52 protein-coding genes (1 of these 52 cut by a window edge) are annotated in these 56,746 nt (G+C 64.1%); 40 read left to right on the plus strand and 12 right to left on the minus strand.

Annotation, left to right across the window (positions count from 1 at the left end; genetic code table 11):
- The 5 genes from BI343_RS08410 to BI343_RS08430 form a co-directional block, all read right to left on the minus strand.
- Positions 1-308, minus strand: a 308-nt coding sequence (locus BI343_RS08410; protein ID WP_211269400.1) for an efflux RND transporter permease subunit, incomplete at its 3' end; no start/stop codon positions are given.
- A gap of 8 nt (positions 309-316) precedes the next feature.
- The gene (locus tag BI343_RS08415; RefSeq protein ID WP_071109370.1) at positions 317-1,423 is read right to left on the minus strand and encodes an efflux RND transporter periplasmic adaptor subunit; all 1,107 of its coding nucleotides are present in this window, start codon (positions 1,421-1,423) and stop codon (positions 317-319) included.
- A gap of 73 nt (positions 1,424-1,496) precedes the next feature.
- Positions 1,497-3,011, minus strand: coding sequence for an efflux transporter outer membrane subunit (locus tag BI343_RS08420; RefSeq protein ID WP_071109371.1), 1,515 nt, complete (start codon positions 3,009-3,011; stop codon positions 1,497-1,499).
- A gap of 210 nt (positions 3,012-3,221) precedes the next feature.
- The gene (locus BI343_RS08425; RefSeq protein ID WP_071109372.1) at positions 3,222-3,986 is read right to left on the minus strand and encodes a glycine betaine ABC transporter substrate-binding protein; all 765 of its coding nucleotides are present in this window, start codon (positions 3,984-3,986) and stop codon (positions 3,222-3,224) included.
- A 61-nt stretch (positions 3,987-4,047) separates the two neighbouring features.
- Entirely contained in the window at positions 4,048-5,061 is a 1,014-nt protein-coding gene (locus BI343_RS08430) for a zinc-binding alcohol dehydrogenase family protein (RefSeq protein WP_071109373.1), read from the minus strand.
- Positions 5,062-5,170: 109 nt separating this feature from the next.
- On the opposite strand from BI343_RS08430, the gene BI343_RS08435 reads away from it, so the two are divergent.
- The 10 genes from BI343_RS08435 (at position 5,171) to BI343_RS08480 (ending at position 14,440) form a co-directional block, all read left to right on the plus strand.
- Positions 5,171-6,076 carry a LysR family transcriptional regulator gene (locus tag BI343_RS08435; RefSeq protein WP_071109374.1) on the plus strand — a complete coding sequence of 302 codons (906 nt, stop codon included), beginning with the start codon at positions 5,171-5,173 and terminating at the stop codon, positions 6,074-6,076.
- Between the two features lie 146 nt (positions 6,077-6,222).
- Positions 6,223-7,587, plus strand: a complete 1,365-nt coding sequence (pcnB, locus tag BI343_RS08440) for a polynucleotide adenylyltransferase PcnB (protein WP_043629701.1) — start codon at positions 6,223-6,225, stop codon at positions 7,585-7,587.
- Positions 7,584-8,072, plus strand: coding sequence for a 2-amino-4-hydroxy-6-hydroxymethyldihydropteridine diphosphokinase (gene folK, locus BI343_RS08445; RefSeq protein WP_071109375.1), 489 nt, complete (start codon positions 7,584-7,586; stop codon positions 8,070-8,072). Before pcnB ends, folK begins: the two co-directional genes overlap by 4 nt.
- Positions 8,073-8,095: 23 nt before the next feature.
- Complete coding sequence (locus tag BI343_RS08450) at positions 8,096-8,731, plus strand: deoxynucleoside kinase (RefSeq protein ID WP_043629695.1); 636 nt, start codon at positions 8,096-8,098, stop codon at positions 8,729-8,731.
- Positions 8,732-8,780: 49 nt separating this feature from the next.
- Positions 8,781-9,569, plus strand: a complete 789-nt coding sequence (gene panB / locus BI343_RS08455; protein WP_071109376.1) for a 3-methyl-2-oxobutanoate hydroxymethyltransferase — start codon at positions 8,781-8,783, stop codon at positions 9,567-9,569.
- A gap of 19 nt (positions 9,570-9,588) precedes the next feature.
- Positions 9,589-10,422 (plus strand): pantoate--beta-alanine ligase, encoded by an 834-nt coding sequence (gene panC, locus BI343_RS08460; RefSeq protein WP_043629690.1) that lies wholly within the window; start codon positions 9,589-9,591, stop codon positions 10,420-10,422.
- A gap of 25 nt (positions 10,423-10,447) precedes the next feature.
- Complete coding sequence (gene panD / locus BI343_RS08465; protein WP_071109377.1) at positions 10,448-10,828, plus strand: aspartate 1-decarboxylase; 381 nt, start codon at positions 10,448-10,450, stop codon at positions 10,826-10,828.
- A gap of 237 nt (positions 10,829-11,065) precedes the next feature.
- A complete protein-coding gene (locus tag BI343_RS08470; RefSeq protein WP_071109378.1) occupies positions 11,066-13,060 on the plus strand; it encodes a bifunctional 2',3'-cyclic-nucleotide 2'-phosphodiesterase/3'-nucleotidase in 1,995 nt (664 codons plus the stop codon).
- 41 nt (positions 13,061-13,101) lie between these two features.
- Complete coding sequence (locus BI343_RS08475) at positions 13,102-13,818, plus strand: tetratricopeptide repeat protein (protein WP_071109379.1); 717 nt, start codon at positions 13,102-13,104, stop codon at positions 13,816-13,818.
- Between the two features lie 214 nt (positions 13,819-14,032).
- Positions 14,033-14,440, plus strand: a complete 408-nt coding sequence (locus BI343_RS08480) for a GFA family protein (protein ID WP_043621308.1) — start codon at positions 14,033-14,035, stop codon at positions 14,438-14,440.
- On the opposite strand, the gene rraA is transcribed toward BI343_RS08480, so the two are convergent.
- Complete coding sequence (gene rraA / locus BI343_RS08485) at positions 14,437-14,922, minus strand: ribonuclease E activity regulator RraA (protein ID WP_071109380.1); 486 nt, start codon at positions 14,920-14,922, stop codon at positions 14,437-14,439. The two genes, BI343_RS08480 and rraA, sit on opposite strands and share 4 nt — an antisense overlap.
- A 100-nt stretch (positions 14,923-15,022) precedes the next feature.
- Positions 15,023-16,321: an isocitrate lyase gene (aceA, locus tag BI343_RS08490; RefSeq protein WP_043621300.1), complete on the minus strand. Its 1,299-nt coding sequence runs from the start codon at positions 16,319-16,321 to the stop codon at positions 15,023-15,025.
- A 444-nt stretch (positions 16,322-16,765) separates the two neighbouring features.
- Here aceA and grpE point away from each other — a divergent pair, with 444 nt between their 5' ends.
- From grpE to dnaJ, 3 genes are all read left to right on the plus strand, one after another.
- The gene (grpE, locus tag BI343_RS08495; protein ID WP_071109381.1) at positions 16,766-17,311 is read left to right on the plus strand and encodes a nucleotide exchange factor GrpE; all 546 of its coding nucleotides are present in this window, start codon (positions 16,766-16,768) and stop codon (positions 17,309-17,311) included.
- A 121-nt stretch (positions 17,312-17,432) separates the two neighbouring features.
- Positions 17,433-19,358 carry a molecular chaperone DnaK gene (gene dnaK / locus BI343_RS08500; RefSeq protein WP_071109382.1) on the plus strand — a complete coding sequence of 642 codons (1,926 nt, stop codon included), beginning with the start codon at positions 17,433-17,435 and terminating at the stop codon, positions 19,356-19,358.
- Positions 19,359-19,485: 127 nt separating this feature from the next.
- Positions 19,486-20,607 (plus strand): molecular chaperone DnaJ, encoded by a 1,122-nt coding sequence (gene dnaJ, locus BI343_RS08505; RefSeq protein WP_043621291.1) that lies wholly within the window; start codon positions 19,486-19,488, stop codon positions 20,605-20,607.
- A 123-nt stretch (positions 20,608-20,730) separates the two neighbouring features.
- Here dnaJ and BI343_RS08510 read toward each other — a convergent pair whose 3' ends face one another.
- A complete protein-coding gene (locus BI343_RS08510; RefSeq protein ID WP_071109383.1) occupies positions 20,731-21,801 on the minus strand; it encodes a porin in 1,071 nt (356 codons plus the stop codon).
- Positions 21,802-22,286: 485 nt separating this feature from the next.
- Between BI343_RS08510 and hemB the strand changes: the two genes are divergently transcribed.
- The 13 genes from hemB (at position 22,287) to BI343_RS08575 (ending at position 35,272) form a co-directional block, all read left to right on the plus strand.
- Positions 22,287-23,291: a porphobilinogen synthase gene (hemB, locus tag BI343_RS08515; RefSeq protein ID WP_071109384.1), complete on the plus strand. Its 1,005-nt coding sequence runs from the start codon at positions 22,287-22,289 to the stop codon at positions 23,289-23,291.
- A gap of 69 nt (positions 23,292-23,360) precedes the next feature.
- Positions 23,361-23,573: a hypothetical protein gene (locus BI343_RS08520; RefSeq protein WP_106076322.1), complete on the plus strand. Its 213-nt coding sequence runs from the start codon at positions 23,361-23,363 to the stop codon at positions 23,571-23,573.
- Between the two features lie 132 nt (positions 23,574-23,705).
- Positions 23,706-24,905, plus strand: a complete 1,200-nt coding sequence (locus BI343_RS08525) for a glycine C-acetyltransferase (protein WP_071109386.1) — start codon at positions 23,706-23,708, stop codon at positions 24,903-24,905.
- Between the two features lie 161 nt (positions 24,906-25,066).
- A complete protein-coding gene (gene tdh, locus BI343_RS08530; protein WP_043621281.1) occupies positions 25,067-26,092 on the plus strand; it encodes an L-threonine 3-dehydrogenase in 1,026 nt (341 codons plus the stop codon).
- 180 nt (positions 26,093-26,272) lie between these two features.
- Positions 26,273-27,589 carry a protoporphyrinogen oxidase gene (gene hemG / locus BI343_RS08535; protein ID WP_071109387.1) on the plus strand — a complete coding sequence of 439 codons (1,317 nt, stop codon included), beginning with the start codon at positions 26,273-26,275 and terminating at the stop codon, positions 27,587-27,589.
- Positions 27,590-27,645: 56 nt separating this feature from the next.
- The gene (gene glyQ / locus BI343_RS08540) at positions 27,646-28,536 is read left to right on the plus strand and encodes a glycine--tRNA ligase subunit alpha (protein ID WP_071109388.1); all 891 of its coding nucleotides are present in this window, start codon (positions 27,646-27,648) and stop codon (positions 28,534-28,536) included.
- A gap of 71 nt (positions 28,537-28,607) precedes the next feature.
- The gene (locus BI343_RS08545) at positions 28,608-29,030 is read left to right on the plus strand and encodes a surface-adhesin E family protein (protein WP_071109389.1); all 423 of its coding nucleotides are present in this window, start codon (positions 28,608-28,610) and stop codon (positions 29,028-29,030) included.
- A gap of 15 nt (positions 29,031-29,045) precedes the next feature.
- The gene (gene glyS, locus BI343_RS08550; protein ID WP_071109390.1) at positions 29,046-31,106 is read left to right on the plus strand and encodes a glycine--tRNA ligase subunit beta; all 2,061 of its coding nucleotides are present in this window, start codon (positions 29,046-29,048) and stop codon (positions 31,104-31,106) included.
- 111 nt (positions 31,107-31,217) lie between these two features.
- Positions 31,218-31,757, plus strand: a complete 540-nt coding sequence (gmhB, locus tag BI343_RS08555; RefSeq protein WP_043621266.1) for a D-glycero-beta-D-manno-heptose 1,7-bisphosphate 7-phosphatase — start codon at positions 31,218-31,220, stop codon at positions 31,755-31,757.
- Between the two features lie 16 nt (positions 31,758-31,773).
- On the plus strand, positions 31,774-32,550 hold the full coding sequence (locus BI343_RS08560) for a lysophospholipid acyltransferase family protein (protein WP_071109391.1): 777 nt from the start codon (positions 31,774-31,776) through the stop codon (positions 32,548-32,550).
- The gene (locus BI343_RS08565; protein ID WP_071109392.1) at positions 32,510-33,220 is read left to right on the plus strand and encodes a M48 family metallopeptidase; all 711 of its coding nucleotides are present in this window, start codon (positions 32,510-32,512) and stop codon (positions 33,218-33,220) included. The genes BI343_RS08560 and BI343_RS08565 overlap by 41 nt, the downstream gene beginning before the upstream one ends.
- 16 nt (positions 33,221-33,236) lie before the next feature.
- Positions 33,237-33,626: a lactoylglutathione lyase gene (gene gloA / locus BI343_RS08570; RefSeq protein ID WP_043621258.1), complete on the plus strand. Its 390-nt coding sequence runs from the start codon at positions 33,237-33,239 to the stop codon at positions 33,624-33,626.
- A 236-nt stretch (positions 33,627-33,862) separates the two neighbouring features.
- On the plus strand, positions 33,863-35,272 hold the full coding sequence (locus tag BI343_RS08575; RefSeq protein ID WP_071109393.1) for a sodium:proton antiporter: 1,410 nt from the start codon (positions 33,863-33,865) through the stop codon (positions 35,270-35,272).
- A 68-nt stretch (positions 35,273-35,340) separates the two neighbouring features.
- Here BI343_RS08575 and BI343_RS08580 read toward each other — a convergent pair whose 3' ends face one another.
- The 3 genes from BI343_RS08580 to BI343_RS08590 all read right to left on the minus strand — a co-directional run bounded on the left by BI343_RS08580 (position 35,341) and on the right by BI343_RS08590 (position 39,693).
- Positions 35,341-37,149 (minus strand): carbon starvation CstA family protein, encoded by a 1,809-nt coding sequence (locus BI343_RS08580; protein WP_071109394.1) that lies wholly within the window; start codon positions 37,147-37,149, stop codon positions 35,341-35,343.
- A gap of 130 nt (positions 37,150-37,279) precedes the next feature.
- A complete protein-coding gene (gene btsR / locus BI343_RS08585; protein ID WP_071109395.1) occupies positions 37,280-37,999 on the minus strand; it encodes a two-component system response regulator BtsR in 720 nt (239 codons plus the stop codon).
- Positions 37,993-39,693 carry a sensor histidine kinase gene (locus BI343_RS08590; protein WP_071109396.1) on the minus strand — a complete coding sequence of 567 codons (1,701 nt, stop codon included), beginning with the start codon at positions 39,691-39,693 and terminating at the stop codon, positions 37,993-37,995. The genes btsR and BI343_RS08590 overlap by 7 nt, the downstream gene beginning before the upstream one ends.
- Before the next feature lie 176 nt (positions 39,694-39,869).
- Here BI343_RS08590 and mpl point away from each other — a divergent pair, with 176 nt between their 5' ends.
- On the plus strand, positions 39,870-41,240 hold the full coding sequence (gene mpl / locus BI343_RS08595; protein ID WP_071109397.1) for a UDP-N-acetylmuramate:L-alanyl-gamma-D-glutamyl-meso-diaminopimelate ligase: 1,371 nt from the start codon (positions 39,870-39,872) through the stop codon (positions 41,238-41,240).
- A gap of 74 nt (positions 41,241-41,314) precedes the next feature.
- On the opposite strand, the gene BI343_RS08600 is transcribed toward mpl, so the two are convergent.
- Positions 41,315-42,250: a PAS domain-containing protein gene (locus tag BI343_RS08600; RefSeq protein ID WP_071109398.1), complete on the minus strand. Its 936-nt coding sequence runs from the start codon at positions 42,248-42,250 to the stop codon at positions 41,315-41,317.
- Between the two features lie 531 nt (positions 42,251-42,781).
- Here BI343_RS08600 and BI343_RS08605 point away from each other — a divergent pair.
- From BI343_RS08605 to BI343_RS08665, 13 genes are all read left to right on the plus strand, one after another.
- Entirely contained in the window at positions 42,782-44,101 is a 1,320-nt protein-coding gene (locus BI343_RS08605) for a sodium-dependent transporter (RefSeq protein WP_071109399.1), read from the plus strand.
- A gap of 88 nt (positions 44,102-44,189) precedes the next feature.
- The gene (locus BI343_RS08610) at positions 44,190-44,900 is read left to right on the plus strand and encodes a substrate-binding periplasmic protein (RefSeq protein ID WP_169828996.1); all 711 of its coding nucleotides are present in this window, start codon (positions 44,190-44,192) and stop codon (positions 44,898-44,900) included.
- 60 nt (positions 44,901-44,960) lie between these two features.
- Positions 44,961-46,196 carry a DUF1615 domain-containing protein gene (locus tag BI343_RS08615; protein ID WP_071109401.1) on the plus strand — a complete coding sequence of 412 codons (1,236 nt, stop codon included), beginning with the start codon at positions 44,961-44,963 and terminating at the stop codon, positions 46,194-46,196.
- Positions 46,197-46,267: 71 nt separating this feature from the next.
- Positions 46,268-48,085, plus strand: coding sequence for a DUF1302 domain-containing protein (locus BI343_RS08620; protein ID WP_139165683.1), 1,818 nt, complete (start codon positions 46,268-46,270; stop codon positions 48,083-48,085).
- 122 nt (positions 48,086-48,207) lie between these two features.
- Positions 48,208-48,660 (plus strand): (2Fe-2S)-binding protein, encoded by a 453-nt coding sequence (locus tag BI343_RS08625; protein ID WP_071109402.1) that lies wholly within the window; start codon positions 48,208-48,210, stop codon positions 48,658-48,660.
- Positions 48,661-48,670: 10 nt separating this feature from the next.
- Entirely contained in the window at positions 48,671-50,839 is a 2,169-nt protein-coding gene (locus BI343_RS08630) for a xanthine dehydrogenase family protein molybdopterin-binding subunit (protein ID WP_071109403.1), read from the plus strand.
- Positions 50,840-50,849: 10 nt separating this feature from the next.
- Entirely contained in the window at positions 50,850-51,395 is a 546-nt protein-coding gene (locus BI343_RS08635; RefSeq protein ID WP_071109404.1) for a hypothetical protein, read from the plus strand.
- Between the two features lie 7 nt (positions 51,396-51,402).
- A complete protein-coding gene (locus tag BI343_RS08640; protein ID WP_071109405.1) occupies positions 51,403-52,395 on the plus strand; it encodes an XdhC family protein in 993 nt (330 codons plus the stop codon).
- Entirely contained in the window at positions 52,392-52,961 is a 570-nt protein-coding gene (locus BI343_RS08645) for a nucleotidyltransferase family protein (protein ID WP_071109406.1), read from the plus strand. The genes BI343_RS08640 and BI343_RS08645 overlap by 4 nt, the downstream gene beginning before the upstream one ends.
- A gap of 648 nt (positions 52,962-53,609) precedes the next feature.
- Entirely contained in the window at positions 53,610-54,326 is a 717-nt protein-coding gene (locus BI343_RS08650; protein ID WP_071109407.1) for an ABC transporter permease, read from the plus strand.
- Between the two features lie 320 nt (positions 54,327-54,646).
- The gene (locus BI343_RS08655) at positions 54,647-55,573 is read left to right on the plus strand and encodes a glycine betaine ABC transporter substrate-binding protein (protein WP_052246613.1); all 927 of its coding nucleotides are present in this window, start codon (positions 54,647-54,649) and stop codon (positions 55,571-55,573) included.
- Positions 55,570-56,232, plus strand: a complete 663-nt coding sequence (locus BI343_RS08660; protein WP_425304788.1) for an ABC transporter permease — start codon at positions 55,570-55,572, stop codon at positions 56,230-56,232. Before BI343_RS08655 ends, BI343_RS08660 begins: the two co-directional genes overlap by 4 nt.
- Positions 56,232-56,746: the start of an osmoprotectant ABC transporter ATP-binding protein OsmV gene (locus tag BI343_RS08665; RefSeq protein ID WP_071109408.1), read on the plus strand. 628 nt of this gene lie beyond the right edge of the window; the window shows 515 of its 1,143 coding nt (coding positions 1-515); it begins with the start codon at positions 56,232-56,234; its stop codon lies off the right edge, out of view. Before BI343_RS08660 ends, BI343_RS08665 begins: the two co-directional genes overlap by 1 nt.

Consider the following 56,746-nt stretch of genomic DNA (forward strand, 5'->3'; position numbering starts at 1 on the left):
CGGTTGGCGTCGTAGTTCAGCCGCAGCGTGGCAGTGATGGTGGATACCCCGCTGGAGCTGGTGGAAGAAAGGTAATCAATGCCCTGCGCCTGGGCGATGGCCGATTCCAGCGGCTGGGTAATGAAGCCCGCCACCGTCTTGGCATCCGCGCCGTAATAGGCGGTGGAGATGGTCACCACCGCGTTTTGCGTTTGCGGGTATTGGTTGATCGGCAGGCCGAACAGCGAGCGCAGGCCGAGCACCACGATCAGCAGGCTGACCGTGGTGGCCAGCACCGGCCGCTTGATGAAGATATCGGTAAAGTTCATGGCGAGCCTCAGTGTTCTTGCGGCGTCGGGTTCGGGCTGTTGGCCGGCTGCACCGAGTTGTTGACGGTGACCGGTGTGCCGGTCTTCAGCTTCAGCTGGCCGCTGGTGACCACTTCCTGGCCTTCCTTCAGACCGGCGGTGATCGCCACCTGATCGCCGCGGGTATCGCCGGTGGTGACGAAGGCTTGTTGGGCTTCTAGGCCGTTTTTGCCCTGTTTGACGATGAACACGGTAGAGCCGTACGGGTTATAGGTAATGGCGGTCTGCGGCAGCGTCAGGTGCTTTTGCTTGCTGCCCACTTCGATGGTGGTGTTGGCGAACATGCCAGGCAGCAGCTTGTGCTTGGGGTTGGCGATGGTGGCCTCGATCTGAACATTGCGCGTGGCGGGATCGATCTTTGGGTTGATGGCGTTGATCTTGCCATGGAAGACTTCATCGCCAAAGGCGTCGCTCTTGACCTTGACCGGCTGGCCCACGCGCACCTTGCCGATCTGGCGTTGCGGCAGGTTGAAGTCGACATACACCGGGTCGATGGTTTGCAGCGTGACGATCTTGTCGCCCGGATTCAGGTATTGCCCCGGATTGACGGTGGTGATGCCCAGGCGGCCGGAGAACGGCGCGCGTATGGTTTTCTTGGCCACCAGCGCGGCTTGTTGCGCCACCAGCGCGGTCTTGCTCTTCAAGTCGGCCATGTCGGCGTCCACTTGCGCCTGGCTGACGCCTTCGATCGCCAGCTGGGCGCGGTCGCGCTTCAGCGTGGTGGCGGCCAGTTCGGCGGCGGCCTGCAAGGAGCGCAGCTGCGCCTGGTCGGAGTCGGCGTTCAATTGCACCAGCACGTCGCCGGCCTTGACGTCCTGGCCGGACTTGAAGTGCAGGCTGCGCACCTGGCCGGCCACTTCGCTGCTGATGTCCACACCGTGCACGGCGGTGAGGGTGCCGACGGAGCTGAGCTGCGGCTGCCATTCCGCGGTCTTGGCTACGGTGGTGGATACCGTCTGCGGGCCCGGTTTGGGCGAGCTGGCGATCAGCTTCTGGATGTGCAGGAAAAAGCCCACGCCCAGCACCACAATCAGCAGCGCTACGCCGCCCAACATGATCAACATTCGCTTGGTCATGATTTGTCTTCTTCTTTCAATGGCGATTCGGATTCCGTGTTCCCGCGCCGCGGCGCGAGCCTTGTCTTGCTGCTCAGCCGCTTGCCTGCCCGGCGGCCGCCGGGTGGTTCCACCAGCCGCCGCCCAGCGCCAGGAACAGTGCGGCGGTGTCGGCGTAACGCGCCGCCTGGGCCTGGATCAGGCCGATGCGCGCCTGCTGATAGCTGCGTTGCGCATCCAGCAGCGCCAGGTAGCTGATGCCGCCTAGCTTGTATTGCCGGGTGTTCACCTCCAGCGATTCGCGCGCCTTGGCTTCGGCGTCGGTCTGCGCTTTCAGCGCCAGCGCGTCGGCATCGATGGCGCGCAGGCTGTCGGCCACATTCTGGAAGGCCTTCAGGACCGTGGCGCGGTATTGCGCCTCGGCCTGCTGGTAGGCCGCCTCGGCGGCGCGGCGCTTGGCGCTGAGCGCGCCGCCGTTGAACAGCGGCTGGGTCAGGCCGGCGGTGACGCCCCACAGCGTGTTGCCGATGTCCATGGCAGGCAGCACCGTGTGCTGGGTGCCGTAATTGCCGCTCAGGGTGATCTGCGGATACTGGTTGGCTGTGGCGACGCCGACTTGCGCGGAGGCCTGATGCAGCAGGGCTTCGCTGGCGCGGATGTCCGGCCGCTGGCGCGCCAATTCGGACGGCAGGGAAACGGGCAGCTCGGTCGGCAGGCGCAGCGTGTCGAGATGGAACTCGGGCAGGCCGCCCTCGCCGGGGAAGCGTCCGGCCAGCACGGCCAACTGGTGGCGGGTTTGCGCCAGCGCCTTTTCCAGCGGCGGCAATTGGGCGCGGGTTTGCGCCACCAGCGTGCCCTGGGTCAGCGCCGCCGCGCGCGGATGCGCGCCCAGCTCGACTTGTTTCTCGGCAATGCGCAGCTGCGTCTCCTGGGCCTTCAGCAACTCGCGGGTGGCTTCCAGTTGGCCGCGCAGCGCCGCTTCCTGCACCGCGGTGGTGACCACGTTGCCGATCAGCGTCTGATAGGCCGCCTCGGTCTGGAAGCGCTGGTAGTCCGCGGCCGCCATCAGGCTTTCCAGCTGTCGGCGTTCGCCGCCGAACAGGTCCAGGGTGTAGGACACGCCTATGGTGCCGCTGTAGACGTTGAATTCGTTGGGCGTCGATCCGCTGAGGATGGCGCGCTGGCGGCCGCCGCCCAGCTGCGCGTTGACGCTCGGATAGTAGGTGGCACCGGCCGCGGCGTTGTAGTTTTCCTGCGCCTGGCGCAGCGCGGCCTGGGCGGCGTCCAGCGTCGGATTGTGCTCCAGCGCGGCGCGGATCAGTTGGTCCAGCGGTTCGGAGCGGAACAGCTTCCACCACTCGGCCGGCAGGTCCTGCCCGTTCACCAGGCGTTGGCCGACGCCGGCTGGGCCGACGTGGTCGCCATGGGCGTTGACGGTTTCGGTTGGCAGGGCGGTTTCGGTATACGGCGCGTCTGCGGCCTTGGGCAGGACGGGCGTCTTGAAATCGGGCCCGACAGCGCAGCCCGCCAGGGCCAGCGCCACGGCCAGCCCGACGACGGCTTGCCGCAGCGGCGGACGGTAGCGGTTTGGATGCGGTTTGGAATGCACGGCATGCTCCTGGATGTGCGGAAAGCCGACTCGCCGGGCGTGCCCGGCGTCGGCTTCCTGAATGTCTTCCCCTGCGGCGGTGCGCGGGGCGGGTCAGGGGATGAAGTTGCTATGCTCTATGGATTTGCGCCGCATGTCTACTGGGTTGAGGGTAGGGGTATGGAAATGTCGTTTTGTTGAATGTTGCGGTTGCGGCGGGGGGAGATGGCGTCAGGCCGGCAGCCTGCTGGCCGCGGCCAGCGGGTCAAGGCCCTGGCGCGCGACCAGGTGATCCAGATAGGTCAGGGCTTGATTGCCCAGCCGCAGGCCGCGCAGCTCGGCCGCGGCGGCCTGCGGCAGCCTGGCCAGCGCATCCTTGCGTATCAACAGCGTGGCTTCATCGCGGCCGCGCAGCAGGCCTTCCGGGTCGGCCAGTTCGCGGATGCGGTGGGACCAATGCAGAAACTGCGGCTGCCACAGCGGCACCACGGTCCAGTCGCGGCGGGCGACCGCCTGTTCGAAGGCGGCGACGCAGTCGTCCAGGTTGCCGTGCCGGAAGGTGTAACCGGCCTGTTCCAGCCTGTAGCGCGCCATGATCTCCAGCGAGAAGCGGCTGATGCCGGCGCCGGGATTGATGCCCTGGATGATCTTGACCATGCGCGCCGCGACTTCGGTTTTTCGCAGGTCCGCCAGCGTGGAGACGGCCTCAGGCGGCACGTAGTCTGGCACGCCCCACAGGGCGTAGGGGGTGTACAGCACGGTCAGTTTTTCCACTTCATGCTCGATGGGCGCCAGGTAGGCGCCGTGGCTGCCGGGCAGCCAGGCGCTGCAAAGCAGGTCGCCCTGGCCGCTGGCCAACAGCTCGAAGGCGCGTTCGTGCGGCACGCGCCATTCGCTGACGCTGACGCCGTGTTTTTGCAAGACGGCGGCCACCACGCCGGCGCTGGCTGCGTGGAAGGATAGGTCTATGGTGATCAGGGTTAGATGGGTTCGCATGTTCGCTTTCTGCTCGATGAAAAGGCCGCGCCGGGCGGCCGATGACGTCGATGCGATGGGGCTAGAAACCCGACAGCACGATCTTGCCCTTGGCGGTGTTGCTTTCCAGCAGGGCGTGGGCGCGTTTCAGGTTGGCGGCATTGATGGCGCCGAAGCGTTCGGCCACCGTGCTTTTCACGATGCCGGCGTCCACCAGGCGGGCCAGTTCGGTCAGCAGCGTGTGCTGGGCGATTTGGTCGTCGGTGGCGAACATCGAGCGGGTGTACATGAACTCCCAGTGCAGCGAGAGGCTCTTCGCCTTTAGCGCGCGGACGTCCAGCGCGACGGGATCGTCGATCAGCGCGAGCTTGCCCTGCGGCGCCAGCGATTCGACGATCTCGGCGAAGTGCTGCTCGGTCTGGTTCAGGCTGGCCACGTAATCGACGTGCTCGATGCCGATGCGCTTCAGTTCCTGGCTCAGCGGCTGGCGGTGGTCGATGACATGGTGGGCGCCCAGCTCCTTGACCCAGGCCTTGGTTTCCGGGCGCGAGGCGGTGCCGATCACGGTGAGGCCGGTCAGTTGGCGCGCCAGTTGGACCAGGATGGAGCCGACGCCGCCGGCGGCGCCGACGATCAGCAGCTTCTTGCCGGCCGGTTGGCCATTGGCCAGCACTTGCAGACGGTCGAACAGCAGCTCCCAGGCGGTGATGGCGGTCAGCGGCAGGGCGGCGGCGGTTTCGAAGTCCAGGCTGTCCGGCATCTTGCCGACGATGCGCTCGTCCACCGCGTGCAGCTCGCTGTTGGCGCCGGGGCGCTGCAAGGCGCCGGCGTACCAGACGCGGTCGCCCGGCTGGAACAGGCTGACCTTGCTGCCGACGGCGCGTACCACGCCGGCGGCGTCCCAGCCCAGCACGCGGGGCTGGCCGGCTGCCGGCGCCATATTGGCGCGGACTTTCACATCCACCGGGTTGACCGAGATGGCCTTCACTTCGACCAGCAGGTCGTGTTCGCCGATGATGGGCTCGGGCAGTTCGACGTCCAGCAAGGCTTCGGTGTGGTCGATCGGCAGGTTCTGGTAATAGGCGATGGCTTTCATGGCATTTCCTTTGTTGCGGTGACGAGAATCAGTGACCGCATGGTATTGCTATTTGATTTGGGGAAAATCCAGCTATTATGGGAATCAGTTTCAAAATAAAATTGATAAAATGATCCGATTGGACGATTTGCAGGTTTTCATCCGCGCGGCGGATCTTGGCAGCTTGTCGGCGGCGGCGCGCCAGCTGGACCTGAGCCCGGCCGTGGCCAGCGCCGCGCTGAAACGGCTGGAGGCGGAAGTCGGGGCGCAACTGTTGGCCCGCTCCACCCGCAGCCTGAGGCTGACGCTGGCCGGCGAGCGTTATCTGATTCACGCCCGCGCCGCGCTGGATGCGGTGCAGGCGGGCAGCCTGGCATTGGCGCAGGACAGGCAGGCGCTGGCCGGCAGCCTGTCCCTGTCCATGCCGTCCGACCTGGGGCGCAATCTGCTGAGGCCGTGGCTGGATGATTTTCTGGCGCGGCATCCGGGCCTCAGCCTGCAGCTGCGCGTCAGCGACCGGGTGGCGGATCTGTACCGCCAGCCAGTGGATGTGGCGGTGCGTTACGGCGTGCCGGATGACTCCAGCCTGGTGGCCCTGCCGCTGGCGCCGGACAACCGCCGCGTGTTGTGCGCGTCGCCGGACTACCTGGCCCGGCACGGCGCGCCGCATGCGCCGCAGGATTTGCGCGGACACCATTGTCTGCGCCTGGTGCTGGGCGAGGCGGTGCACGAGCGCTGGAGTTTCGAGCGCGATGGCGAGCGGCAGATGGTGGCGGTGAGCGGACGTTGGATGAGCGACGACGGCGAGATCGTGCGGCGCTGGGCGGCGGCGGGGCGCGGCATCGCTTACAAGTCCAGATTGGACGTGCTGGCGGACTTGCGTTCGGGCGCTTTGCAGGCCTTGTTGCCGGATTGTCTCACGGAGCCGGCGCCGCTGTATCTGGTGACGCCGCACCGCTTGATGCTGTCGCCGGCGGTGGTGGCGCTGCGCGAGCATTTGCAAACTTGCCTGGCCGGCTATCTGGCTGAACCATAATGAAAAGACCGCCGGGACAGCCGGTTCCGGAACAAGTTGCGCGAGGGGGCGGGGGCGATGTGTATTTTCCGTAAAGATTCGGGCTATAATCGCGGCCTTGAATCCTAATTCTTGCGAATCCAGCATTCCAAGTCACAATCTTCCACATGATCCGCAAGCTAATCCGAAAAGTTCTGGAATTGCCGGCCGGCATGGCCAAGCGCCGCGGCAAGCTCCGCGTCTATCCGCTGCCGCAGCACGGCATCCGCCGCGACCAGTTGAGTTCCGCCGCCCTGCGCGTGACCAGCCGCCTGCAAGAGGCGGGCTACTCCGCCTACGTGGTGGGCGGCGCGGTGCGCGACCTGATGCTGGGCGTGTCGCCCAAGGATTTCGACGTGGCGACCAACGCCACGCCGGAGCAGGTGCATCACCTGTTCCGCCGCTCACGCATCATCGGCCGCCGCTTCCGCATCGTCCATGTGATGATGGGGCCGGAAACCATAGAGGTGACCACCTTCCGCGGCGGCAGCGTCGACGATACCAATGAAACCGGCCGCATCATGGCCGACAACAGTTTCGGCAGCCAGGAAGAAGACGCGCACCGCCGCGACTTCACCGTCAACGCGCTGTTCTATGATCCGTCCGACGAAACCGTCATCGACTACCACCACGGCGTCAAGGATCTGCACGCCAAGAAACTGGTCATGATAGGCCAGCCGGCGCGCCGCTATCAGGAAGATCCTGTGCGCATGCTGCGCGCGGTGCGCCTGGCAGCCAAGCTGGGTTTCGAGATCGACGACGCCACCAAGAAGCCCATCCGCGCCCACGCCCATCTGCTGAAGAAGGAGCCGCCGGCCCGACTGTTCGACGAACTGCTGAAGTTGCTGATGTCCGGCCATGCCTATGCCTGCCTGAAGAAGCTGCGCGAGGAAGGCCTGGCGCGCGGCGTGTTCCCTCTGCTGGACGCGGTGATGGACGACAAGGCCGGCGACGATCCTTTCCTGCGCCTGAGCCTGGACAGCACCGATGCGCGGTTGCGCGCCGACAAACCCATCTCCGTCGGCTTCCTGCTGGCCACCTTGCTGTGGCGCCAGGTGAACCAGGGCTGGCAAAAGCGCATCGCGGCGGGCGAGAAGAGCTTGCCGGCGCTGATGTCCGCCATCGCCGACATCGAGGCGGAACAGGACAACGACTTTGCCATCCCGCGCCGTTTCAGCGTCACCATGCGCGAAATCTGGACCTTGCAGGCGCGCTTCGACAACCGCACCGGCAGCCGGCCTTATCGCTTCCTGGAGCAGCCGCGCTTCCGCGCCGCCTATGACTTCCTTGCACTGCGCAGCGAAGCCGGAGAAGTGCCGCGCGAGCTAGTGGAATGGTGGGAACGCTTCCAGCGCGCCGACGGCGCAGAGTGCGAGCGTCTGATCGCCGAGGCCAAGGAAAGCGGCGGCGAAGAGCCGGCCAAGAAGCGCCGCCGCCGCCGCAGCGGCGGCCGCCGGCGCAGCGAGGGCGCCAGCGAGGGGGGAGCAGAGTGACGCTGGCCTATGTCGCTCTGGGCAGCAACCTGGAGCAGCCGGACCAGCAGGTGAGGGCCGCGCTCGCGGCCCTCGGCCATTTGCCCGGCAGCGCCTTGTTGCGCCACTCTTCGCTGTACCGCACCGCGCCGGTCGGCTATGCGGACCAACCCGATTTCATCAATGCCGTGGCGGCGCTGGATACCCAGCTGTCGCCGGCTGATTTGCTGGAGGCGCTGTTCGCCATCGAACAGCGCTTCGGCCGCCAGCGCAGTTTTCGCAATGCGCCCAGGGTGCTGGACCTTGACCTGCTGTACTACGATGGCGTGGTTTCCTCCGATGCAAGCCTGACGCTGCCGCATCCTCGCATGCGCGACCGCGCCTTCGTGATGGTGCCGCTGGCCGAGATCGCATCCGGCGAGATTCTGTCCGGCGTGGGCGATGTTTCCGCCCTGGCCGCCGCCTTGAGCGGCCAGGGCATTGAAAAGCTGGACGAGGCTGGCTGAACCCGCTCAAGAACAGGAAAAACATGAGTCAACTGCGATATGTGGTGGTGGAGGGGCCGATAGGCTCCGGCAAGTCCTCGCTGGCCAAGCGGCTGTCCGCCTACTGGGGCGTGCAGCTGAAGGCGGAAGATCCTGCCGCCAATCCGTTTTTGCCGCGCTTTTACCGCAATATGCCGGCCCATGCGCTGTCCACCCAGCTGAGCTTCCTGACGCAGCGCGCCGACATCGCGCGCGACATGCTGCAAGGCGACTTGATGGCCGCGCCGCTGGTGTCGGACTTCCTGTTCGAAAAAGACGATCTGTTCGCGCGGATGAACCTGGACGAACATGAGCTGGCGCTGTATCGCCGCCTGGCCAGGCTGGCGCTGCCGGAATATCCGGTGCCGGATCTGGTGATTTATCTGCAGGCGTCCGAGGAGACGCTGCTGCAGCGCGTGGCGGCGCGCGCCATCGACTACGAGGTGAACTTCCCCGAGGGCTACCTCAAGCGCGTCCACGCCGGTTATAACGAATTTTTCCATCAGTACGAGGCCGCGCCGCTGCTGATCGTCAACACCGATCATCTGAATCTGGTGGACGGCGACGAGGACTTCGAGTTATTGATCCGCTGCATTGCGGAAATGCGCGGCCAGCGCAGTTATTTCAACAAGAGCGTCTGACCGGGTTCGTCCCGCGCGGCGCCGCGATGGAACACGAGGAAGTCGAGAAATGAAAATAACCGTCAATACCTTGCACAAGCTGGCGGCTGAAGGCCAGAAAATCACCATGCTGACCTGCTACGACGCCAGCTTCGCCAGCCTGCTGGACGAGGCCGGCGTGGAAATTCTGCTGGTTGGCGATTCGCTCGGCCCGGTGATGCAGGGCATCGATTCCACGCTGCCGGTCAGCGAGGACGAGATGGCCTATCACATCCGCTGCGTGGCGCGCGGCGCCAAGAATGCGCTGATCCTGGGCGACATGACTTTCGGCGCCTATCAGCAAAGTCCGCAGCAAGCCTTCGCCCACGCGGCGCGCCTGCTGCAGGCCGGCGCGCATATGGTGAAGCTGGAAGGCGGCGCCTATATGGTCGAAACCACCCGCTTCCTGGTGGAGCGCGGCGTGCCGGTGTGCTCCCACATCGGCCTGACCCCGCAGTTCGTCAACGCCTTCGGCGGCTACCGAGTGCAGGGCCGAGGCGATGATGGCCAGCGTGTCCTCAATGACGCCAAGGCGCTGGCCGAGGCCGGCGCCAGCCTGATCGTGATGGAGTGCGTGCCGGCCGCGCTGGCCAAGGAAATCACCGAATCCGTCAATGTGCCGACCATAGGCATCGGCGCCGGCGTGGATACTTCCGGCCAGGTGCTGGTGCTGCATGACATGCTGGGCGTGTATCCGGGCAAGAAGGCGAAGTTCGTCAAGAACTTCATGGAAGAGGCGGGCAGCATCCAGGGCGCTGTCCAAGCCTATATCAAGGCGGTGAAGGACAAGACCTTCCCGTCCGCTGAGCATACCTACTGAGCCCGGGAGACAATAAGCGATGGAAATCATCCGTAGCGTGGCCGACATGCGCGCCTGGCGCAAACAGGCCGGCAAGCTGGCCTTTGTGCCCACCATGGGCAATCTGCACGAAGGGCATTTGAAACTGGTCAAGGCCGCGCGCGAGCAAGCCGACAAAGTCGTGGTCAGCATCTTCGTCAACCGGCTGCAGTTCGGCCAGGGCGAGGATTTCGACGCGTATCCGCGCACCTTTGAATCCGATTGCGAGAAACTGCGCGCCGCCGGCGTGGACGCGCTGTTCTTCCCGGACGAGCGCGAACTGTATCCGCGCGTCAAGCAGGATTTCAACGTGGAGCCGCCGCATATCCAGAACGAGCTGTGCGGCGCTTTCCGCCCGGGGCACTTCCGCGGCGTGGCCACGGTGGTGACCAAGCTGTTCAATATCGTGCAGCCGGACGTTGCCTGTTTCGGCAAGAAGGACTACCAGCAGCTGCATGTGATCCAGGCCATGGTGGACGATCTGAACTCGCCGATCGCCATCGTGCCGGTCGATACCGGCCGCGCCGACGACGGCCTGGCCTTGTCCTCGCGCAACGGCTATCTGTCCGCCGAGGAGCGCGCCGAAGCGCCGCGCCTGTATCGCAATCTGTGCGCCATCCGCGACGGACTGCTGGCCGGCAGCCATGACTACGCCGCGCTGGAAAAGACTGCCCGCGACGATCTGAGCGCCGCCGGCTGGGTAGTGGATTATGTGGAAGTGCGCCAGGCCGACACGCTGGAAATCGCCCATGCCGGCGAGAAGCGCCTGGTGGTGTTGGCCGCCGCGCGCCTGGGCAAGACCCGTCTGATCGACAATATCGAAGTGTTCCGCTGAATCCGGAACAAGAAGGAAAGCTGTCATGCAACGCAATATGCTCAAGTCCAAGCTTCATCGGGTGACCACCACGCATGCCGAGCTGCATTACATCGGCTCCTGCGCCATCGACGAGAATCTGCTGGAAGCGGCGGACATTCTCGAATACGAAGAAGTGCAGATCTGGAACGTCACCAACGGCGAGCGTTTCGCCACCTACGCGATCAAGGCGGAGCGCGGCTCCGGCGTGATCTCGGTCAATGGCTCGGCCGCTCGCCGCGCCGCGCCGGGCGATCTGCTGATCATCGCCTCCTTCGCGCAATACGAAGACGCCGAGCTGAAAAACCATTCGCCTAAGCTGGTGTTTGTCGACGGCAATAACCAGCTTACTGAAATTAAAGGCGCGACGCCGACGCAGCCGGCTTAAATACGCAGCCGTTTATATCGAATACATGCCGCCCAATGGGCGGCATTTTTTTTGATATAGCTTCGCCGATCACGGGAATCGGCAGTAATTGTCAGTCAATCGCACAGTGCGATTTGGTATTTTTCACGATTTAACCTTTTGGTAATGCAAAATTCATTTTGTATTATATTTCAAACGCTTGAACGAGAATAAAATGCCGACGGCGCTTTATGCCGCATAATAAAGAAAGGCACTGTGATGACGATGAAGCATCTTGCGCTGTCAGCAATTGCGCTGACAGTATTGGCTGGCTGTTCCAGCACGCCCAACAATCAGCCGGCAGAGGGCAGCAAGGTCGATGTGACTTTGCTGGAAACGACTGATATTCATCAGAATTTGCTCAGCTATGATTATTACAAGCTGGCCGCGAATCCCTCATTTGGCCTGGAGCGCGCGGCCACGCTGATTCAACAGGCACGTGCCCAATATCCAAATAACCTGCTGCTGGACGACGGCGATTTGATTCAAGGAACCGCGTTGGGCGATTATCAGGCAGTGGTCAATCCGGTGAAGTGCGCCAGCACGCTGGCCGTGCATAAGGTGATGAATTACCTGAAGTACGATGCCGGCACCATCGGCAACCATGAATTCAATTACGGCCTGCCATTTTTGTCGCAGGTGACGAATACCGATTTTCGCATGGCGGATATCGGCAAGCCTGCCGGATGCGGCGCGCCGTCCTATCCGCAAGTGCTGGCGAATGTGAATAATCTGGCCGACGGCAAGCCGATCTTCCAGCCCTATACGCTGTTGAAACGAACCTTCACCGGCACGGCGCCGGATGGCTCCAGCATCCAGGTGCCGTTGAATATCGGCGTGATCGGCTTCACCCCGCCCACCATCATGGATTGGGACAAGAAGAACCTGCAGGGCAAGGTCATTACCGCTGGCCTGCTGGAAACCGCCAATACCTACATCCCGAAAATGCGCCAGCAAGGGGCCGATCTGGTGGTGGCGCTGTCGCACGGCGGCCTAGACCCGTCCAGCTACAGCCCGACCATGGAAAACGGCAGCTGGCACTTGACCAAGACCGGCATCGACGCGCTGCTGATCGGCCACTCGCACGACATCTTCCCCAATCCCGGTTCCGCCAGCTCGCAGTTCAACAATATGCAGGGCGTGGACAATACCAAGGGTCTGGTCAACGGCGTGCCCACCGTGATGGGCGGCAACTGGGGCAATCGCTTGGGCCTGATCCACCTGACGCTGAAGTTCACCGGCGGCAAATGGGTGGTGCAGAACGACAAGAGCGCGGTGGAAACCCGTTCGATCAAGAATGCCGATGGAACATATGTGCCGGCCGATCCGAATGTGGGACAACTGGTCGCCGCCGAGCATCAAGGCACCATCAACTACGTTAAGACGCCGGTCGGCAGCACCGATTTCGAAATGAATACCTACTTCGCCTTGCTGGGGGATGTCAGCGCGATCCAAGTCGTCAACATGGCGCAGCAGGATTATGTGTCTAAGTACATCAAGGCCAACCTGCCGCAACACGCCTCGCTGCCGGTGTTGTCGGTATCGGCGCCGTTCAAGGCCGGACGCAACGGCTCCAGCGATTTCACCGATGTGAAGCAGGGATCGATCGCCATCAATAACGCGGCCGACCTGTATCTGTACCCGAACACGGTGCAAGCGGTGAAAGTGACTGGCGCAGACCTGAAAAACTGGCTGGAGCGATCGGCGCAGATGTTCAACACTATCGACCCGACGGCGGCGGCCACGCAGGACCTGATCAACCCCAACTTCCAGGTGTTCAATTTTGACGTCATGTACGGCGTGCAGTATCAGATCGACGTGACCAAGCCGGTGGGCAGCCGCATCGTCGGGCTGAGCTATAACGGCGCGCCGGTCGATCCTGCCCAGCAGTTCGTGGTGGCCACCAACAATTACCGCGCCAGCGGCGGCGGCAATTTCCCCGGCATTGACGGCACCAAGACCATCATCCAGTCCCCGGACGCCAACCGCGATGTGTTGATCGCCTACATCAAGGCCAACGGCAATTTGACGCGCACCCAGTATGGCTCGACGCAGCCGTGGAGCTTCGTCAAGGTCAGCACGGCGGCGCCGGTGCGTTTCAGGAGCATCGCGGGCCAATTGCCGCTGGCGCAATTGGCCGGTCTGAAAGGCTTGAGCGGCGGAAGCGACAACGGCGACGGCACCGGCGATTATCTGCTGGACCTGAGCAAGTAAGGCACGGAGAGGGGGCGGCTTGCGCCGTCCCCGTCACGCATATGCAGAAGATAATATGGATCGCGGCGGCGGCGTTCTGCCTAGCGCTGTGCGGGTGCGCGGGACGCCCTAGCCAGGCGGAGCTGGACGCGGCCAAGCAGCAGGCGATATACGCCAGCGACGGCGCCGCCTGGGCTCGGCTCAATCATTGGGCAAACCAGCATGACCCGGCTGCGGCGCGCAGCCTGGCCGAGGCGTACGCAGCGAGCGGCACGCCGCAAGCCTGGTCTCAGGCCGCGCCGTGGTTTCAGCGCGCCGCGGAGTGGGGCGACGGCTTGGCTGCGTTCCGGCTGGCTAAATTGTACGCCAAAGGCTTGGGCGTGAAACCTAGCCGCGCCCAGTCCAATCACTGGCTGCACGTCGCGGCGGAAAGACAGCAGGCGGACGCCGCCTGCGTCCTGGGACTGCGCGCCAAGGATGCGGGCGACGTGATGGCGGCGAAGCAATGGTTCGAGCAGGCCGCCGCCCACGGCAGCGCCGAGGCGATGTTCCAGCTGGGCATCGCCTATCAGGAAGGGATAGGCGTCCCGGCCGACGCCAAGCGGGCGCTAGACTGGTACGAGCGCTCCGCCAAGCTGGAAATGCCCGCCGCGCTGCAAACCCTGGCCATGGCCTATCAGGCTGGCGATCTGGGTTTGCCGCGCGACGAAATCAAGGCTTCGGAGATGTTCAACCTGGCCGCGCATGCCATTCATGACTTTGAGTCGGAGGTTTTTTGACGAAAATGTGACGCGTCCAGGCTGCAATGCGCCGTCCCGGCAGCTGGACGGCGCAATTTTTTTGCACTTGCAGCATGGCTGCGGCATAGTGAAAGCGTAAGGTTCTCTTATCGATCCTTTTCTGCCGGCGCCGGCTGGAGAGGCCGATAGGCTCTAGGCCGGCCGCTGGCCGGCGCAATCGCAACGAATGAGCGCGGGAAGAGGGGGGGGCGACATGGTGGTGGGATTGACCGGAGGCTGTTTATGCGGTGCGGTCAGATACCGATTACGCGGCATGCCCTACCATGTGACGCATTGCCATTGCCGCAGCTGCCGCCGCGCCAGCGGCGCGGCTTTTGTCACCTGGTTCACGGTGCGGGTGCACGAACTGGAGTGGCGCGGCGAAAAGCCGGTGCAATACCACTCTTCCGCGGCAGTGTCGCGCGGCTTTTGCCCGCACTGCGGCTCCACGCTGACTTATTTTCACGAGTCCGATCCGGAGGAGATCGACGTCACCGCTGCGTCGCTGGACAGCCCGGAGGCCTTGGTGCCGGAGCACCATACCTGGTGGGAGCAAAGGGTGGAGTGGGGCACCGCCAGCGCGCAGAGCGCCTTGCCCGTGCATCAGCGCAGCGGCGGCTAGCCTGTAGCCAGTTCCCGCGCGCTGACGATCACGCCGTCCTCGTCGGCGTACAGCCAGTCGCCTGGATGTAGTTCGCAGCCTGCCACGCGTATTGGCAGATCCTTCTGGCCGCTGCTTAGCTTCACCGATTTGCGCGGGTGCGTCGCCAGCGCTTTCACCCCCAGCGGCAACTTGCCTAGCGCCGCGCTGTCGCGGACGCAGCCGTCTATCACCAGTCCGGCCCAGCCATTTTTCACCGCCAGCTCCCCCAACTGGTCGCCCAGCAGCGCGCAGCGGCGCGAGCCGCCCCCGTCCACCACCAGCACTTTGCCGCGCCCATCTTCGCCCAGCGTGGCGCGCACTAGGCTGTTGTCCTCGAACAGCTTCAAAGTGACGATCCGGCCGTGGAAACGGGCATGGCCGCCGTATGACTGGAAAATCGGGTCCAAAACACGAACTTCATTTTCGAAAGCGTCGCAAAGATCGGTGGTGGCGAAATCCATAGGCTGCTCCAGGTCAATGACGCGAAAATGCCGCCCGGCCGAGTGGCGGGGCGGCACTGCCCGCAGGGTATGCGGGCGTTTGCTTGCCGCTTGTGACGGCTTAGTGGAACTGCTCTTCTTCGGTGGAGCCGGTCAGCGCGGTGACGCTGGAGGCACCGCCCTGGATGACGGTGGTCACGTCGTCGAAGTAGCCGGTGCCCACTTCCTGCTGGTGGGATACGAAGGTGTAGCCGCGGTCGCGCGCGGCGAATTCCGGCTCCTGCACTTTCTCCACGTAGGCGGACATGCCGCGCGCCACGTAGTCCTGCGCCAGGTCGTACATGTTGAACCACATGCTGTGGATGCCGGCCAGGGTGATGAACTGGTACTTGTAGCCCATGGCGCCCAGCTCGCGCTGGAACTTGGCGATGGTGGCGTCGTCCAGGTTCTTCTTCCAGTTGAACGACGGCGAGCAGTTGTAGGCCAGCAGTTTGCCCGGATGCTTGGCATGGACCGCTTCCGCGAACTTGCGGGCGAACTCCAGGTCCGGGGTGCCGGTTTCGCACCATACCAGGTCGGCGTAGTCGGCATAGGCCACGGCGCGGCTGATGGCTTGCTCCAAGCCTTTTTTGGTCTTGTAGAAGCCTTCGGCGGTGCGCTCGCCGGTCAGGAACGGCTCGTCGTTGGGATCGACGTCGCTGGTCAAGAGGTCGGCCGCCTCTGCGTCGGTGCGGGCGATCACCAGGGTGGGCACGCCGTAGACGTCGGCCGCCAGGCGGGCGGCGATCAGCTTCTGGATCGCTTCCTGCGTCGGCACCAGCACCTTGCCGCCCATGTGGCCGCATTTCTTCACCGAGGCCAGCTGGTCCTCGAAGTGCACGCCGGCGGCGCCGGCGCGGATCATGGACTTCATCAGCTCATAGGCGTTCAGGACGCCGCCGAAGCCGGCTTCCGCATCGGCGACGATGGGCGCGAAGTAGTCGACATAGCCCTTGTCGCCTTTTTCCAGGCCCTTGGCATGCTGGATTTCGTCGGCGCGGGTGAAGGCGTTGTTGATGCGTTCCACCACCTTGGGCACGGAATCCACCGGATACAGCGACTGGTCCGGATACATGGCCGAGTATTCGTTGTTGTCGGCGGCGACTTGCCAGCCGGACAGATAGATGGCTTTGACGCCGGCCTTCACCTGCTGCATCGCCTGGCCGCCGGTCAGCGCGCCCAGACAGTTGATGTAAGGCTCGGTGTTGACCAGTTTCCACAGCTTTTCCGCGCCGTGGCGGGCCAGCGTGTGTTCCACGTGCAGCGAGCCGCGCAGGCGTTCGACGTCGGCGGCGGTATAGCCACGCTTGATGCCCTTCCAGCGCGGGTTTTCGTCCCAGTCTTTTTGGATGGCTGCAATGCGTTGTTCGCGAGTCGTCATGTTAGAACCCTTCTCGATACGTTTCTCTGCTCGCCGGGCGGACCCGGCATCCTCAAATAGCGTTTAAGCGCATCCGGTGTTCCGGATTTTTGTCAAACCAGGCCGGATCGGCATGATTTTCTGGTCCGCGTGCATCGGCGATTTTGCGCCGTCCGCAACGGTTTCTTCCTTGGTGTGGGGCCATTATAAGCACAAAAAAAATCTCTTGTGTGCGGTGCAGCACAGATAAAATTCTTGTGTTTTCATAAGCTAACAAGCCATTCACAAAAACGAATCTTCATCGGCCAGAAATGTTGCCAATGCGAAAAATCGGCGGTTGAAATTTGCGTATCTTCGTTTTCCATCTTCGCGATCAGATGCGTCGGCTAGGGCTTGAAATCGCTGCAAAAGGCCCTACCTTTGGTCTGGACATCAATTTAGCCGGTGCAATTCCAAGGAAACGTCATGCAAGAAAATCAGAATCCGGCGGCAGAAGCCGTAGAAAACGAAGTGACCGATGCTGCGCATGAGGCGCATACCGAGCTGGAGCAGACCCCCGAGCAGCATATCGCCGGGCTGGAAGCCGAAATCGCCGAGCTGAACGACACCCTGCTGCGCGCCCGCGCCGAGCTGGAAAACCAGCGCCGCCGCGCCCAGGACGAAGTGGCGGCCGCGCACAAATACGCCATTGGCAAATTCGCGGCAGAGTTGGTGACGGTGAAAGACTATCTGGAAATGGCGCTGCTGGACCAGAGCGGGCAGATCGACACCTTGAAGATGGGCGTGGACATGACGCTGAAGCAGCTGGTGTCCGCCTTCGACAAGGCCCAGATCAAGGACATCGCGCCCAAGGTGGGCGACAAGCTGGACCCGCACCAGCATCAGGCCATGAGCGCGGAAGAGTCCGACGCCGAACCGAACACTGTGCTGCGCGTGATGCAGAAGGGCTATCTGCTGGCTGACCGCGTGCTGCGTCCGGCCATGGTGGTGGTGGCCAAGGCCAAAGCATAAAAAAGGCGCATGCCGGCCTCTTGAAAAGATCGGCATAGCCAATATTTATTGAGACAACAGGTTCCGGCTATCGCGAGTGACGCAGCCGAAGCCGAAACGGATCGAAGAAAGGAATTGAATCATGGGTAAAATCATCGGTATCGACCTGGGCACCACCAACTCCTGCGTAGCAGTGATCGAGGGCGGCAACCCGAAGGTGATCGAGAACGCCGAAGGCAACCGCACCACCCCGTCCATCATCGCCTACGTCGAAGACGGCGAGATCCTGGTGGGCGCGCCGGCCAAGCGCCAGGCGGTCACCAATCCGAAGAACACCATCTACGCCGCCAAGCGTCTGATCGGCCGCCGCTTCGAAGACAAGGAAGTGCAGAAAGACATCGACCTGATGCCTTTCGAAATCATGAAGGCCAAGAACGGCGACGCCTGGGTCAAGGTGCGCGACCAGGAACTGGCGCCGCCGCAAATCTCCGCCGAAGTGCTGCGCAAGATGAAGAAGGCCGCTGAAGACTACCTGGGCGAGGAAGTGACCGAAGCCGTGATCACCGTGCCGGCCTACTTCAACGACAGCCAGCGCCAGGCCACCAAGGACGCCGGCCGCATCGCCGGCCTGGAAGTCAAGCGCATCATCAACGAGCCGACCGCGGCCGCGCTGGCCTTCGGCCTGGCCAAACAGGAAGGCGACCGCAAGATCGCGGTGTACGACCTGGGCGGCGGCACCTTCGACGTGTCCATCATTGAAATCGCCGACGTGGACGGCGAGCACCAGTTCGAAGTGCTGTCGACCAACGGCGACACCTTCCTGGGCGGCGAAGACTTCGACCAGCGCCTGATCGACTACATCGTGACCGAGTTCAAGAAGGAACAAGGCGTCGACCTGAAGCAGGACGTGATGGCGCTGCAACGTCTGAAGGAAGCCGCTGAAAAGGCCAAGATCGAGCTGTCCAGCGCCACCCAGACCGAAGTGAACCTGCCGTACATCACCATGGACGCCACCGGTCCGAAGCACTTGGCCATGAAGATCACCCGCGCCAAGTTCGAAAGCCTGGTTGACGACCTGATCACCCGCTCCATCGAGCCGTGCCGCGTGGCCCTGAAGGACGCCGGCGTGTCGCTGTCCGACATCACCGACGTGATCCTGGTCGGCGGCCAGACCCGCATGCCGAAGGTGCAGGATGCGGTGAAGGAGTTCTTCGGCAAGGAGCCGCGCAAGGACGTGAACCCGGACGAAGCCGTGGCGGTGGGCGCAGCCATTCAGGGTTCCGTGCTGTCCGGCGACCGCAAGGACGTGCTGCTGCTGGACGTGACCCCGCTGTCGCTGGGCATTGAAACCTTGGGCGGCGTGATGACCAAGCTGATCCAGAAGAACACCACGATTCCGACCAAGGCGTCGCAAGTGTTCTCCACCGCCGACGACAATCAAACCGCGGTGACCATCCACGTGCTGCAGGGCGAGCGCGAGAAGGCCGCCGCCAACAAGTCGCTGGGCCAGTTCAATCTGGGCGACATCCCGCCGGCGCCGCGCGGCATCCCGCAGATCGAGGTGGAGTTCAACATCGACGCCAACGGCATTCTGCACGTGTCCGCCAAGGACAAGGCCACCGGCAAGCAGGCCAACATCACCATCCAGGCGTCTTCCGGCCTGTCCGAGGCCGAGATCGAGCGCATGGTGAAGGACGCCGAGGCCAACGCCGAGGAAGACAAGAAGCTGCATGAGCTGGTGACCGCGCGCAACCACGCCGAAGGCCTGATCCACAGCATCAAGAAATCGCTGGGCGAGCACGGCGACAAGATCGGCGCCGATGAAAAGGCCAAGATCGAGTCCGCGCTGAAGGAAGCCGAGGAAGTGGTGAAGGGCGACGACAAGGACGCCATCGAAGCCAAGTCCGAAGAACTGGCCAAGGCCAGCCAGAAGCTGGGCGAGATCATGTACGCCCAGGCTCAGGCCGAAGCCGGCGCCCAAGGCGGCGCCGAGCAGGCCGAAGCCGGCAAGAAGGACGACGGCAATGTGGTCGACGCCGAGTTCGAAGAAGTGAAAGACAAGAAGTAATCGTCGAATCACGCTGATCGAGGCACAGGGAATGGGGGAGGCATCTCCACCGGCCTCTGTGCCTTTGCCGTATCGAGACGACAGGGTTTGGCCGCGCATGGCCGGGCCGACCAGAGAGTGAAAGACAATGTCGAAAAAAGATTATTACGATGTGCTGGGGGTCAACCGCGATGCGTCGGAAGACGACATCAAGAAGGCATATCGCAAGCTGGCGATGAAGTACCACCCGGACCGCAATCCGGACAGCAAAGAGGCCGAGGACAAGTTCAAGGAGGTCAAGGAGGCCTACGAGATCCTGTCCGATAGCCAGAAGCGCGGCGCCTATGACCAGTTCGGCCACGCCGGCGTCGATCCGCAAGCCGGCATGGGCGGCGGAGGCGGCGGGTTTGGCGGCTTCGGCGATTTCGCCGACATCTTCAGCGACATCTTCGGCGGCGGCCAGCGCGGCGGCGGGCGTTCCAACGTCTACCGCGGCGCCGACCTGCGCTACAACATGGAGATCACGCTGGAAGAGGCGGCGCGCGGCTGCGAGAAGCAGATCCGCATCCCGTCGCACGAGTCCTGCGCCACCTGCAACGGCACCGGCGCCAAGCCGGGAACGCAGCCCAAGACCTGCTCCACTTGCGGGGGGCATGGCCAGGTGCGGATGAGCCAGGGCTTCTTCTCCATCCAGCAGACCTGCCCGACCTGCCACGGCAGCGGCAAGCAGATCACTGATCCGTGCACCAGCTGCCACGGCGCCGGCCAGAAGAAGACCACCAAGACGCTGAACGTGAAGATTCCGGCCGGGGTGGACGAGGGCGACCGCATCCGCCTGGGCGGCGAGGGCGAACCGGGCCAGAATGGCGGCCCGGCGGGCGATCTGTATGTGGTGACCCACATCAAGCAGCACGCGGTATTCCAACGCGACGGCATGGATCTGCACTGCGAAATGCCGATCTCCTTCGCCACCGCGGCGCTGGGCGGCGAAGTGGAGATTCCGACGCTGGACGGCATGGCCAAGGTCAAGATCGCCGCGGAAACCCAGAGCGGCCGCGTCTACCGCCTGCGCGGCAAGGGCGTGAAAGCCGTGCGCGGCACCGAGTACGGCGATCTGCATTGCCATGTGATCGTGGAGACGCCGGTCAAGCTGACCGAGCGGCAGAAGGAGTTGCTGCGCGAGTTCGAGGCGATCAGCCAGGGCGATGTGGCCACCCACAATCCGCGCTCCAAGTCCTTCATGGACAAGCTGCGCGATTTCTTCGAATAAGCGCCGCGCGGCTAAAGCCAAAGCCAGCCCACTATGGGCTGGCTTTTTTTAATGATATGGCGCCAAGCAAAACAGCCACCCTGAGGTGGCTGTCTGCACATTCTAAAACCGGGATGACTTCGCTTAGAAGTTGTGCTTCATCATGGCCCAGGCCAGCGTGGACTTCTCTTGACCCAATTTGTTTACGGTCTGCGCATCCTTATTGTCCTTGCGTTCGCCGTAACCGACTTGCACCAGGGTGTTCTTGCTCAAGGTGTAATCCACCGCGGCGGCCCACTGGCTGGCGCCCAGGCTGTAGCGCGTGCCGTCTATCTTGGCGTCGCCGCGCTTGGAGTACACGATGGACGGCTTGAAGTTGCCGATGGTGTAGGCGGCGTTCAGGGCCCAGGTGGTATTTTCTACTTTATTGCCTCCCGCTACGGGAGCTGGAGTGAGGCCGAGTGTGCTAGCGTCGCCATAGGTGGTCAGCCACTGGTAGCTGGCGGCCAAGTACAGGTTGTTGGCGCTGTAGCCGCCTTCCAGGCGGTTGGTGGCGCTGTTGCTGCCGCCCTTGGTGTTCAGCACCCCTGCGTAAGCCCAGGCGCCGAAGAAGCCGGAATTCTGGTAAGCCAGGCGCAGGCCATACTGTTCGCCCTGCTTCATCTGGCCGGCGGCCTGGTTTTCGCCTGCGCCGTACTGCAGCGTGGCGTTGAAGCCGTTCCAGGTCGGGGAGTCGTAACGGATGCTGTTCTTGAAGCGGGCGTCGCCGTAGGAGAACAGATCGGTGGCTTCGTACAGCGGGAAGTTGGTGCCCATGCTGTCGCGGCGCGGGCCGTACAGGTTGTCGGTGGCTTCCGAGTCGGCCAGCACGTCGCTCAGGTAGCCGACTCGCAACTTGCCGTAAGCGCCATCAAGGCCGACATAGCTTTCGCGGTTGGCGAAAGTGCCGGAGGCGGTGCCCTTCCCAGCCATGCCGTCCATGGCGAAACCGGTTTCCACCTGCCAGATGGTCTTCAGGCCGTTGCCCAGGTCCTCGCTGCCCTTGAAGCCGATGCGGCTGCCAAAGTCATCCACGCCGAAGGTGGAATTGTAGTTGTTGGTGCTGTTCTTGGTGACGGAAACGCCGGCGCGCAGCGATCCGTACAGGTTGACGTCAGCTTGCGCGAGTGCAGGGATGGCTGCGGCAATGGCCGCAAAGATAATAGTTTTCTTCATGTTTCTCTAAAGCCCTTTGTTGTCATCAGCCGTGTCGGCCGTTTGTCGGCGATGTGGTTTTTATTCCGCCGTCGTTGGGAGGGCCAGTTTTAACTGTGTCTAAATTGTTGTCAAGAAATACAAATTAACAGCCGATGGCGTTGCGCAATTTATGCAATTGAAATTTTACGTGTTGGTATCGATTCATTTTGGAATCTTATGTAAATCATTGGCTTAATAATGGTATTTTTCCTTTTTTGTAGTCTTTTATCATATTTATGAAATATGAGTGAAAATTCATTTCAATATTCATTGAAAGCAGCTGTGACATTTTTTCCAATGCCCTGGCCGCAGGCTTTGAAGTTCATACGTTTTCCTGGGGTTGCAGAATAGGGTGATGAGTAAAACTCAATTCTTGCGCCAAGTCGGCTCATGTCTTAGCCATGCTGTCTGCGAGTGGGGAATGGGCGTACAATTGCCGTTGTCTTTTTGGGGGTATTGTCGACATGATTTTTGCTAATCGTTATTTTCCCGCCACCCGCATGCGCCGCATGCGCAAGGATGAATTCAGCCGCCGCCTGATGCGAGAGAACGTGCTGACCGCCAACGATCTGATCTACCCGGTGTTCGTGATGGAAGGCAGCAACCTGGTGGTGGACGTGCCGTCCATGCCGGGCGCGCCGCGGCTGACGCTGGACAAGCTGTTGTTTGTGGCGGAAGAGGCGCTGGAGCTGGGCATTCCGATGCTGTCCTTGTTCCCTGTTATCACCGGCTCCAAGGACAATGAGGGCAGCGAGGCCTATAACCCGGAAGGCCTGGTGCCGCGCGTGGTGCGCGAGTTGAAGAAACGCTTCCCGGAGCTGGGGGTGATGACCGACGGCGCCTTGGACCCGTACACCATTCATGGCCAGGACGGCGTGATCGACGCCAACGGCTATGTGCTGAACGATGAGACTACGGAAATCCTGGTCAAGCAGGGCCTGTGCCATGCCGAGGCCGGCGTCGATGTGTTCGGCCCGTCTGACATGATGGACGGCCGCATCGGCGCCATCCGCGAGGCTTTCGAGGAAGAAGGCTATATCCACACCAAGATACTGGCCTATTCCGCTAAGTATTCGTCCGGCTTCTACGGCCCGTTCCGCGACGCGCTGGGCTCGTCGGCCAATCTGGGCAAGGCCGACAAGAACAGTTACCAGATGGACCCGGCCAATATCGAAGAGGCCATCCAGGAAGTGGCGCAGGACTTGGAAGAGGGCGCCGACATGGTCATGATCAAGCCGGGCATGCCGTATCTCGATGTGATCCGCCGCGTCAAGGACACTTTCCGCGTGCCCACCTTCGCTTATCAGGTGTCGGGTGAATACGCCATGCTGAAGGCGGCGTTCCAGAACGGCTGGCTGAACGAGGAAAAGTGCATGATGGAAAGCCTGCTGGCGTTCAAGCGCGCCGGCGCCGATGGCATTCTGACCTATTTCGCGATGGATGCCGCGCGCCTGCTGCGACAGCGCTAAAATGAAACGATGAGCCGCGCCCCCTGCCCGGAATGGGGCTGGGGGCGTTTTTTTTTGAGGGAGGGCATCATGGACCTGCTGCATTCCACCTGGTTCTGGGTTGTGATCATCGCCGCGCCGGCCATCACGGTGGTTGGCGTGCTGGCCAGGTTGGCCAAGCGCGAACCGCCGATCCAGCTGCCGCCCGGCGTGGCGCCGCTGGCTTGGGATGATGAAGAAGATGCGCCGGCTGGCGAAGCGGAAAAGTTGCGGGAAGGTGACAGAGTCCCGCCAAAACACTGATAACTGTCACTGCTGGCGATGAGTGCGCTGGGCTAGAATGGCTACAGTTTTCGTGGCGCGCCGCCGCGGGCGGGGCGCGGTGCCTTCGGACGCGGGTTCGATTCCCGTCTCCGGCCTATGCAAAGGATTGTCATGAATCATACTTACCTGGCCCATCTGCAAGCCACGCTGGCCCAAATCAAAGCCGATGGTTATGAAAAACCGGAACGCGTGATCGCAACGCCGCAAAGTTCCGACATCGCGCTGGCCGGCGGCGAGCAGGTGCTGAACTTCTGCGCCAACAACTACCTGGGCCTGGCCGACGACAAGCGCCTGGTGCTGGCCGCCAAGACCGGCATGGACCATTACGGCTACGGTTGCGCCTCGGTGCGTTTCATCTGCGGCACGCAAACCATCCACAAGCATCTGGAAAAATCCATTTCCGAATTCCTGGGCACCGACGACACCATTCTTTACTCCAGCTGTTTCGACGCCAACGGCGGCGTGTTCGAAACGCTGCTGAGCGAAGAGGACGCGGTGATCTCCGACGAGCTGAACCACGCCTCCATCATTGACGGCGTGCGCCTGTCCAAGGCCAAGCGTTTCCGCTACAAGAACAACGACATGGCCGATCTGGAGGCGCAACTGATCGCCGCCGAGGAAGCCGGCGCGCGCTTTAAGTTGATCGTCACCGACGGCGTGTTCTCGATGGACGGCATCATCGCCAACCTGAAGGGCCTGTGCGAAGTGGCCGACCGCCACAGCGCCATCGTGATGGTGGACGACTCCCATGCCGTCGGCTTCATCGGCGAAACCGGCGCCGGCACGCCTGAGCTGTGCGGCGTGGCCGAGCGCGTGGACATATATACCGGCACGCTGGGCAAGGCGCTGGGCGGCGCGTCCGGCGGTTATGTGGCCGCGCGCCAGCCGATTGTGGACCTGCTGCGCCAGCGCTCGCGTCCGTATCTGTTCTCCAACACGCTGGCCCCGGCCATCGCCGCCGCCAGCGTGGAAGTGTTGAACATCCTGAAGAGCGGCGAAGGCGCCGAGCTGCGCGCCAAGGTGCGCCGCAACGCCGAGCTGTTCCGCAAGGAAATGTCCGCCGCCGGCTTCACCCTGGTGCCGGGCCAGCACCCCATCATCCCGGTGATGCTGGGCGATGCCCGCCTAGCCGGCGAAATGGCCGCCAAGCTGCTGGCCGAAGGCGTGTACGTGATCGGCTTCTCCTATCCTGTGGTGCCCAAGGGCAAGGCGCGCATTCGCACCCAGATGTCCGCCGCGCACAGCGAAGAGCAAGTGCTGAAAGCGGTGGCCGCGTTCACCAAGGTGGGCCGCGAACTGGGTGTGATTTAAGTCAGGAATGAGCCACGGAACCACACGGAAAGGCACGGAATAAAACCGAGGGATGGGTCTCTTTGGCGTTTTTCAAGGGGCGGCAGCCTTTCCGTGTTCTTCCGAGTGTTTCCGTGGCTAAAAATATTGTCGCAACATGCCGCGGCAAGGATGAGGTTTCCATGAAAGCACTAGCCAAACTGCAGGCCGCGCCCGGCCTGACCATGACCGATGTTCCGATGCCGGAAGTCGGCCACAACGATCTGTTGATCAAGATCACCAAGACCGCGATCTGCGGCACCGACATCCATATCTGGAACTGGGACGAGTGGTCGCAGAAGACTATCCCGGTGCCGATGCACGTCGGCCATGAGTACGTCGGCGTCGTCGCCGGCATGGGTTCGGAAGTGCAGGGCTTTAAGATCGGCCAGCGCGTGTCCGGCGAAGGCCATATCACCTGCGGCTATTGCCGCAATTGCCGTGCCGGCCGCCGCCACTTGTGTCGCAACACCACCGGCGTCGGCGTCAACCGCGAAGGCGCGTTCGCCGAATACCTGGTGATTCCGGCCTTCAACGCCTTCCCGATTCCGGACGACATCTCCGACGACTTGGCCTCCATCTTCGACCCGTTCGGCAACGCCGTGCACACCGCGCTGTCGTTCAACCTGGTGGGCGAGGACGTGCTGATCACCGGCGCCGGCCCAATTGGCATCATGGCGGTGGCCATCGCCAAGCATGTCGGCGCGCGCCATGTCGTGATCACCGACGTCAACGATTACCGCCTGGAGCTGGCCAAGAAGATGGGCGCCACCCGCGCGGTCAATGTCGCCAAGGAAGACCTGAAGGCGGTGATGCAGGAGCTGCACATGACTGAGGGCTTCGACGTGGGCCTGGAAATGTCCGGCAATCCGCAGGCCTTCCGCCAGATGCTGGAGACGATGAACCACGGCGGCAAGGTGGCGCTGTTGGGCATTCCGCCGTCCAATACCGCCATCGACTGGAACCAGGTGATCTTCAAGGGCCTGGAAATCAAGGGCATCTACGGCCGCGAGATGTTCGAGACCTGGTACAAGATGGTGGCGCTGATCCAGTCCGGCCTGGACATCCGCCCCATCATCACCCACCACTTCAAGGTTGATGACTTCGAGCAAGGCTTCGCCGCCATGCTGTCCGGCCAGAGCGGCAAGGTGATTTTGGACTGGCAGTAAATTCTAGCCTGCGCCTTCAGTAAGGCCGCCCGTTTTCCGGGCGGCCTTTTTGTTTTCTGGCACGCAAGGACTTGGCGAGCAGGCTCATGGCAAAGCCCTCGGCTTGACCGCCATCAACTAGCGCCGGACCGCTAGCTGGATAATCAGAAGCTAATAAATATCCTGGTGAAGGAGAGGCTGATGATTGCGGTGATAGGCGCCGGGGTGTCCGGCTTGTCGTGTGCCTGGTGGTTGCAGCGCCAGGGGGCGGCGGTAAGCGTGTTCGAGGCCGCCGACAGGGTCGGCGGCAAGGTCAGGACGGAGCAGGGAGAGGCGCTATGCGAAGCGGGGCCGCATACCCTGCTGGCGGATGAGGAGCTGTTGCAATGGCTGCCGTCGCTGGGGCTGGAGCCGGTGTGGCCGCATCGCGACGGCCGGCAGCGCTATGTCCTGCTCAATGGCCGCTATCGGCGGCTGCCTGCCGGCCCATTGCAGCTGCTGGGCGGCGATTTGCTGAGCTGGCGCGCCAAATGGCAGGTCGTAGCCGGCATGCTCAGGTCGGGCGAGGAGACGGCCGGCTTGGATAGCGTCGCCGCCTTTTGCGATTCGCGCTTTGGCCGCGAGGTGCTGTCGCGGGTGATGGATCCCATGGTGGGCGGCATTTTCGCCGGCGATCCGCGCGAGCTGCGGCTGGAGGAAACCCTGCCGGATCTGGCCGAGGCGGCGCAATGCCGCGGGCCCTTCTTAGGCGGCTTGATGCGGATGAACCGCCGCTTGGGCCGCCGCCGCGGCTGCACCCTGCGCGGCGGCTTGCAGCAATTGCCGCGCCAGTTGGCGCGGGATCTCGATGTCCGTTTGAACACCGCGGTGACCGCGCTGAGGCGGGAGGGGGCCGGCTGGCGCCTGCGCACTAGTTCCGGCTGGACTTATGCGGAGCAGGTGGTGCTGGCTTTGCCGGCCTCCCAGGCCGCCATGCTGCTGCACCCGCTGGCGCCGGCATTGGCCGATGCCTGTCGGCGCATTCCCTATGCGCCGCTGGCGGTGGTGTCTACCTTGCTGGATGCCGATGCCTTGGCCAGTCCCTTGCCCGGCGGCGGCGCGCTGCACCCGCATGGCGAGGACGCCTTGACGCTGGGTTATCTCTCGGTCAGCGCCAGCTACCCGCATGTCTGCCAAGACGATAAGCGGCTCTTGACCTGTTTCATCGGCGGGCGTCGTCGTCCCGACTTGCTGCGTTTGAGCGACGAAGATTTGTTGTCTCGGGTCAATGCCGAGCTTGACGAGTTGTTCGGTTTGCGCGCCGCGCCGCTGTCGCAGCGGATTACCCGCTGGCAGGAGGCTTTGCCTCAGGGCACGGCGCTGCAGGGGCGCGTGCGGCGCCTGGCGCAGCCGCTGGCGGGGCAGGGCCTGCATCTGTGCGTGAACTGGCTCGACGGGGTTTCGCTGGCCGATTGCCTGCGCAAGGGGCGGCGGCTGGCGGACCGCTTGGGCGGCTTTGGCCGTTCCGGCTTTGCGTGAGCGGCGGCAGGCGGTAGAATCGACGTTTATTTGTCAAATTTTCCATCGACACGTTTATGCTTACCTTCCAGGAAATCATCCTCAAGCTCCAGCACTACTGGAACCGCCAGGGCTGCGCGCTGCTGCAGCCTTACGATACCGAAGTGGGCGCCGGCACCTCGCACACCGCCACCTTCCTGCGCGCGCTGGGTCCTGAGCCCTGGAACGCCGCCTACGTGCAGCCCAGCCGCCGCCCCAAGGACGGCCGCTACGGCGAGAACCCTAACCGCTTGTTCCAGCACCACCAGTTCCAGGTGGTGCTCAAGCCGTCTCCGTCCAACATCCAGGAGCTGTACCTGGGCTCGCTGCAGGAACTGGGCCTGGACCCGACGGTGCAGGACATCCGCTTTGTCGAGGACGACTGGGAAAACCCGACGCTGGGGGCCTGGGGCCTGGGCTGGGAAGTGTGGCTGAACGGCATGGAAGTGACGCAGTTCACCTATTTCCAGCAAGTGGGCGGCCTCGATTGCAAGCCGGTGCTGGGCGAGATCACTTATGGCCTGGAGCGCCTGGCCATGTATCTGCAGGGCGTGGAAAACGTCTACGACCTGATCTGGACCCATCTGCCGGACGGCCAGCCGGTGACCTACGGCAATGTGTTCTATCAGAACGAGGTGGAGCAGTCCAAGTACGCTTTCGAGCACAGCAATGTCGAGCTGCTATTCCGCCAGTTCAACGATTACGAAGCCGAGGCGAAAAAGCTGCTGGACGCCAGCCTGCCGCTGCCGGCGTATGAAATGATCCTGAAGGCGGGCCACACCTTCAACCTGCTGGATGCGCGCGGCTCCATCTCCGTGACCGAGCGCGCCGCCTACATCGGCCGCATCCGCAACCTGTCGCGCGGCGTGGCGCAGGCGTATTACGATGCGCGGGAGGCCCTGGGCTTCCCGATGTGCCGAAAGGATTGACCGTTTTGCGATGCGGCCATCGCCTATGCTGTTAAGGCTGGCAAGTCCAGCCTGACCGATAGGAGAGGATGATGAGAGCGTGTGCCGCGATGTTGCTGCTGGCGAGCTTGCCGGCCTGGGCCGAGCAAGCGGCCGACTGGGTGGTGTACCGGGACGGCGGCCAGCTGCAGCTGGCGATAGATGGAAATGCGTTGTGGCTGGGCAAGGACGGACTGGTGCATTTCATCAACCAGGAGCGCTTTGCCAAGCAGCACTACGAAAAGCCGTACAAGCTCTATTTCTACATCCGCCGCACCACTGGCTACGCCGATTGCAAGCAGTACCAGTATGTGTTTGTCGGTTCAGAGTATTTTGACCAAAACAACAAGCACCTGTTTTCCACGATGTTCCCGGTGCCGCGCTATGCCTGGAAGTGGCAGCCGGTGAACGAGGATTCGGTCGCCCACGCCATGATGAAGGTGATCTGCGACGCGGCCGGAAATGCCTCCCAATAATTGAAACCGAAGAGAATGAACGCAACCCTGCTGATCGAACTCCTGACCGAGGAGCTGCCGCCCAAGGCCCTGCCGCGTCTGGCCGCGAGTTTCGCCCAGACCATCACCGAAGAACTGAAGAAGATGCAGTTCGCCGCCGCCGATGCCGAGGCCGTGGTGTACGCCTCGCCGCGCCGTCTGGCCGTGCAGCTGCCCGGCGTGCTGGCCGTGCAGCCGGACCAGCACATCACGCGCCAGGGCCCGGCCGTGGCCGCCGGCATGAAGGATGGCCAGCCGACGCCGGCCCTGGCCGGCTTCGCCCGCTCCTGCGGCGTGGAAGTGTCCCAACTGTCCATCGTCAACAACGGCAAGCAGGACGTGTACGCCTACGCCAGCACCAAGACCGGCGAAGCGCTGTCCGCCGTGCTGGCCGACGTGGTGGCGCTGGCGCTGAAGAAGCTGCCGGCGCCCAAGCTGATGCGCTGGGGCGATTCCGACGTGCAATTCGTCCGTCCGGCGCATGGCCTGATCATGCTGCATGGCGACAAGGTCATCGCCGGCGAAGTGCTGGGCCTCAAGAGCGGCAACGCCACCCGCGGCCACCGCTTCCTGTCGCAAGGCGAGGTGGCGGTCGCCCACGCCGACGATTACGCGCGCACCCTGCATGAAGCGGGCAAGGTCATCGCCAGCTTCGCCGCCCGCCGCGAGCTGATCGGCCACAAGCTGGCCGAGGCCGCCGCCCGGCTTGGCGCCACCATTGCCGCGCCGGACGCGCTGTTCGATGAGGTGACGGCGCTGGTGGAATGGCCGGTGGTGCTGGAGGCCGGTTTCGAGGCCGAGTTCCTGCAAGTGCCGCAGGAGTGCCTGATCCTGACCATGCAGCAAAACCAGAAGTATTTCCCGCTGCTGGACCAGAGCGGCAAGCTGATGAACCGCTTCCTGCTGGTGTCCAATATCGCGCCGCAAGACCCGTCTTTCGTGGTCGGCGGCAACGAGCGCGTGCTGCGCGCCCGCCTGTCCGACGCCAAGTTCTTCTTCGAGCAGGACAAGAAGCATCGCCTGGACAGCCGCCTGCCGCGTCTGGCCAACGTGGTGTATCACAACAAGATCGGCACCCAGCTGGAACGTGTGGAGCGCTTGCAGAGCATCGCCGGCGCCATCGCCCATGAACTGGGCGCCGACACCGCGCTGGCCGCGCGCGCGGCCTACCTGGCCAAGGCTGACCTGGTGACCGACATGGTCGGCGAGTTCCCGGAGCTGCAGGGCATCATGGGCATGTACTATGCCCAGCACGACGGCGAACACGCCGAGGTGGCGGCCGCCATCGAGGGGCATTACCACCCGCGTTTCGCCGGCGACACGCTGCCGGCAGGCAAGATCGCCACCGCCGTGGCGCTGGCGGACAAGCTGGAGACCATCGTCGGCATCTGGGGCATAGGCCTGATCCCGACCGGCGACAAGGACCCGTTCGCGCTGCGCCGCGCCGCGCTGGGCGTGGTGCGCATGGCTTTGGAAGCCGATCTGGACCTGAAGCAACTGCTGTCCATCGTGGCCGGCGCGTTCCCGGATGGCAAGCTGTCCGCCACGGTGGCCGACGAGGTGTTCGGCTTCATGATGGACCGCCTGAAGAACTTCCTGGCCGCCGATTACAAGGGCGACGAGATCGACGCCGTGCTGGCGCTGGCCCCGAGCCGCATCCACGAAGTGCGCGCCGTGCTGGCGGCCGTGGCGCAGTTCAAGGCGCTCCCGGAAGCGGCCGCGCTGGCAGCCGCCAACAAGCGCGTCAACAACATCCTGAAGAAGGCCGAAGGCGGCATTGGCGAGGTCAATCCCGCCCTGCTGCAGGAAGCCGCCGAACAGGCGCTCTACGCCGCGGTGCAGGATCTGGCCCCGGCGGTGGAAGCCAAGTTCGCCGCCCACGACTTCGCCGGCGCGCTGGCGCAGCTGTCCAGCCTGAAAGCCCCGGTGGACGCCTTCTTCGACGGCGTGATGGTGATGGCCGAGGACGTCCAGGTCCGCGCCAACCGCATCGCGCTGCTGGCTCGCCTGGCCGCCTTGTTCAACCGCGTGGCGGACATCTCGCTGCTGGCGGAGTAAGCGTAGGGCGGAAGCCCGGCCATGCCGGGCGTTCCGCCAAGCCGCCAGTCGGAAAGCATGCAAACGGCGGAACGCCCCAGCGGGGCTTCCGCCCTACTCATTGGAGAAAGCGTGAAGCTAGTCATTCTGGACCGGGACGGCGTGATCAATCAGGATCGCGACGATTTCGTCAAGAACAGCGTGGAGTGGGTGCCGATCGAGCATAGCCTGGAAGCCATCGCCAATCTGACCCAGTCGGGCTGGCGCGTGGTGGTGGCCACCAACCAGTCGGGCATCGGCCGCGGCCTGTTCGACATGCACGCCTTGAACGCCATGCACGAGAAAATGCACCGTCTGGTGGGACAGGCGGGCGGCCGCATCGACGCAGTGGTGTTCTGTCCGCACGCGGCGGACCATGGCTGCGAATGCCGCAAGCCGCTGCCGGGCATGGTGCTGGAGATCGCCGAGCGCTTCAACGTCAAGCTGGAAGGCTTGCCGCTGATCGGCGACAGCCTGCGCGATCTGGAAGCGATCGCCGCGGTCGGCGGGCAGCCCATGCTGGTGAAGACCGGCAAGGGCGTCAAGACGCTGGCGGCCGGCAAGCTGCCGGAAAACACTCTGGTGTTCAACGACTTGTACGATGCCGCCGAGCATTTGATCAATCATCATTGAGGCAGATACCGCAAGCATGATCAGTCTTTTGATACGCAATCTGGTGTACTGGCTGGTGCTCATCGCCATTACGCCGCTGTTTTTCTGTCTGCTGCTGCTGGCCGCGCCGCTGCCGCGCCGCAAGCGCCACGTATTCGGCGTCAGCTGGGCGATGACCTTGCTGTGGATGCTGGAGCACGTCATCGGCCTGAAATACAAGGTGTTGGGGAGAGAAAACATCCCGACGGAGCCGTCGGTGATCTGCGCCAAGCATCAATCGGGCTGGGAAACGCTGGCGCTGCAGAAAATCTTCCCGTGGCAGGTGTATGTGGCCAAGCGCGAGCTGGCCTGGATACCGCTGTTCGGCTGGGGCCTGGTGTTGATGAACCCGATCATGATCAACCGCTCGGACCGCTCCCGCGCCAATCAGCGCCTGCTGGAGCAGGGGCTGGAGCGCAAGCGCCACGGCTTTTGGATCACCGTGTTCCCGGAGGGCACCCGCACCAAGCCGGGCCGCATCGGCAAGTACAAGCTGGGCGCGGCGCGCATGGCCAAGCAGTTTGACATGCCCATGGTGCCGGTGGCCCATAACGCCGGCGAATTCTGGCCACGCAACGCTTTTCTGAAATATCCGGGCGAGGTCACCGTGGTGGTGGGCCCCGCCATCCGTCCGTCCGAAAGCGTCGGCCCAGAATCCATGATGGCCGAAGCCGAAGCCTGGATCGAAGCCCGCCAGCGCGAAATCGGCGGCGTAGGTCCGTTTGCCGATCCCGATGAAAAACGCCAGCGTCTGGCATCGCCTGCCTCTGCCTGACGGCGACGTGCCGGTGCTGCTGACGCGGCGGACGCGTCAGAGCATAGGCATACGGGTGCGCGACGGCGTGGTCGAGCTGATCGCCGCGCCCGGTGTCAGCCAGGAGCGTCTGCATCAGGTGTTGCGGCAGCGCCACGACTGGATCGTCGGCCATGTGCTGCGCCAGCGCGGCCAGCTGGCCAAGAGCGAGGATCTGAGCCGGCTGACGCTGCTGGGCGAGGCGCTGGGCTTGCGCCTGGTCGGCGGCGTCCGCAAGACGGTGCGGCGCGACGGCGACGTCCTGTTGGTGGCCGGCGTGGCCGAGGGCGACGCCGAGGCGCTGAAGGCCGTGTTGGCCAAATATCTGAAACGCGAGGCGGCGCTGCTGTTTCCCGGCCGCCTCTCCCTGCTGGCGGCGCGTTGCCGCCGCAAACCGAGCCGATTGCAGCTGTCTTCCGCGCGCACGCGCTGGGGCAGCTGCAGCGCGGAAGGCGGCATCCGCCTGAATTGGCGGCTGGCGCAGGCCCCGTTGGCCGTGGTCGATTACGTCATCGCCCACGAACTGGCTCATCTGGAACACATGAATCACTCGCCGGCGTTCTGGGCGGAGACCGAGCGTCTTTATCCAGGCTGGCGCGAGTCTCGCCGCTGGTTGCGCCAGCATGGCGGCGAGTTGTTTGCCTTTGGCTGATTTTGAGGATTTTGTCATGAGAATGCTTCACACCATGTTGCGCGTCGGGAACCTTGAACGTTCGATATCGTTCTATCAGGAAGTACTCGGCATGAAACTGCTGCGCCGTTCCGATTTTCCGGAGGGCCGTTTCACGCTGGCCTTCGTCGGCTATGGCGACGAGGCCGATCACACCGTGCTGGAGCTGACCCATAACTGGGACACCGAATCCTACGAGCTGGGCAACGGCTACGGCCACATCGCCATCGAAGTGGAAGATGCCTATGCCGCCTGCGACATGGCGCGTGCCAAGGGCGGCAAAGTCACCCGCGAGGCCGGCCCGATGAAGCACGGCACCACCGTGATTGCCTTCATCGAGGACCCGGACGGTTACAAGATCGAGTTCATCCAGAAGGGTAGCCGCTAAGCGCGGCTGACAAAAATCCTTGCGCCGCCTGGCCGTACTTGCGTATGCGGCCTCAGGCGGCGCGTTTTGCCTCGGATTTTTGTCCGCGACTCCATGTTTTCGCGCGTTTGGCAGGACTTGCGATACGCACAGGCCGGCACCCGGAAGCCCGGCCTGCGCCGACAAGCACAACCGGGAATGCTCTGGCAGCTTCGCGCTGCGTTTTTATCTACGGGCCATGCCCGCGGGAAGGACTGATGAAAAATAAACTGATTACCCTGGCGGGCGCCATGCTGTTGCCCGCCGTCGCCCAGGCAGCGGATCTGGATGGCGCCTCGCTGAGCCTGGGTTGGGCCGTGCCGTTCGCCGGCATCCTGCTGTCCATCGCCCTGTTTCCTATGTTGGCGCCCGGCGTGTGGCACCATCATTTCGGCAAGATCACAGCCGGCTGGACCGCCTTGTTCCTGCTGCCGTTCGCCGTGATGTTCGGCCTGGGGCAAACCGGCGAGCTGGTGCTGCACGCGCTGTTCACCGAATACATTCCCTTCATCGTGCTGCTGTTCGCGCTGTACACCGTGTCCGGCGGCATTCTGGTGTGGGGCTCCCTGCACGGCTCCCCCAAGCTGAATACCGCCATCCTGGCCATCGGCACCGTGCTGGCTTCCATCATGGGCACCACCGGCGCGGCGATGCTGCTGATCCGCCCGCTCTTGCGCGCCAACGAGGGCCGCAAGCGCAATGTGCACGTCGTGGTGTTCTTCATCTTCCTAGTGGCCAATGTCGGCGGCGGCCTGACGCCGTTGGGCGATCCGCCGCTGTTCCTGGGCTTCCTGAAGGGCGTGACCTTTGGCTGGACCTTCCTGCACATGCTGGCGCCGGTGGCTTTGCTGTCCGCGCTGCTGCTGACGATCTTCTACTTCCTGGATCGGCACATGTACGCCAAGGAAGCGGCGGAGGGCACGCTGAAGCCGGTGGACACCAGCCATGACAAGCCGCTCAAGCTCTACGGCAAGCGCAACTTCTGGCTGCTGGCCGGGGTAGTGGGCGCCGTGCTGATGTCCGGCCTGTGGAAGCCCGGCATCACCCTGCACCTGCCGGGCGCGCATCTGGAGCTGCAAAACCTGCTGCGCGACGGAATCCTGGTGCTGCTGGCCTTCGCCTCCTTGTGGATCACCCCCAAACAAGTGCGCGCCGGCAACGAGTTCAATTGGCTGCCGATTCTGGAAGTGGGCAAGCTGTTTGCCGGGATTTTCATCACCATCGCGCCGGTGATCGCCATCCTGCGCGCCGGCGAGCACGGCCAGTTGGCCAGCCTGGTGCACGCGGTGTCCGGGCCGGAAAGCCAGCCGCTGGAGATCATGTACTTCTGGATGACCGGCATCCTGTCCAGCTTCCTGGACAATGCGCCGACCTATCTGGTGTTCTTCAATCTGGCATCCGGCGACGCCGCCACCATGATGGGCCCGCTGGCCGATACGCTGCTGGCCATTTCGATGGGCGCGGTGTTCATGGGCGCGATGACCTATATCGGCAATGCGCCCAACTTCATGGTCAAAGCCATCGCCGAGCACCGCCACGTCAAGATGCCCGGCTTCTTCGGCTACATGATGTGGTCCGGCGCGGTGCTGCTGCCGTGCTTCGTGCTGCTGACGGTGGTGTTCTTCTAGATCCGCCAGCCAGTGCCAAACAAAAAGCCCGTCGCGATCGCGACGGGCTTTTTGCTGGCTGATCTGAATCAGGCTTCAGACAAAGCCGGCTTCAGTTCCGGCTGCGGAGCCGGACGGCTCAGCAGCTGTTTCCAGCGGCGGCAGGCGGAGATCAGAATCACCAGGCCCAGGACCAGCATCACGATGGAGATGCCGGCATTGAACAGGTTGTAGCCCTTGGCGGCCGGGTTCAGGTACACGTTTTTGACCATCCAGTAGCCGGCGTAGTTGACGGTGACGTACAGGTAGGCCAGCGGCACCAGGCAGGTCATCATATAGCTGCGCTTGTGCGACAGGCGCAGGATGATGGTGGCGCCGATGATCAGGCCGATGGAGGCCATCAGCTGGTTGGACACGCCGAACAGCGCCCATACCGAGTTGATGTCCCCGGAGTTCAGCAGGTATCCCCACATCACGCAGGCCACGACGGAGGCGCCGATGGCGCCGGGCATCCAGTCGGTGCGCTTCAGCGGCGCCCACAGGTCGCCGACGAAGTCCTGGATCAGGTAACGGGCGACGCGGGTGCCGGAATCGATGGCGGTGAGGATGAACACGGCCTCGAACATCACCATGAACTGGAAGAAATAGGACGCCAGATTGCTGAACCACGGGATGCGGGTGAAGATGTCCGCCATGCCCACCGCCAGCGTCACGGCGCCGCCGGTGCGGCCGTACAGATCGAGGCCGATTTCCTCGGACAGCTTGGGCAGATTCACCACGTCCATGCTCAGGGTGTGGAACACGGCCGGCGCGGAGTTGATGGCGAAGTAATCAGCCGGATGCAAGGCGGTGGCGGCGATCAAGGCCATCACGCCCACCACGCATTCGGCCAGCATGGCGCCGAAGCCCACCGGCAGGATGTCGCTCCACTTGTCGATCTGCTTGGGCGTGGTGCCGGAGCCGATGAAGGCGTGGAATCCGGAGATCGCGCCGCAGGCGATGGTGATGGAGATGAAGGGCCATACCGGGCCGGACAGCACCGGGCCGCCGCCGTGGATGAACTGCGTCACCGCCGGGAACTGGATTTGCGGGTTGATGAACACCACGCCGACCACCAACAGGCCGAACACGCCTATCTTCATGAAGCTGGACAGACAGGCGCGCGGGGTCAGCAGCATCCATACCGGCAGCGCGGTAGCGAAGAAGGCATAGATAGGCAGCAGCAACGACACGGTGGATGCCTTCAGCGACAGCCATTCGCCCAGCGCAGTGTGCTGGATGTAAGGGCCGGCGAACACGCAGGCCATGATGGCGGCGATGCCCACATAGCTGGCATTCTTCATGCTTCCGGTGACGCGCTCCCACAGGCCGACGGCTATGGCGATGGGGATGGTCATGAACACGGCGAAAGCGCCCCACGGGTTGCGCTCCAGCGCGTGCACCACCACCATGGACAGGCCGGCCATGGTGATGGTGATGATGAACAGCATGGCCAGGCCGGTGCACCAGCCGGCCAGCGGGCCGAGCTCGGCCTTGGCCACTTCGGACAAGGACTTGCCGTGGTGCTTCATCGACGCGAACAGCACCACTGTGTCGTGCACCGCGCCGCCGATGACGCAGCCTATCAACAGCCAGATCATGCTGGGCAGATAGCCGTACTGGGCTGCCAGCACCGGGCCGACCAGCGGGCCGGCGGCGGCGATGGCGGCGAAGTGGCCGCCGAAGGCCACCCACTTGCTGGTGGGCACGTAGTCCTTGCCGTCTTTCAGCTCATGGGAAGGGGTGACAGCGCTGTCGTCGACGCCCAGCACCTTGCGCGTGAAGAATACCCCGTACAGGCGGTAGCAGATCGCAAGAATGCACAGGCTGCCGATCACAAAAGTCAATGCGTGATCCATGATGGTGGCTCCAGTGAAATCGTGGCTTCACCTTACGCCTTTAAAGAAAGAGCCTGGGGCGCCGGCTGCGTCAGCGGCAGCCTGGCGGCGCGAGCGGCGGGAAACCGGGGGCGAGCAGCGGCGCTGCCTTTCAGCCGGGAATCCCCAAGGCCTCCTTCAGCGGCTTGAGGAAGCGGCGGCTGACCGGCAGCGTGCGGCCGCCTAGGGTGACGATATCGGCCACGCCATTGTCGCCGAGGCGGATTTCGCGGATGGCGCGCAGATTGACCAGGTGCTGGCGATGGCAGCGGAACAGGACGCTGCGCTCCTCGAAGGTGCGCAAGGTCAACTCGGTGAAGTGTTCGCGTCCATCGGCGGCCTGCACGAACACCCCGCTGACGCGCGAGGACACGAACTCCACTTCGTCCAGCCTGAGCAGGGCGATGCGGTTGACGCCGTGGCAGGGCACCAGCTCCAGCGGCGCCAGCGGCAGGCCGTCCAGCGCGCGCGGCGCGGCCTCGCGTTGCAGCCGGCCTATGGTCTTGGCCAGCCGCTCGGGGTCCACCGGTTTCAGCAGGTAATCGAAGGCATGTTCCTCGAAAGCCTGGATGGCGTAGTCGTCGAAGGCGGTGACGAACACCACGCGCGGCATCTTGTCCGGGTCCAGCATGGCCAGCATTTCCAGGCCGCTGACGCGCGGCATCTGGATGTCCAGAAACACCACGTCGGGCTGCTGGCGGTGGATGAAGGCGATGGCTTCGATGGCGTTGCCGCATTCGCCGACGATGTCGAAGCCGGCGTGCGCGGCCAGGAGCTGGCGCAGTTCGTCGCGCGCCAGCGGTTCATCGTCCACCAGCAGGGTCTTCAGCATGGCAGTTCTCCGGGGCAAGGGCAGGGCACGGTCAAGGTGACGCGGGTATAGGCTTCCGGCTGGCATTCCACCGTTACGCCGTAGCCGGGGCCGTGGCGGGCGCGGATGCGGCGGTCCACCAATGACATGCCCATGCCGTCGCTGGGCCCGGCCGGCGCGTACAGGCCGGCGTTGTCCTCCACCGTCACCCGCAGCGCGCCGTCGGCGCAGCGCGCGCCAATGCGGATGCGGCCGGGTTCCAATAGCTGCGAGGTGCCGTGCTTGATGGCATTTTCCACGATGGGTTGCAGCGAGAAGGCCGGCAGCTGGACCTGGCGGGCGTCCTCCGCCAACTCGATATCCACATGCAGCCGCCCGGCGAAGCGCGCCTCTTCGATGTGCAGATAGGCGCTGACATGCTCGATCTCGTCCGCCAGCGTCGCCACCTCGCTGGGGCGTTTCAGGTTTTTGCGGAAGAAGGTGGACAGATATTGCACCAACTGGCGCGCGTGCTCCGGGTTGCGGCGGATCACCGCCGACAGCGTGTTCAGCGCGTTGAACAGGAAGTGCGGATTGACCTGGGCGTGCAGCAGCTTGATCTCGGTCTGCGCCAGCAGCTGTTTCTGCTGGTCGTAGCGGCCTTGCAGGATCTGGCTGGACAGTAGGCGGGCGATGCCTTCGCCCAGGGTCAGATTGATGTGGGAGATCAGCTTGTTGCGCGGCTCGTACAGCTTGATGGTGCCGATCACCCGTTCGTCCTCGCCGCGCAGCGGAATCACCAGCGACGACGCCAGCTTGCACTGCGGATGCAGTGAACAGCGGTAAGGCACCTCCTCGCCGTCGGCGTACACCACCTGATTGTGTTCGATGGCGCGGTGGGTGTGCGGCGAGGTGATGGCGGTGCCGGGTTTGTGATGGTCCGAACCTATGCCGATGAAGGCGAGCAGATGTTCGCGGTCGGTGATGGCCACGGCGCCGACGCCCAACTCCTCGTACAGGATGCGGGCGACGGTCATGCTGTTCTCGCGGTTGAAGCCCTGGCGCAGAACGCCCTCGGCGCGGGCGGCGATTTGCAGCGCCTTGCTGGAGAAGGCAGTGGAATATTGCGTGGCCAGCGCGCGGCGGTCCAGCAAGATGCGCATGAACATGCCGGCGCCCAGCGTGTTGGCGATCATCATCGGCAGGGCGATGCTTTCCACCAGGTGCTCGGCCGCATGAAACGGCCGCACCAGCGCCAGCAGGATGGCCATCTGGCACACTTCGGCGGCCAGGGCGGTCAGCGCCACCACCAGCGGGTCGAACAGTTTGGCCCGTTTGCCCTTTCTCACCAGATACAGATGCACCAGCCCGCCCAGCAGCCCTTCCACCATGGTGGAGACCATGCAGGCCCCGGCGGTGAGGCCGCCCAACGAGTAGCGGTGCAGGCCGCCGGTAAAGCCCACCGCCAGCCCCACCCAGGGGCCGCCCAGCATGCCGCCCAACACCGCGCCGATGGCCCGAGTGTTGGCGATGGAATCGTCGATGTGCAGGCCAAAGTAAGTGCCCATGATGCAGAACATCGAGAACACCACATAACAGGCCAGCCGATGCGGCAGCCGCAGGGTCACCTGGGTCAGCGGCATGAACAGAGGCGTTTTGGACAGCAGATAGGCGATCACCAGATAGACGCACATCTGCTGCAGCAGCGATAGCACCAAGGATAGTTCGACAAGCATGGGCTGGATTTTGGTTTGGATGTGAACAGTTTAGCGGGCTATCCCGCGGCGCCACTTTGTCCTGGCGCAAGGGTGGACGGTGCGGGCGCGCTTGAGCGGCAGCCCCGGACGGCGGTGACGCGGCGCCGTGCTTTCCGGTATCCTTGCGCTTTCGACGTTTTCCCTGCTGAACCGATATGCACATCCACATCCTGGGTATCTGCGGTACCTTCATGGGCGGCATCGCCGCCATCGCCAAACAGGCCGGCCACAAGGTCACCGGCTGCGACGCCAATGTCTACCCGCCGATGAGCACCCAGCTGGAGGCGATGGGCATCGAGCTGGTGCAGGGCTTCGGCGCGGAACAGGTGGATCTGAACCCGGACGTGTACGTGATCGGCAATGTGGTGACGCGCGGCAAGCCCTTGATGGAGGAAATCCTCAACCGCGGCCTGCCGTATATCTCCGGCCCGCAGTGGCTGGCGGAGAATGTGCTGCGCGACAAATGGGTGCTGGCGGTGGCCGGCACCCACGGCAAGACCACCACCAGCTCCATGCTGGCCTGGATATTGGAAGACGCCGGCCTGGCGCCGGGCTTTCTGATCGGCGGCATCCCGGAAAACTTCGGCGTGTCGGCGCGATTGCCGGGCAAGCCGGCGCTGGACCCTGCCAGCGTCAGCCCCTTCTTCGTGATCGAGGCAGACGAGTACGACACCGCTTTCTTCGACAAGCGCTCCAAGTTCGTCCATTACCGTCCGCGCACCGCCATCCTGAACAATCTGGAATTCGATCACGCCGACATCTTCGCCGATCTGGCCGCCATCGAGACCCAGTTCCACCATCTGGTGCGCACCATTCCCGGCAACGGCCGCATCGTCAGCAACGGCCGAGAGGCCAATCTGGACCGCGTGCTGGCGCGCGGCTGTTGGACGCCGACGGAGCGCTTCGGCGTGGACGCCGGCTGGCAGCTGGGCGCTTTGCATGACGATGGCGGTTTCGACGTATGGTTGGAAGGCAAGCTGCAAGGCACGGTGCGCTGGGCGCTGCTGGGCGAGCACAACCGCCTGAATGCCGTCGCCGCCATCGCCGCCGCGCGCCATGCCGGGGTGGCGGTCAAGGACGCCATCGATGCCTTGTCCCGTTTCGCCAACGTCAAGCGCCGGATGGAAGTGAAGGGCGTGGCGGGCGGCGTCACCGTCTACGATGATTTCGCCCATCACCCGACGGCCATCGCCACCACGCTGGAAGGCCTGCGCCGCAAGGTTGGGGCGGCGCGCATCCTGGCGGTGCTGGAGCCGCGCTCCAACACCATGAAGCTGGGCACGATGAAGGACGCGCTGCCGGGTTCGCTGGCGCTGGCCGACCGGGTGTTCTGCTCGGCGGCGGGGCTGAACTGGAACCCCGGCGAGGCCTTGCAGCCCATAGGCGACAAGGCGCAGACCTTCACTGACTTTGACGCGCTGCTCCGCGCCATCGTCGCCGAGGCCAAGCCAGGCGACCATGTGCTGGTGATGAGCAATGGCGGTTTCGGCGGCATTCACCAGAAGCTGCTGGATAAGCTGGCCTGACCGGGTCCGCCCGAACGCAACAGAAACGCCGATGATCGATCATCGGCGTTTTTCATTTTCGCTGACGAAACGGATCAAGGCAGGCGGATGATGTAGTTGGCGCCGCCTTCCTGCGCTTTTTGCAGCGCATATTCCAGCCGCTCCAGCATGGGCTTGGGGCCGGCCTCGTCCGGCCGCAGCTCGCTGAGCCCGACGCAGGCCGCCGCCTGGTGTTCCTCGCCTTGATACAGAAAGGTCAGCTGGCGCAGCGAGGTGATCAGCCGGCGCGCCAGTTCGCTGGCGCCGTTCATGTCGGTGCTGGGCAGCAGGATGATCAAGGCATTGTCGTCGCGGCGCGCCACCAGGTCGCTGTCGCGTATGCTTTGCAGGCACAGGCTGGCGGCCAGCCGCAGCAGATGATTGTAGGCCGAGCCGTCGTCCTCCCTTGGCACCATGTCCGGGGCGTTGACCAACACCAGCGCCAGGATGGACAGCGTGCCGCCGTAACGCAGCACGCGGCTGGTTTCGGCATGGGCGGCGGCCATCATCCGGTGCATGCCGGCCACGCCGGTCAGCCTGTCTTCGTCCTGGCTCTGGCTGCCTTCCTCTTTCAGCGTCTTGACGATATTCAGCGAGCGCTGCACCAGCTGGCGCTCATAGTCCAGCAACTGGCTCATCACCTTGGCCTCGGTGCGGTCGGAGAAGCTGAACACCAGCATCGCGGCATCGTTCAGGCTGACCTTGCGCACCGAGAGCTGGACGTCGAAGTGGCGGCCGTTGACCGTGCGCAGCTGCATGCCGCGGTTGTAGATCATGCTGTGCGCGTCCAAGTCCTGGCGGATGGCGTCGGCGTCGGCGGGGTGGGGCAGGAAGTCGTACATCGAGCGGTCCAGCAACTCGTCGTGCGGGCAAGCCAGCAGGATGCTGGCCAGCTGGTTGGCGGAAACGATGCGGCCATCGTCCGGCGAGGACAGCACCAGGCAACCCTGCACCGTGTCGATCAGGGGCTGCAGCGTCTGCAAAGCGGTCATGGCTGTTCCCCCATCCGTGGCAAACAGGCGTGTCATAGCCGCGCGCCGGATGACGCCGTCGCGGGCTAAGTTCTTCTACTTAGTTTATTCGCTGAAAGCGGCGATTTCACGGACGCAATGTGTTGTCGACGCCCGCATCGGCATGCTGGCCGGGTAATTTGCAGGGTCGGCTGGCGAAACAGTAGAAACTGTCCGCAATCGTTGTTACATTTTGAAACGTATCCAGGATACATCTAGAGGACTGCGCGGCGCCACCACCCCCGGCGCAGCAGTAGTGTCGTTCAACCAACGATTCCCTCTCCCGGACTGGACCTGCCAGCGCCTTGTCCGCCGCCGCATCGGCGCGCGGGATGGCGCAGCGCGTCCGGTCATCCCTTTCCGCGGCAGCCTCAATGGGGCCGCTGCCGGAAGACCCCGCCGTCCGCCTTGCGCGGCGGCCGCCATGTCTGCTCCCCGCGCGAGGTTTTCGCCGGCCCATGCAGGCATGGCAAGCACCTTCAATAACAGCAATACGACAAAGAAGATTCAAACATGGCTAGATCTCAATGGGGCTCGCGCCTCGGTTTCATACTCGCGGCGGCCGGCTCGGCCATCGGGCTGGGCGCCATCTGGAAGTTCCCTTATGTGGCCGCCACCAATGGCGGCGGCGCGTTTCTGTTCGTTTACCTGGGCATTTGCCTGACGCTGGGCCTGGTGCTGATGCTGTCGGAGATGGCGTTGGGACGCGCCGCCAACGCCGGCGCAGTCGGCTCCTTCCGCAAGCTGGCCGGCGGCTTCTGGCCGGTGATCGGCTATATGGGCGTGCTGGTGTGCTTCCTGATTCTGTCGTTCTACAGCGTAGTCGGCGGTTGGACCATCGCCTACATCGGCAAATCGCTGGACGGCAGCATTCTGACCTCCGACGCCAAGGCGCTGGGCGACATCTTCGGCGGCTTCATCAGCCACCCGTCGCTGCCGCTGGCCTATCACGCGGGTTTCGCGCTGCTGACGCTGGCCGTGGTGGTGGGCGGGGTGCAACAGGGCATCGAGAAGCTGTCCAAGTTTCTGATGCCGGCGCTGTTCGCCCTGATGCTGCTGCTGATCGTCCGCGGTCTGACCTTGCCGGGGGCGATGGATGGCTTGGCCTATTTCGTGGCGCCGGACTTTTCCAAGCTCAGCGGCGCGATGCTGATGGATGCGCTGGGCCTGGCCTTTTTCTCCTTGTCGCTGGGCCTGGGCATCATGATCACCTACGGCTCTTATGTCGGCCGCGAGTCCAATCTGGTGGGGTCCGCGCTGTGGGTGATCCTGCTAACGGTGGCCACCTGCTTCCTGGCGGGCTTGATGGTGTTGCCGGCTGTGTTCGCCTTCGGTTTCGATCCGTCGGCCGGCCCTGGCCTCACTTTCATCACCATGCCGGCGGTGTTTGCCCACCTGCCGCTGGGCCAGCTGTTCGCCGTGATGTTCTTCTGCCTGTTGCTGCTGGCGGCGCTGACCTCGTCGGTGTCGCTGCTGGAAGTCATCACCAGCTTCGCCATCGATGAAATGGGTCTGTCGCGCCGTGCCGCCGCTTGCGGCATGGCGGCAGCCACCTTCCTGCTGGGCATTCCGGCTTCGCTGTCGCTGGGCGTATGGGGTGATTACCAGCTGTTCGGGATGAATTTCTTCGATCTGCTGGATTTCGTCACCTCCAAGCTGCTGATGCCGCTGGGCGAGCTGCTACTGGCGCTGTTCGTCGGCTGGAAGGTCTGGCCGGCGGTGCGCGACGAGCTGTCCGCGGTTTGCTCGCCGCGCGCGATGACGGCGATGCGCGGTTTCTGCATGGCGCTGGCGCCGGCCTTGATAGGCTGGATTCTGATCAGCGGTTTCTGATCCCAGGCTAGAAGTCCAAGGCAACAGACGGGAGGCGCGAGCCTCCCGTTTTGCTATGGTTGAGTCAGTACCGGCGACGGGAGCGACAATGGCTATATGGAGAATAGCTGCGTGGGCACTGTGCCTGGTGGTGGCGTGCCAGGCGCGGGCGCAGCAGGTGCAGATGCTGTTTTCACCCATGCCAGGGGTGTCGGAGCCAGCCACCGCGGGCGGCGAGCCTCGCGGCGTCGCCGTGGATATCCTGCATGAAATCAGCCGCCGTTCCGGCGTCGAAATGCATCTTGCTTTTTATCCGCAGGCACGAACGCGCCTGTTGGTGGAGCAGCAAGAAGACACTTGCATGCCGGTGGTGCATCTGGCCGAAATGTCGGCGCGCTACAAATGGAGCGCGCCGATGATGCAGATCCGCATGGTCATGCTGGCCAGACATGACAACCCGCTGATCGTGCGTAGCACGGAGCAGCTCAAGACGCTGCGTGTGGGGGCTGCGCGAGGCACCATGGTGGCGGAACGGCTGAAGCAGATGGGCGTGCCGCTAGACGAGAGCGCGGATTATCAGCATGGCCTGGAAAAACTTGGCTTGGGACGGTTGGACTTGTGGGCAATGCTTGACATAGGTCTACAGTCGCTGTCGCGCAGCATGGGCATGGCGCCGCCGCGGGTGGTTTGGGTGCTGGATACCCTGGATGTCTCTTTCGCCTGCAACCAGAAGATGGACAACGCGACGCTTACCAGCATCAATCAGGCCATCAGCGCCATGCGCAAGGATGGGACCATGGCCCACTTCAACCTACATTGATCGCGGCCATGCCAATCGTTCCCCCATTGGGCTAAACTGCCGCTTTTCACCGTTTGCGAGATGCCGTTGAAAGCCCGTCTGACCCTGTTGGCTGGCAGTTTGCTCGTCGCCGCCTGCGCCACGCCGCCCAAGTCTCCCACCGAATCCGCGCCCGTCGCGGCGCCTATCGAGCCGGCCTCCGCTCCGGCGGTTGAGCTGCCGCCGCCAGCGGCCTCCGCGCCGGTTGCCGCCCCCGTTGCGCCCAGACCTGTGGTCAAACCGGTGCAGCCGCCGCCGGCCATCGCCGAAAGCCAGGGCCGCGCCTTGCTGGACCGTTTGCTGCCGCCCGGCATCCCGGACCGCAAAGGCTGGACCAACGACATCATGGGCGCGTTCAGCCATCTGAAAATCCCGTACACGCCGCAGTTCTTCTGCGCGGTGCTGGCGGTGGCGGAGCAGGAGTCCGGCTTCAGCCCGGACCCGGTGGTGCCCAATCTGTCCAAGATCGTCTGGGGCGAGATCGAGCAGCGCCGGCAGAAATATCTGATTCCGCAGTTCGTGGTGGACGCGGCGATGAGCAAGACCTCTCCGGACGGGCGCACCTTCAAGCAGCGCGTGGACGCCTTGCGCACCAAGCGCGAGATGAACGCGCTGTACGAAGACATGGTGCGCGAGCTGCCGTTTGGCCAGACCATCTTCGAGCACAAGAATCCCATCCGCGACGGCGGCCCGATGCAGGTCAGCGTGGCCTTCGCCGAAACCCACGTCCGCGCCTGGCCGTATCCCTACCCGTATACCAACCTGCGCGATGAGGTGTTCACCCGTCGCGGCAGCGTCTACTTCGGCACGGCCATCCTGTTGCAATACCCGGCGCCTTACCATGACATGGTCTACCGTTTCGCCGATTTCAACGCCGGCCGCTACGCCAGCCGCAACGCCGCTTTCCAGCAGGCGGTGGCCAGGCTGTCGGGCCGCAAGCTGGCGCTGGATGGCGACATCATGCTGTACAACAACAAGATGAACCGCGATCTGTCCGGCGAGGTCAGCGATACCCAGCGCGCGCTGCAGTCCATCGCTGGAAAAATCGGCATGAGCGATGCCGAGATGCTGCGCGACCTGAAGCTGGAAAAACTGTCCGGCTTCGCCCAGACGCCGCTTTACCAGAAGGTGTTCGCGCTGGCTGGCTCCAAAGCGCCGCGCGAAATCATTCCGCAGATCGTGCTGGTCAGTCCCAAGTTCACCCGCAAGCTCACCACCGAGTGGTTCGCGCGCCGGGTGGACGGCCGTTACCAGCGCTGCCTGGCGCGCGGCGGTTGATCCGCTGACGCCCGTTTCTCCGCCGCCGCATGGGCTATCCTGAGACGGATGCTTGAACGGGAGACGGGCGCGTGCGAGCGTGGCGGTGGGTGGTGCCGGCGGGCCTGGCGCTGGGATCGGCGTCGGCCTGCCTGGCCGGAGAGATCGTGTTCGGAGACCGTGCCAGCAGCCTTGGCGACGGCGTGGAGCACTCCCTCGCAGGGGGATGGATGGCGAAGTGGCAGGGCGCGTTCGGCGTGGGCAATATCTGGCGCGCCGACCGCCCTTCCGCCAAGCTGATCAGCGGCGCCGGCATGGCGGCCCGCAATGACGGCGACCTCAATTACGGCAGGGGCGATACCGTGTCGCGCAGCGTGGACGGCTATCTGCAACTGCGCCTAGCCAGCGGCGACCATGGCGCGCAGCTGAGCGTAAAGGGCTGGTACGACCAGGTCTTGGCCGACGCAACGGTGCCGCATGGAAATGTGGCCAACGGCTATGTCCCGGGGCGGCTCAGCGACGCCGGTTTCGCCGCCTTGAGCCGCTTCGGCAACGCAGTGGCAAGCGACGCTTATGTCTTCGGCAGCGTCGACCTGGCGCAGCGGCCGCTGCGCTGGCGGCTGGGGCAGCAGGTCATTCCCTGGGCGACGCCCACGGTGTACGCCGGCGGATTGCAGCAGATAAACGCCTGGGATTACGCAGCCCAGTTCCGCGCCGCTTCGCCAGGCGAGTCCGTCAATGTGCCGGCGCCGGCCTTATACGGTCAATGGCAGGCCAGCAGCCGGCTCAGCGTGGATGGGTTTTACCAGTTCGCCTTCCGCGCCAACGGTTACCCAGGCTGCGGCACCTTCTACTCCATCAACGACTACATCCAGCCCGGTTGCGACAAGCTGACGCTGAACGGCGGCCTGCTGACGCTGCTGAACAAAAAGCAGGTGCAGACCACGGACGCGCAGTCGATTGCCAATCGCCTGGATTACCTGCCGCGCGCCGACGATCTGAGGCCAAGCGCGGGCGAATACGGCGTGGGCTGGCATTACCAGCTGCCGCGACTGGGCGCGCTGGGTCTGTTTTACGCCGATTTCACCAGCCGCAGCCCTTTGGCGCAAGTCGTGAAAACCGGTTCGGGCGCGGTGTTGACCGCGCCGGGGCCGGGCGGCGAGCGCGTGCCGCTAGCGCCGGCCGGGGACTATCGGGACGCTTTCCTGCCCCACCGCCGGCTATGGGCGGTCAACTTGGCCCAGGAAGACGAGCGCGGCCGCAGGCTCTATCTGGAATACAGCCTGCAACCGAACCGCGCGCTGATCTGGAACGGAGCGGATTTTCTGAATGGCACGCTGGCGGGGATCGGCCCCTTGGCCCACTTGAACCATTTGCCCGCTGGCGCGGTTCTGCGCGGCTACGACGAGTTCCGCGTATCGCAATGGCTGGCCAGCGCGCGTCAGCCCTTGCCACCTTCTCTGGGTCGGCAGGCCACGCTGGAGGGACAATTCGCATTGCGCCGGGTCAGCGGTCTGCCTGATCCGTCGGTGATGCGCTATGGCCGCATGGGTTTAGGCATGGCGCCGAGCGAAGCCTATCCCGCCTGTTCCAGCGACGCCGACACTTGCGCGCTGAAAGGCTTTGCCACGCCCACCGCCTGGGGCTGGCGCCTGAAGTACCAGAACCGCTTTCGGCCCTTCCCCGGCAGCTGGGAGTGGCAGCCGTATCTGTCCTACGCCTTTGATGCGGTGGGGTATTCCGACGATGGGCAGTTTTCCGCCGGCCGCCGCACGGCGGCGCTGGGGCTTGGCCTGGCATGGAGCAAAGACAGCTGGCTCGATCTGCGCTATGTCCGGACCGGAGGCGGGGATTACAACCTGCTGCAGGACCGCAGCACGCTGTCGCTCAGTGTCAAAACCCGCTTCTGACCCTGTTTGTGTCGGAGTTTGTCTGCTAGCCGAGACTTTCTATCTATAGTGATTCAACGGCCGGCATGGATAGCCGCGGCGATGGCTCCGCTACGCATACGGCTTGCGCACGGGAGGACAGAATGAAGCTAACCATTAATGGCAAACAGGTGGAGGTCCACTCCAGCCCGGACACGCCGCTTTTGTGGGCGCTGCGCGATGAGCTGGGGCTGACCGGCGCCAAGTTCGGCTGCGGCGCTGCCTTGTGCGGCGCCTGTACGGTGCTGAAAAACGGGCTGCCGATCCGCGCCTGCGTGACGCCGCTGTCCACGCTGGCGGCCGACGACAGCCTGACCACCGTAGAGGGCAATGACGACAAGGTGGCCAAAGCGGTCAAGCAGGCTTGGCAGGAGCTGGACGTGGTGCAGTGCGGCTATTGCCAGAGCGGGCAGGTGCTGGCGGCCACCGCGCTGCTCAGCGCCAACCCGCATCCCTCGGATCAGGATATCGATCAGGCGATGAGCGGCAATCTGTGCCGCTGCGGCACCTATCCGCGCATCCGCGCGGCCATTCATGCCGCCGCCAAGCTGCTGTAGGAGAACCGCGATGACCACTACCCGTTTGTCCCGGCGCGCCTTTCTGAAAACCGGCGCCGCCGGCGGGCTGTTGTGCCTGAGCTTTGCGCTGCAGGAAAGCGGCCGCTTCGCCCAGGCCGCCGAGGCCGCGCCGGCCATCCCGTCGCCGAATGCCTTCATCCGCATCGAACGCGACGGCAGCGTCACCATCGTCAGCAATAAGTCGGAAATGGGGCAGGGCATCTACACCTCGCTGGCGATGCTGATCGCCGAGGAGCTGGAGTGCGACTGGAACCGGGTGAAAGTGGTCTCGGCGCCGCTGGGCGCCATCTATGGCCACACGGTATTCCATATCCAGCTGACCGGCGGCAGCACCAGCACCATCAGCAGCTATGACCAGTACCGCAAGATAGGCGCCGCCGCGCGCGACATGCTGATTGCCGCCGCCGCGCAGCGCTGGCGCGTGCCGGCGACGCAATGCCGCGCCGAAAACGGCCGGGTGTTCAACAACGCCAACGCGGCTAGCCTGGGCTTCGGCGAACTGAGCGAGGCCGCCGCCAAGCTGCCGGTGCCGGACACCATAGCCCTGAAGCCGCGCCATCGCTGGAAGCTGCTGGGCACCCGCGTGCACAGGCTGGATGGCCCGGAAAAGCTGGACGGCCGCGCGCAGTTCGCCATCGATGTGCGGCTGCCCGGCATGCTGACCGCCTTGATCCTGCGTTGCCCGAGCTATGGCGGCAAACCCAAGCATTTCAACGCCGACGCGGCGCGGGCCGTGCCCGGCGTCAAGGCGGTGTTCGCCGTCAGCAATGGCGTGGCGGTGCTCGCCGACGGTTTCTGGCCAGCCAAGAAGGCGCGCGACCTGCTGCAGGCGGAGTGGGAGCCCGGCCCCAATGGCGGGCTGGATTCCACCACATTGCGCGACGAATATCGCGCGCTGGCGGCGCGTCCCGGCCAGGTGTACCGCCGCGCCGGCGATGCCGAGGCGGCGCTGAAAGGCGCGGCGAAGAAGCTGGATGCCTGGTACGAGGTGCCGTATCTGGCGCACTCGCCGATGGAGCCGCTCAATTGCGTGGTCTGGCTGAAACCGGACGGCATCGAAATCTGGAGCGGCACCCAGTCGCAGACCATAGACGCCGGCCTCGCCGCCGGCATGGCTGGGCTGAAACCGGAGCAAGCCACGCTGCATACCACGCTGCTGGGCGGCGGCTTTGGCCGGCGAGCCGTGCCGGTGGGTTCGGACTGGCTGCGCGAGGCGGTGGAGGTGGCCAAGCGCCACGGCCAGGACGTGCCGATCAAGCTGGTGTGGACCCGCGACGACGATCTGGCGGGGGCGTACTACCGGCCGATGTGGCTGGACAGGGTGCGCGGCGGCATCGATGCCCGCGGCAAGCCGGTGGCCTGGCTGCAGACCGGCGTCGGCCAGTCCATCATCGCCGGCACGCCGTTCGAATCCGCCCTGGTCAAGGACGGCATAGACGCGACGTCGGTTGAGGGCACGGTGGGCATGGCCTATGCCGTGCCGGCGCTGCAGCTGGACCTGCATACCCCCAAGTCCGCCTTGCCGGTGCTGTGGTGGCGCTCCGTCGGCCACTCGCACAGCGCGTTCTCCAAAGAATGTTTCATCGATGAGCTGGCCTTGCTGGCGCGGCAGGATCCGGTGGCCTACCGGCTGGCGCTGCTATCGGGCGCGCCGCGCGAGCAGGGCGTGCTGCGCGAGGCCGCCCGCATGGCCGGCTGGGGACGCAAGCTGCCCAAGGGGCATGGCCTGGGCGTCGCCGTCCACCCGTCTTTCGGCTCCTATATCGGCCAAGTGGTGGAGGTGTCGGTCAAGGGCAAGCAGTTGAAGGTGGAGCATGTGTGGTGCGCGGTCGATTGCGGCGTGGTGATCAATCCGGATCAGGTGGCGGCGCAGATGCAGGGCGGCATCGTGTTCGCGCTGTCCGCGGCCTTGTTTGGGGAAATCACGTTCAAGGACGGCGCGGTGGAGCAGAAGAATTTCGATAGCTATCCGCTGGTCAGGATGTTCCAGGCGCCCAAGGTGGACGTATCCATTCTCGCCAGCGAAGAGGCTCCCGGCGGCACCGGCGAGCCCGGCGGCGCGCCGACGGCGGCTGCGCTGGCCAACGCCATTCACGCCGCCAGCGGCAAGCGCCTGCGCGCGCTGCCCTTGAGCCGGCACGGCTACGTAGCGGTGTGAGGAGATGGGCATGAACACTGTATTCCGACTCCTCGCGCTGGCGGCCTGGCTGCCGTTTGCCGCATCGGCCGCCGACGATTCCGCGGCCTCGCGCCAGGCCTTCGGCGAGATGGCCAAGGTGCTGCAGTCGCCGCGCTGCCTGAACTGCCACACCGTCACCAATTTTCCGCGCCAGGGCGACGACCGCCATCCGCATGCGCAATTGATTCAGCGCGGCGCGGACAATATGGGCGCGCCAACGCTGATGTGCTTCGCCTGCCACCAGGCGGCCAACTCCGTCGACGGCCTGGTGCCGGGCGCGCCCAATTGGCATCTGGCGCCGCTGAGCATGGGCTGGGAAGGGCTCAGCGCCGGCCAGATGTGCCGCAAACTGGTGGACAAGCAAGCCAACGGCAACCGCGATGCGGCGGCGCTGGCGGCGCACATGACAGCCGATCCGCTGGTGCAATGGGCTTGGCATCCCGGTGGCAACCGCACGCTGCCGCCGTTGTCGCAGGCGGATTTTCACGACGCGGTGCGGCGTTGGGCCGGCAACGGCGCTTATTGCCCGAAGTGAGGCGGCGATGCGCGGCAACGAAGAGGAAGTGCTGGCTCAGGCCTTGGCCTGGCTGGAAAGCGGCCGGCGCGCCGCCTTGCTGACGGTGCTGGGCACCTATGGCGCGAGTCCAAGGCCGCCGGGATCGATGGCGCTGATCCGCGACGACGGCGCGATTTTCGGCTCGGTGTCCGGCGGTTGCGTCGAGGACGACCTGCGGCGCGAGATCGCCGGCGGAGGTTTCTTCGATGGCGGTCCGGCGGTGCGGGTGCGCAGCTTCGGCGTCAGCGTGGAGGAGCGCCAGCGCTATCGCCTGCCCTGCGGCAACAGCCTGCGGGTGGCGGTGGAGTGCGCGCCGGACGCCGCGCAGCTGGAGGCCCTGCTGCAGGCGGCGCGCGCGCGGCGCCCGTTGTGGCGCCATGTCCGTTACGGCGACGGCTCGGCCAGCTTGGCCGAATCGGGGCCGGACGCGGCATTCGCCGAGGACGAGACGGGCTTCAGCGTGCGGCACGGCGCGCGCTGGCGTTTGCTGATCATAGGCGCGTCGGAGTTGGGCCGTTATCTGGCGCAGATCGCTGTCACGCTGGACTACGCGGTGACGGTGTGCGAGCCGCGCGAGGAATACCGTCAGGACTGGCCTTTGCCCGATGTGCCGCTGTCGTCCGAGATGCCGGACGATCTGGTGCTGGCCTTCGCTTGCGACCGATACGCCGCGGTGGTGGCGGTGACGCATGATCCCAAACTGGACGACCTGGCGCTGATGGAGGCGTTGAAGCTGCCGTGCCAGTATGTCGGCGCGCTGGGGTCGGCCACCACCACGCTGAAGCGCAAGGCCCGCCTGGCCGAGCATTTCGGCCTGACGCCTGAGCAACTGGACAGGCTGCATGGTCCGGTCGGGCTGGCGATAGGCTCGCGCACGCCGGCCGAGATCGCGGTATCCATCGCGGCGGATCTGGTCGCCAGCCGCAGCGCCTTGCAGCGCGCGGCGGCCACCGAGGTGCCGCAGGCGTGCCGGGCATGATAGCCGGGTTGGTGTTGGCGGCCGGCAGCGGCAGCCGTTTTGGATCGGACAAGCGCCAGGCCTTGCTGCCGGATGGCCGCTCGCTGCTGGAGGCCAGCGTCGGCGCTTTCATCGGCCAGCTAAGCGAGATAGGGCTGGTATTGCCGGAGGATGATGCGTTTGGCCTGGCTTTATGCCAGCAGATGGGGCTGCGGCCCTTGCCTTGCGCGCTGAACCGTTCGGGCATGGGCCACTCGCTGGCTTGCGGCGTGGCGTGGGCGCTGTCCTTGCCGGATTGCCGCGGCGTGGTGCTGGGCTTGGGCGACATGCCTAACGTCCGGCCTCATACCGTGAGCCAGGTGGCGGCGGCCTTGTGGCAAGGCCGGCTGGTGCTGCCGTGCCACGACGGCAGTCCAGGCCATCCGCGCGGCCTGCCCGCGGCCTGCCTGCCCGGTTTGCTGGACCTGGGCGGCGATATCGGCGCGCGCGACGCGCTGGACTGGAGCCAGGCCTTGCGGCTGGATCTGGATGATCCCGGCGTCTTGCTGGATATCGATACGGCGGACGATTTGCAGCGCGCCGGTTGACGATCTTGTCAGTCCCCTTTTGGGATGGGCAGCTCAGTCAGCGTGCTGCGATGCCGCAATCTCGTATGAGCGTAAGCGCGCAAGGCCTAGGGAGAAATGGCCTACGCGCTGCGGGGTGATATTCAGCCAAAGACAATCCCCAAAAATTTCATGCTCTTGGCGAGATTTGTGATGGGAAGCGGGTCTGGCTGGGCAGGGTGGGGCGCTGCTTGTCCAGAGCGGAGTGTTTATGTATGCAAAATCATTGCCTTATCTGGTTTTTGGTCGGGGCGGTATCCGGTTCTGCCGTCCTGGGCGAGGGTGGGGCTGGCTATTTTGTCCGGCCGGACTAAGGTTGCGCTTAAAAGTACAAATGGATGAATGTTTACAGTTTTTTCCTTGCCAATCCTTAAACATCAATATTCTAATGGTGTTTCTGAATATTAGATAATTTGCATGTTTATTGGCGAGGTGTTATAGTATTTGAAAATTCGCCGGCGCGTCATGCGCCACTCAATTGTCGGGCAAGCGCCCGCTCCCGCGTTATACGCATTCCATATCCGGTTTCGCCGGGTGTCTTGAAAATCTACTGGCAGCTCTCTGGTTGTCGCGATCATTACAGCGGATCGCAGACGGTTTGTCCGTCGCTATCCGCCAAGGAGGACGCAGATGCACAAAAGAGCGTTTGGCAAGCGCAGCATGTTTTGGCTGACCTTGGCCGCCCTGGCGGCGGCTGGGTTGTATTACGGCCTTGGCCCGGCCGTGTGGGCGGAATATCGAGAAGATCTGGTCTATCTGGGCCGGCAGCATCTCTATTTGGTTGGCGTGTCGATGGCGCTGGTGCTGGCGATGGGCCTGCCCTGCGGCGTTCTGTTGAGCCGGCCGCGCTTGCGCTGCCGCGCGGAGTCCTGGATGCAGGTCTTCAATGTCGGCAATACCCTGCCGCCGATGGCGGTATTGGCTTTGGCCATGGTGGCGGTGGGCATCGGCGACGCGCCGGCCATCGTCGCCTTGTTCCTTGCCTCGTTGTTGCCCGTCGTGCGCAACACCTATGCCGGCCTGGCCGGCTTGCCGCCGTCCATGCTCGAGGCTGCCGACGCCCTGGGCATGACGCCGCGGCAGCGGCTGTGGAAAGTGGAGTTGCCCAATGCCTTGCCGGTCATCCTGTCCGGCGTGCGGGTGGCGCTGGCGCTGAATGTCGGCACCGCGCCGCTGGCCTTCCTGATCGGCGCCAGCAGTTACGGCGAGCTGATCTTTCCCGGCATCTACCTCAATAACCACACCGCCTTGTTGCTGGGCGCCGGCGGCACCGCGCTGATCGCGCTGGCGCTGGACCAGCTGGTGGCCGCGGCCGGCCGCCTGGCCGCCGCGCGCGGCATCGCCTGAGCGGTGTGTCGGCAACAGCCCGCCTTGGTGGGCAAGGGGCTGTTGACGTTTGGTGAGTGGATCGCGTTTGAGCCGATTTGGTCCGGAAGCGAGGCGCACAGTCCGACGCATAGTCATTCTATGCAAGGGCTGGGCAACGCGGCTTCCGGCCCAAAGCGGCCAAACCCGCAGGGCCGGGCGCCTTTCGCGCCGACTCTTCGTTGTTCCGCGCTGGCAGAGAATGACTATGCGGCGCGCGAAACGCCTCGATTCGCCGTGAAATGCGCTCCGGCGCGACTACTCAGCAAACGTCAACAGCCCCTAGGCATGGAGGATTCCTTATGAAATTGATTGCGTCTCTGCGCAATGTGCTGGCCGGCATTGGCCTGGCCATTGCCGCTCTGACCCTGTTTTCCGCGCCGGCCGCGGCGGGCTTGGTGTTGGGCAGCAAGAACTTCACCGAGCAGCATCTGTTGTCCGAGCTGACCGCGCAGTATCTGCGCAGCAAGGGCTACGAGATTACCCAAAAGCAGGATTTGGCTTCCGTGATCATGCGCAATGCGCAAGAGCATGGGCAGCTCGACCTGGTATGGGAGTACACCGGCACCGCGCTGATCGTCCATCACGGCATTCAGCAAAAAATGAGCAATGAGGAGGCTTACGCCACCGTCAAGCGGCTGGACGAAGCGAAGGGGCTGGTCTGGTTGAATCCGGCCGCGCTCAACAACACCTATGCGCTGGCGATGAAACGCAGCCGCGCCGAAGCCGAGGGCGTGCGCACGCTGTCCGATCTGGCGCGCGCGGTCAACCAGCGCAACGGCAGCGATCAGCGCTGGCAGCTGGGCTTCGACATGGAGTTTGCCGGCCGCCCGGACGGCCTGAAGCCTCTGCAGCAGTTGTACGGTATGGAGTTGAGCCGGCCGCAGATCCGGCAGATGGATGCCGGCCTGGTTTACAACGCCATCCGCGATGGCTTTGTCGATGCCGGCCTGGTTTACACCACCGATGGCCGCATTATTGGTTTCGACCTGCTGGTGCTGCAGGATGACTTGGGCTTTTTCCCGCCTTACGCCGCCGTGCCCGTGGTGCGCAAGGAGGCGCTGGAGCGCCATCCCGGGTTGGCGGATGAGTTGAACCGGCTGGCCGCCGTGCTGGACAACGACACGATGTCGGCGATGAACGCCGAGGTGGATATCCGGCACCGCCCGGTCAAGGACGTGGCCGCCGAGTTTCTGCGCAGCCACCAGCTGCTGAAGGAGGGCGCATGATGGAGACGGTCCTGGAAACCGGCCGCTATATCCTGGGCAATCTGCCGTATATCGGTGCGCTGGCGCAGCAGCACCTGTCGCTGGTCGGCATCGCCGTTGGGCTGGCTGTGCTGCTGGGCGTGCCGCTGGGCGTGGCGATCGTGCGTTTCCCCGCGCTGGCCGGCGCGGTGCTGAGCCTGGCCACTCTGCTGTTGACCATTCCGGCCATCGCGCTGTTCGGCCTGATGATCCCGCTGTTTTCGCTGATCGGCCATGGCATAGGCGCGGTGCCGGCCATTACCGCCGCCTTTCTGTATTCGCTGCTGCCCATCGTGCGCAATACCCACACCGCGCTGACGCAGGTGGATCCCGGCGTGCGCGAAGCGGGGCGCGGCATCGGCCTGACCTTCTGGCAGCGGCTGCGCTGGGTAGAGCTGCCGTTGGCGGTGCCAGTGATTTTCGCCGGCATCCGCACCGCGGTGGTGCTGAACATCGGCGTGATGGCGATCGCCGCCATCGTCGGCGCCGGCGGCCTCGGCACCCTGATCCTGCACGGCATCAGCCAGAGCGACATCCGCAAGCTGATCGCCGGCGCGCTCGCCGTCAGCCTGCTGGCCATCGCCATGGATTGGCTGCTGTTGCGCGCCCAGCGCGCGCTGACACCGAAAGGAATTCGCTGATGATAGAACTGCAAAATCTCTGCAAGCAATTTACTCAAAAGAACGGCCAGCTGGTGCAGGCCGTGGATAATGTCAGCCTGAAGGTGGCGGAAGGCGAAATCTGCGTGCTGCTTGGCCCGTCCGGCTGCGGCAAGACCACCACCATGAAGATGATCAACCGCCTGATCGAACCGACTTCCGGCAAGGTGCTGATCGCCGGCGAGGATACGGCCGGAATCGATACCGTGACGCTGCGCCGGCATATCGGCTACGTGATCCAGCAGATCGGCCTGTTCCCGAATATGACCATCGAGGAAAACATCATGGTGGTGCCGCGCATGCTGGGTTGGGACAAGAAGCGCTGCCGCGAGCGCGCCCGCGAGCTGATGCGCATGGTGGCGCTGGACCCGGACCGTTTCCTGCAGCGCTACCCGCGCGAGATGTCCGGCGGCCAGCAGCAGCGCATCGGCGTAATCCGTGCGCTGGCGGCCGACGCGCCGGTGCTGCTGATGGATGAACCGTTCGGCGCGGTGGA

It is taken from the genome of Chromobacterium amazonense (genome assembly GCF_001855565.1).
Taxonomy (GTDB): Bacteria; Pseudomonadota; Gammaproteobacteria; order Burkholderiales; family Chromobacteriaceae; genus Chromobacterium; species Chromobacterium amazonense.

What these genes read in the sequence shown, in the direction of transcription:
- BI343_RS08415 (WP_071109370.1), bottom strand. Translation starts at nt 1,423, where the DNA reads ATGACCAAGCGAATGTTGATCATGTTGGGCGGCGTAGCGCTGCTGATT.
- BI343_RS08425 (WP_071109372.1), bottom strand. Translation starts at nt 3,986, where the DNA reads ATGCGAACCCATCTAACCCTGATCACCATAGACCTATCCTTCCACGCA.
- BI343_RS08430 (WP_071109373.1), bottom strand. Translation starts at nt 5,061, where the DNA reads ATGAAAGCCATCGCCTATTACCAGAACCTGCCGATCGACCACACCGAA.
- BI343_RS08435 (WP_071109374.1), top strand. Translation starts at nt 5,171, where the DNA reads ATGATCCGATTGGACGATTTGCAGGTTTTCATCCGCGCGGCGGATCTT.
- pcnB (WP_043629701.1), top strand. Translation starts at nt 6,223, where the DNA reads ATGATCCGCAAGCTAATCCGAAAAGTTCTGGAATTGCCGGCCGGCATG.
- BI343_RS08450 (WP_043629695.1), top strand. Translation starts at nt 8,096, where the DNA reads ATGAGTCAACTGCGATATGTGGTGGTGGAGGGGCCGATAGGCTCCGGC.
- panB (WP_071109376.1), top strand. Translation starts at nt 8,781, where the DNA reads ATGAAAATAACCGTCAATACCTTGCACAAGCTGGCGGCTGAAGGCCAG.
- panC (WP_043629690.1), top strand. Translation starts at nt 9,589, where the DNA reads ATGGAAATCATCCGTAGCGTGGCCGACATGCGCGCCTGGCGCAAACAG.
- panD (WP_071109377.1), top strand. Translation starts at nt 10,448, where the DNA reads ATGCAACGCAATATGCTCAAGTCCAAGCTTCATCGGGTGACCACCACG.
- BI343_RS08470 (WP_071109378.1), top strand. Translation starts at nt 11,066, where the DNA reads ATGACGATGAAGCATCTTGCGCTGTCAGCAATTGCGCTGACAGTATTG.
- BI343_RS08475 (WP_071109379.1), top strand. Translation starts at nt 13,102, where the DNA reads ATGCAGAAGATAATATGGATCGCGGCGGCGGCGTTCTGCCTAGCGCTG.
- BI343_RS08480 (WP_043621308.1), top strand. Translation starts at nt 14,033, where the DNA reads ATGGTGGTGGGATTGACCGGAGGCTGTTTATGCGGTGCGGTCAGATAC.
- rraA (WP_071109380.1), bottom strand. Translation starts at nt 14,922, where the DNA reads ATGGATTTCGCCACCACCGATCTTTGCGACGCTTTCGAAAATGAAGTT.
- aceA (WP_043621300.1), bottom strand. Translation starts at nt 16,321, where the DNA reads ATGACGACTCGCGAACAACGCATTGCAGCCATCCAAAAAGACTGGGAC.
- grpE (WP_071109381.1), top strand. Translation starts at nt 16,766, where the DNA reads ATGCAAGAAAATCAGAATCCGGCGGCAGAAGCCGTAGAAAACGAAGTG.
- dnaK (WP_071109382.1), top strand. Translation starts at nt 17,433, where the DNA reads ATGGGTAAAATCATCGGTATCGACCTGGGCACCACCAACTCCTGCGTA.
- dnaJ (WP_043621291.1), top strand. Translation starts at nt 19,486, where the DNA reads ATGTCGAAAAAAGATTATTACGATGTGCTGGGGGTCAACCGCGATGCG.
- BI343_RS08510 (WP_071109383.1), bottom strand. Translation starts at nt 21,801, where the DNA reads ATGAAGAAAACTATTATCTTTGCGGCCATTGCCGCAGCCATCCCTGCA.
- hemB (WP_071109384.1), top strand. Translation starts at nt 22,287, where the DNA reads ATGATTTTTGCTAATCGTTATTTTCCCGCCACCCGCATGCGCCGCATG.
- BI343_RS08520 (WP_106076322.1), top strand. Translation starts at nt 23,361, where the DNA reads ATGGACCTGCTGCATTCCACCTGGTTCTGGGTTGTGATCATCGCCGCG.
- BI343_RS08525 (WP_071109386.1), top strand. Translation starts at nt 23,706, where the DNA reads ATGAATCATACTTACCTGGCCCATCTGCAAGCCACGCTGGCCCAAATC.
- tdh (WP_043621281.1), top strand. Translation starts at nt 25,067, where the DNA reads ATGAAAGCACTAGCCAAACTGCAGGCCGCGCCCGGCCTGACCATGACC.
- hemG (WP_071109387.1), top strand. Translation starts at nt 26,273, where the DNA reads ATGATTGCGGTGATAGGCGCCGGGGTGTCCGGCTTGTCGTGTGCCTGG.
- glyQ (WP_071109388.1), top strand. Translation starts at nt 27,646, where the DNA reads ATGCTTACCTTCCAGGAAATCATCCTCAAGCTCCAGCACTACTGGAAC.
- BI343_RS08545 (WP_071109389.1), top strand. Translation starts at nt 28,608, where the DNA reads ATGAGAGCGTGTGCCGCGATGTTGCTGCTGGCGAGCTTGCCGGCCTGG.
- glyS (WP_071109390.1), top strand. Translation starts at nt 29,046, where the DNA reads ATGAACGCAACCCTGCTGATCGAACTCCTGACCGAGGAGCTGCCGCCC.
- BI343_RS08560 (WP_071109391.1), top strand. Translation starts at nt 31,774, where the DNA reads ATGATCAGTCTTTTGATACGCAATCTGGTGTACTGGCTGGTGCTCATC.
- BI343_RS08565 (WP_071109392.1), top strand. Translation starts at nt 32,510, where the DNA reads ATGAAAAACGCCAGCGTCTGGCATCGCCTGCCTCTGCCTGACGGCGAC.
- gloA (WP_043621258.1), top strand. Translation starts at nt 33,237, where the DNA reads ATGAGAATGCTTCACACCATGTTGCGCGTCGGGAACCTTGAACGTTCG.
- BI343_RS08575 (WP_071109393.1), top strand. Translation starts at nt 33,863, where the DNA reads ATGAAAAATAAACTGATTACCCTGGCGGGCGCCATGCTGTTGCCCGCC.
- BI343_RS08580 (WP_071109394.1), bottom strand. Translation starts at nt 37,149, where the DNA reads ATGGATCACGCATTGACTTTTGTGATCGGCAGCCTGTGCATTCTTGCG.
- btsR (WP_071109395.1), bottom strand. Translation starts at nt 37,999, where the DNA reads ATGCTGAAGACCCTGCTGGTGGACGATGAACCGCTGGCGCGCGACGAA.
- BI343_RS08590 (WP_071109396.1), bottom strand. Translation starts at nt 39,693, where the DNA reads ATGCTTGTCGAACTATCCTTGGTGCTATCGCTGCTGCAGCAGATGTGC.
- mpl (WP_071109397.1), top strand. Translation starts at nt 39,870, where the DNA reads ATGCACATCCACATCCTGGGTATCTGCGGTACCTTCATGGGCGGCATC.
- BI343_RS08600 (WP_071109398.1), bottom strand. Translation starts at nt 42,250, where the DNA reads ATGACCGCTTTGCAGACGCTGCAGCCCCTGATCGACACGGTGCAGGGT.
- BI343_RS08605 (WP_071109399.1), top strand. Translation starts at nt 42,782, where the DNA reads ATGGCTAGATCTCAATGGGGCTCGCGCCTCGGTTTCATACTCGCGGCG.
- BI343_RS08610 (WP_169828996.1), top strand. Translation starts at nt 44,190, where the DNA reads ATGGCTATATGGAGAATAGCTGCGTGGGCACTGTGCCTGGTGGTGGCG.
- BI343_RS08615 (WP_071109401.1), top strand. Translation starts at nt 44,961, where the DNA reads ATGCCGTTGAAAGCCCGTCTGACCCTGTTGGCTGGCAGTTTGCTCGTC.
- BI343_RS08625 (WP_071109402.1), top strand. Translation starts at nt 48,208, where the DNA reads ATGAAGCTAACCATTAATGGCAAACAGGTGGAGGTCCACTCCAGCCCG.
- BI343_RS08630 (WP_071109403.1), top strand. Translation starts at nt 48,671, where the DNA reads ATGACCACTACCCGTTTGTCCCGGCGCGCCTTTCTGAAAACCGGCGCC.
- BI343_RS08635 (WP_071109404.1), top strand. Translation starts at nt 50,850, where the DNA reads ATGAACACTGTATTCCGACTCCTCGCGCTGGCGGCCTGGCTGCCGTTT.
- BI343_RS08640 (WP_071109405.1), top strand. Translation starts at nt 51,403, where the DNA reads ATGCGCGGCAACGAAGAGGAAGTGCTGGCTCAGGCCTTGGCCTGGCTG.
- BI343_RS08645 (WP_071109406.1), top strand. Translation starts at nt 52,392, where the DNA reads ATGATAGCCGGGTTGGTGTTGGCGGCCGGCAGCGGCAGCCGTTTTGGA.
- BI343_RS08650 (WP_071109407.1), top strand. Translation starts at nt 53,610, where the DNA reads ATGCACAAAAGAGCGTTTGGCAAGCGCAGCATGTTTTGGCTGACCTTG.
- BI343_RS08655 (WP_052246613.1), top strand. Translation starts at nt 54,647, where the DNA reads ATGAAATTGATTGCGTCTCTGCGCAATGTGCTGGCCGGCATTGGCCTG.
- BI343_RS08660 (WP_425304788.1), top strand. Translation starts at nt 55,570, where the DNA reads ATGATGGAGACGGTCCTGGAAACCGGCCGCTATATCCTGGGCAATCTG.